Annotated in this window: 47 protein-coding genes and 1 other annotated feature; of the genes, 6 read left to right on the top strand and 41 right to left on the bottom strand. The window is 26.3% G+C overall.

All coding sequences use genetic code 11. The features are described from left to right. Positions 1–830 (top strand): tyrosine recombinase XerC (locus tag EJJ37_RS14200; protein WP_133016235.1); only part of this gene is annotated, 830 nt, incomplete at its 5' end. 118 nt (positions 831–948) lie between these two features. On the opposite strand, the gene EJJ37_RS14195 is transcribed toward EJJ37_RS14200, so the two are convergent. Then, a complete protein-coding gene (locus tag EJJ37_RS14195; protein ID WP_133016234.1) occupies positions 949–1335 on the bottom strand; it encodes a hypothetical protein in 387 nt (128 codons plus the stop codon). 162 nt (positions 1336–1497) lie between these two features. Here EJJ37_RS14195 and lexA point away from each other — a divergent pair, with 162 nt between their 5' ends. Both lexA and EJJ37_RS14185 read left to right on the top strand, forming a co-directional pair. Beyond that, positions 1498–2100, top strand: coding sequence for a transcriptional repressor LexA (lexA, locus tag EJJ37_RS14190; RefSeq protein ID WP_133016233.1), 603 nt, complete (start codon positions 1498–1500; stop codon positions 2098–2100). 64 nt (positions 2101–2164) lie between these two features. After that, complete coding sequence (locus EJJ37_RS14185) at positions 2165–3070, top strand: DUF3267 domain-containing protein (RefSeq protein WP_166484777.1); 906 nt, start codon at positions 2165–2167, stop codon at positions 3068–3070. Between the two features lie 51 nt (positions 3071–3121). Here EJJ37_RS14185 and EJJ37_RS14180 read toward each other — a convergent pair whose 3' ends face one another. From EJJ37_RS14180 to EJJ37_RS14120, 14 genes are all read right to left on the bottom strand, one after another. After that, on the bottom strand, positions 3122–4399 hold the full coding sequence (locus EJJ37_RS14180; protein ID WP_133016231.1) for a methionine gamma-lyase family protein: 1278 nt from the start codon (positions 4397–4399) through the stop codon (positions 3122–3124). 127 nt (positions 4400–4526) lie between these two features. Next, positions 4527–4763, bottom strand: coding sequence for an RNA chaperone Hfq (hfq, locus tag EJJ37_RS14175; protein ID WP_133016230.1), 237 nt, complete (start codon positions 4761–4763; stop codon positions 4527–4529). Positions 4764–4813: 50 nt separating this feature from the next. Further along, a complete protein-coding gene (gene miaA, locus EJJ37_RS14170; protein ID WP_133016229.1) occupies positions 4814–5740 on the bottom strand; it encodes a tRNA (adenosine(37)-N6)-dimethylallyltransferase MiaA in 927 nt (308 codons plus the stop codon). Positions 5741–5753: 13 nt separating this feature from the next. Further along, a complete protein-coding gene (gene mutL / locus EJJ37_RS14165) occupies positions 5754–7769 on the bottom strand; it encodes a DNA mismatch repair endonuclease MutL (RefSeq protein WP_133016228.1) in 2016 nt (671 codons plus the stop codon). Positions 7770–7779: 10 nt separating this feature from the next. Next, on the bottom strand, positions 7780–10512 hold the full coding sequence (gene mutS, locus EJJ37_RS14160) for a DNA mismatch repair protein MutS (protein ID WP_133016227.1): 2733 nt from the start codon (positions 10510–10512) through the stop codon (positions 7780–7782). A gap of 233 nt (positions 10513–10745) precedes the next feature. Next, positions 10746–12089, bottom strand: a complete 1344-nt coding sequence (gene miaB, locus EJJ37_RS14155) for a tRNA (N6-isopentenyl adenosine(37)-C2)-methylthiotransferase MiaB (RefSeq protein ID WP_133016226.1) — start codon at positions 12087–12089, stop codon at positions 10746–10748. Positions 12090–12264: 175 nt separating this feature from the next. After that, positions 12265–13200, bottom strand: coding sequence for a GNAT family N-acetyltransferase (locus tag EJJ37_RS14150; protein WP_133016225.1), 936 nt, complete (start codon positions 13198–13200; stop codon positions 12265–12267). 94 nt (positions 13201–13294) lie between these two features. After that, positions 13295–14353 carry a 30S ribosomal protein S1 gene (gene rpsA, locus EJJ37_RS20310; RefSeq protein WP_166484776.1) on the bottom strand — a complete coding sequence of 353 codons (1059 nt, stop codon included), beginning with the start codon at positions 14351–14353 and terminating at the stop codon, positions 13295–13297. Position 14354: 1 nt separating this feature from the next. Next, on the bottom strand, positions 14355–15200 hold the full coding sequence (locus tag EJJ37_RS20305) for a 4-hydroxy-3-methylbut-2-enyl diphosphate reductase (protein ID WP_166484775.1): 846 nt from the start codon (positions 15198–15200) through the stop codon (positions 14355–14357). Positions 15201–15319: 119 nt separating this feature from the next. Beyond that, positions 15320–15976: a (d)CMP kinase gene (cmk, locus tag EJJ37_RS14140; RefSeq protein WP_133016224.1), complete on the bottom strand. Its 657-nt coding sequence runs from the start codon at positions 15974–15976 to the stop codon at positions 15320–15322. Positions 15977–16146: 170 nt separating this feature from the next. Beyond that, positions 16147–17361, bottom strand: coding sequence for a BaiN/RdsA family NAD(P)/FAD-dependent oxidoreductase (locus tag EJJ37_RS14135; RefSeq protein WP_133016223.1), 1215 nt, complete (start codon positions 17359–17361; stop codon positions 16147–16149). Positions 17362–17439: 78 nt separating this feature from the next. Next, positions 17440–18336, bottom strand: coding sequence for a MurR/RpiR family transcriptional regulator (locus tag EJJ37_RS14130; protein ID WP_133016222.1), 897 nt, complete (start codon positions 18334–18336; stop codon positions 17440–17442). A 113-nt stretch (positions 18337–18449) separates the two neighbouring features. After that, on the bottom strand, positions 18450–18989 hold the full coding sequence (gene mnmM, locus EJJ37_RS14125; protein ID WP_133016221.1) for a tRNA 5-(aminomethyl)-2-thiouridylate-methyltransferase MnmM: 540 nt from the start codon (positions 18987–18989) through the stop codon (positions 18450–18452). A gap of 10 nt (positions 18990–18999) precedes the next feature. Then, the gene (locus EJJ37_RS14120) at positions 19000–19740 is read right to left on the bottom strand and encodes a pseudouridine synthase (RefSeq protein ID WP_133016220.1); all 741 of its coding nucleotides are present in this window, start codon (positions 19738–19740) and stop codon (positions 19000–19002) included. Positions 19741–19992: 252 nt separating this feature from the next. Here EJJ37_RS14120 and ilvA point away from each other — a divergent pair, with 252 nt between their 5' ends. After that, positions 19993–21192, top strand: coding sequence for a threonine ammonia-lyase (gene ilvA, locus EJJ37_RS14115; RefSeq protein WP_133016219.1), 1200 nt, complete (start codon positions 19993–19995; stop codon positions 21190–21192). Between the two features lie 68 nt (positions 21193–21260). On the opposite strand, the gene pyrE is transcribed toward ilvA, so the two are convergent. Further along, positions 21261–21932, bottom strand: coding sequence for an orotate phosphoribosyltransferase (pyrE, locus tag EJJ37_RS14110; RefSeq protein ID WP_133016218.1), 672 nt, complete (start codon positions 21930–21932; stop codon positions 21261–21263). 187 nt (positions 21933–22119) lie between these two features. On the opposite strand from pyrE, the gene EJJ37_RS14105 reads away from it, so the two are divergent. Further along, complete coding sequence (locus EJJ37_RS14105; RefSeq protein ID WP_133016217.1) at positions 22120–23076, top strand: alpha/beta hydrolase; 957 nt, start codon at positions 22120–22122, stop codon at positions 23074–23076. Positions 23077–23205: 129 nt separating this feature from the next. On the opposite strand, the gene EJJ37_RS14100 is transcribed toward EJJ37_RS14105, so the two are convergent. From EJJ37_RS14100 to EJJ37_RS13985, 24 genes are all read right to left on the bottom strand, one after another. Next, positions 23206–24123, bottom strand: coding sequence for a S66 peptidase family protein (locus tag EJJ37_RS14100; protein WP_133016216.1), 918 nt, complete (start codon positions 24121–24123; stop codon positions 23206–23208). Between the two features lie 87 nt (positions 24124–24210). Continuing rightward, on the bottom strand, positions 24211–24783 hold the full coding sequence (locus EJJ37_RS14095; RefSeq protein WP_133016215.1) for a hypothetical protein: 573 nt from the start codon (positions 24781–24783) through the stop codon (positions 24211–24213). Positions 24784–24969: 186 nt separating this feature from the next. Beyond that, positions 24970–25158, bottom strand: coding sequence for a hypothetical protein (locus EJJ37_RS14090; protein WP_133016214.1), 189 nt, complete (start codon positions 25156–25158; stop codon positions 24970–24972). A gap of 115 nt (positions 25159–25273) precedes the next feature. Beyond that, positions 25274–26119, bottom strand: a complete 846-nt coding sequence (locus tag EJJ37_RS14085; RefSeq protein ID WP_133016213.1) for a TerC/Alx family metal homeostasis membrane protein — start codon at positions 26117–26119, stop codon at positions 25274–25276. A 180-nt stretch (positions 26120–26299) separates the two neighbouring features. Next, entirely contained in the window at positions 26300–29497 is a 3198-nt protein-coding gene (gene pulA, locus EJJ37_RS14080) for a type I pullulanase (RefSeq protein WP_133016212.1), read from the bottom strand. Positions 29498–29679: 182 nt separating this feature from the next. Beyond that, positions 29680–30054 (bottom strand): ankyrin repeat domain-containing protein, encoded by a 375-nt coding sequence (locus tag EJJ37_RS14075; RefSeq protein ID WP_166484774.1) that lies wholly within the window; start codon positions 30052–30054, stop codon positions 29680–29682. A gap of 50 nt (positions 30055–30104) precedes the next feature. After that, complete coding sequence (locus tag EJJ37_RS14070) at positions 30105–30518, bottom strand: hypothetical protein (protein ID WP_133016210.1); 414 nt, start codon at positions 30516–30518, stop codon at positions 30105–30107. A gap of 129 nt (positions 30519–30647) precedes the next feature. Next, a complete protein-coding gene (locus EJJ37_RS14065) occupies positions 30648–31202 on the bottom strand; it encodes a tryptophan transporter (protein WP_133016209.1) in 555 nt (184 codons plus the stop codon). Between the two features lie 122 nt (positions 31203–31324). Then, positions 31325–31578 (bottom strand) — a binding site (T-box leader). Positions 31579–31626: 48 nt separating this feature from the next. Continuing rightward, positions 31627–31971: a hypothetical protein gene (locus EJJ37_RS14060; protein WP_133016208.1), complete on the bottom strand. Its 345-nt coding sequence runs from the start codon at positions 31969–31971 to the stop codon at positions 31627–31629. A 98-nt stretch (positions 31972–32069) separates the two neighbouring features. Further along, positions 32070–32597: an isopentenyl-diphosphate Delta-isomerase gene (gene idi, locus EJJ37_RS14055; RefSeq protein WP_133016207.1), complete on the bottom strand. Its 528-nt coding sequence runs from the start codon at positions 32595–32597 to the stop codon at positions 32070–32072. A 119-nt stretch (positions 32598–32716) separates the two neighbouring features. Continuing rightward, positions 32717–33079 (bottom strand): hypothetical protein, encoded by a 363-nt coding sequence (locus EJJ37_RS14050; protein WP_133016206.1) that lies wholly within the window; start codon positions 33077–33079, stop codon positions 32717–32719. Positions 33080–33130: 51 nt separating this feature from the next. Then, positions 33131–33907, bottom strand: a complete 777-nt coding sequence (locus EJJ37_RS14045; protein ID WP_133016205.1) for a tetratricopeptide repeat protein — start codon at positions 33905–33907, stop codon at positions 33131–33133. Positions 33908–33949: 42 nt separating this feature from the next. After that, positions 33950–36826, bottom strand: coding sequence for a DEAD/DEAH box helicase (locus tag EJJ37_RS14040; RefSeq protein WP_133016204.1), 2877 nt, complete (start codon positions 36824–36826; stop codon positions 33950–33952). Between the two features lie 106 nt (positions 36827–36932). After that, on the bottom strand, positions 36933–37814 hold the full coding sequence (locus EJJ37_RS14035) for a DMT family transporter (RefSeq protein WP_133016203.1): 882 nt from the start codon (positions 37812–37814) through the stop codon (positions 36933–36935). A gap of 148 nt (positions 37815–37962) precedes the next feature. Further along, the gene (locus tag EJJ37_RS14030) at positions 37963–38199 is read right to left on the bottom strand and encodes a DUF1292 domain-containing protein (protein WP_133016202.1); all 237 of its coding nucleotides are present in this window, start codon (positions 38197–38199) and stop codon (positions 37963–37965) included. 166 nt (positions 38200–38365) lie between these two features. Next, positions 38366–39079 (bottom strand): amino acid ABC transporter ATP-binding protein, encoded by a 714-nt coding sequence (locus EJJ37_RS14025; protein WP_133016201.1) that lies wholly within the window; start codon positions 39077–39079, stop codon positions 38366–38368. A 10-nt stretch (positions 39080–39089) separates the two neighbouring features. Then, positions 39090–39764, bottom strand: coding sequence for an amino acid ABC transporter permease (locus tag EJJ37_RS14020; RefSeq protein WP_207739623.1), 675 nt, complete (start codon positions 39762–39764; stop codon positions 39090–39092). Between the two features lie 23 nt (positions 39765–39787). Further along, on the bottom strand, positions 39788–40603 hold the full coding sequence (locus EJJ37_RS14015; protein ID WP_133016200.1) for an amino acid ABC transporter substrate-binding protein: 816 nt from the start codon (positions 40601–40603) through the stop codon (positions 39788–39790). Between the two features lie 151 nt (positions 40604–40754). Then, a complete protein-coding gene (locus tag EJJ37_RS14010; protein ID WP_133016199.1) occupies positions 40755–41783 on the bottom strand; it encodes a hypothetical protein in 1029 nt (342 codons plus the stop codon). Beyond that, positions 41770–42237: a 2-thiouracil desulfurase family protein gene (locus tag EJJ37_RS14005; RefSeq protein WP_133016198.1), complete on the bottom strand. Its 468-nt coding sequence runs from the start codon at positions 42235–42237 to the stop codon at positions 41770–41772. The genes EJJ37_RS14010 and EJJ37_RS14005 overlap by 14 nt, the downstream gene beginning before the upstream one ends. 77 nt (positions 42238–42314) lie before the next feature. Continuing rightward, positions 42315–44672 (bottom strand): endonuclease MutS2, encoded by a 2358-nt coding sequence (locus EJJ37_RS14000; protein WP_133016197.1) that lies wholly within the window; start codon positions 44670–44672, stop codon positions 42315–42317. Positions 44673–44692: 20 nt separating this feature from the next. Next, positions 44693–45028 (bottom strand): hypothetical protein, encoded by a 336-nt coding sequence (locus tag EJJ37_RS13995; protein WP_133016196.1) that lies wholly within the window; start codon positions 45026–45028, stop codon positions 44693–44695. A gap of 11 nt (positions 45029–45039) precedes the next feature. Continuing rightward, on the bottom strand, positions 45040–47400 hold the full coding sequence (locus tag EJJ37_RS13990; protein ID WP_133016195.1) for a U32 family peptidase: 2361 nt from the start codon (positions 47398–47400) through the stop codon (positions 45040–45042). Positions 47401–47564: 164 nt separating this feature from the next. Further along, on the bottom strand, positions 47565–48575 hold the full coding sequence (locus EJJ37_RS13985; protein WP_133016194.1) for a cell division protein ZapA: 1011 nt from the start codon (positions 48573–48575) through the stop codon (positions 47565–47567). Positions 48576–48700: 125 nt separating this feature from the next. On the opposite strand from EJJ37_RS13985, the gene EJJ37_RS13980 reads away from it, so the two are divergent. Continuing rightward, positions 48701–49606, top strand: coding sequence for a radical SAM protein (locus tag EJJ37_RS13980; protein WP_133016193.1), 906 nt, complete (start codon positions 48701–48703; stop codon positions 49604–49606). A gap of 21 nt (positions 49607–49627) precedes the next feature. Here the strand turns inward: EJJ37_RS13980 and EJJ37_RS13975 are convergent, their stop codons facing one another. Continuing rightward, positions 49628–50155, bottom strand: a complete 528-nt coding sequence (locus EJJ37_RS13975) for a hypothetical protein (protein WP_133016192.1) — start codon at positions 50153–50155, stop codon at positions 49628–49630. Positions 50156–50322: the final 167 nt, after the last annotated feature.

The raw sequence follows: 50322 nt of genomic DNA, 5'->3' as shown, positions 1-50322 counted from the left end.
TACCAGATGATATAGAATTTGAAGATATACCTATAAATGATCTAGGAGAAGACTTTGTAAGAAGTATTGTTCTAACAGATCTTTATGCCTTTTTATCTTTTGTAGAAAAACAAAGAGGTAATGGGAATTATGCTAGAGCTAGAAAGGTGGCTACATTTAAATCTTTTTTTAATTACTTACAAGGGAAAGCTAAAATAATAAACTCTAATCCAGCAACAGAGTTAGAATCTCCTAAAATAAATAAAAGACATCCAATATATCTTACGTTAGATGAAAGTGTTTCACTACTCTCCTCTTTAGATACTAATAATTGCAATTATTTAAGAGATTATTGTATATTAACTTTATTTCTTAATTGTGGAATGCGTTTATCAGAATTGTGTTCAATAAAAATAGATAAGATAAAGGGAGATACCCTAACTATAATAGGTAAAGGTAATAAAGAACGTACTGTTTATTTAAATGATGCATGTATATCAGCTATAAATAATTATCTTTCTAAAAGAAATGATTCTAAAGCTACAGATGAAAATAAAAAATATCTATTTCTATCTTCTAGAAATACTCCGATAAATAAAAGAACTGTAGAACTGTTGGTAAAAAAACATGTTAAAAATGCTGGTTTAACAAATGCTAAGTATACACCGCACAAACTTAGACATACTGCAGCTACTCTAATGTATAAGCATGGGAATGTTGATATTAGAAGTTTGCAAAGTATATTAGGACACGAAAATATATCTACAACACAAATTTATACCCATGTAGATGAGGAAATTCTAAGAGAAGCAGCTAATTCAAATCCTCTTGCAAATATAAATAATAAATAAAAGAACATATGTTCAATGCTCGTAAAAAGTTCATTTTAGTATTAAATAGATAAAAAAATACATTATAAATTAAAAGAAACTCAAAAATAATAAGAGTTTCTTTTAATTTTAATATTTTCTATTTTTTCATTTTTCTTATACCTGGATAAATTTCTTCAGTTAATTCTTCTAATTCTGTATCGTTATCTACTCCAAGTTCATCGAAGTAAACAATATTATCAAAAGCATCAACATAATCTTCGTTACCATCTAAATTATTTAAAATATCGTTGTAATTTTCTAGTGTAAGCTCTTCTTGAGAATCTTTTTCTTCTTCTTTTAATGCATCTAAAGCATTTTTTAGCTCTTCTTCAATAAATGCATTTTCTTCAACTGTTTTAGCTATATCATCAATATTAATGGCTCTAATGTCAATGCCATCTTCTTCTAAGCATTTTCCACAATTATCACAGATTTTTTTAGAAAATAAATCACAATAATCATCTTCAGTATATTTATAAGTCATAAAATCACCACCTAGTTCTATTAACCTTATTATTCTATCAGTTATTTTATTATATTTCAATAATAAATAATATTTAAAGATTATTTATTATTATAAAGAACATAAGTTTGATATTGTAATTGGTATATGTTATAATGTATTTAAATAAGTGAGGTGTTGAAAATGCGTAAAGTAAGCGAAAAACAAAATGAAATATATGAATTCTTAAAAACTTACACCGATAACAAAGGATACCCTCCTTCAGTAAGAGAAATTTGCGAAGCTGTAGGATTAAAATCTACATCATCAGTTCATGGACATCTTAAACGTTTAGAAAGTAAGGGCTTGATAAAAAGAGATCCTACTAAACCAAGAGCGTTAGAGATAATAGATAATTCAGTGAAAAGAGAGATGGTTAATATTCCTATAATAGGAAAGGTAACTGCTGGTTTGCCGATATTAGCGAATGAAAATGTGGAGGATATATTCCCTATTCCACTTGATTATGTTAGTCATAATAAAGAATTATTTATGCTTAATATAAGTGGAGATAGCATGATTAATGCAGGTATATTCGACGGAGATTTAGCTATAATAGAAGAATGTAAAACAGCAAATAACGGTGAGATAGTTGTTGCATTAATAGAAAATGAAGCTACTATAAAAAGATTTTATAAAGAAAAAAATCATATTAGATTACAACCAGAAAATGATAATATGGATGCTATTATAGTTGACGATTGCAAAATTTTGGGCAAGTTAGTTGGACTATTTAGGACATATTAATATTTAAAGAGTCATACAATATTGTATGACTCTTTTTATTTTAATGCGAAGGTGTGTGATTAATATGAGAATAACTCTAGGTAGGTTTATTAAGAAATCTGGAGATTATGATAGCGAAAATATAATATGTCCTATAGAAAATTACGATAGAGATAAGTATTTAAATAGACGAATTCTTATAAGAATACTATTTATTCTTTTATATGGATATGGCTTTGGATATATGCTAGCTAGCTATTCCAGAACGATTCAGGATATTAAAATAATGATTTTTAATTTTATAATATTTTATATTCTTAGTTTCTACTTAATTCAAATTCCACATGAATTTATTCATACTTTGTTTTATAAGAACCCTTTTAAAAATACAAATAATAGTTTAGTATTCTTTAACAACAAGAGAATTGTTACTAGTGAATTAAAGGAAGAAATACACCCTGCTCTACTATGCTTTAATTTAATTATGCCATTTATATTATTTTCTCTTTTACCATTAATAGCAATTAAGTGCTTAGGAGAATTCGATTTATATTTATACTCTCTTTCTTTTGCTAATGCTATATTATCTTCAGATGACTTACTTAATATAATTTTACAATTTTTTGTTAGATCTAATGAAGATGGATATAAGAAGTTATTTATTATACCTAATAATTATGATTATTTGATTGCAAGTGAGGATTTCACAGAAAGTTTAGAAAGTAACCATATAAAAAGTGATAATATTGAAATTGTTGAAGAAACCTTTGCAGAAAGTACTGTAGAAAATGATTTTGATAAGGAAGAAGATAAGGAAGACTTGAGTAGTGATATTAATAATAGTGAATTAGAAGTTTTAGATAATGCTGAGACAGAAGATCTTAATATTGAAAGTAATGAAAAAATAGAAGGTATAAATATAGATAAAATAGATGTTGATTCTAATATTAATGAGGTAGAATTAGAGGCTAATGATATTGTACCTGAATAAAAATATCATTAAAAAAGGGCTATATAATTGAATATAGCCCTTTTTTAATGATTAAATTATGTTATTTAGTGAAATTAATATGCCTATTTTAGCGTGATCGAATGTTAAGCCACCTTGTAAATAGGCTATATAAGGCTCTCTTATAGGAGCATCTGCAGATAATTCAATAGATGAACCTTGAATAAATGCACCAGCTGCCATTATAACTTCATCGTTATATCCAGGCATTGCCCATGGTTCACATTCAACATAAGAATCAATTGGAGAGCCCTTTTGAATACCCTTACAGAATTTTATTAAGTTTTCTCTATCGTTAAATTTAATAGCTTGAATAATATCACTTCTTTTATCATTATATTTAGGTAAAACTTCAAATCCTGCAATCTCCATTATTCTAGAACAGAATACAGCTCCTTTAAGAGCTTCCATAACTATATGAGGTGCTAAGAATAGTCCTTGATAAAGTTGTCTCATAACGCCGAATGTAGAACCACACTCCCCTCCTATTCCAGGAGTTGTTAATCTATAGGCTGCTTGCTCTACGTATTTTGTTTTACCAGCTACATATCCACCAGTTGGTGCTATTCCACCACCTAGATTCTTTATAAGTGATCCAGCAACTAAATCTGCTCCAACATCTGTAGGTTCAATTTTGTCTATTAATTCTCCATAACAGTTATCTACAAAAACACAAACATCGCTTCTGACTTCTTTTATTTTTGAGATTATTTCGCCTATTTCAGAAACTAAGAAAGATTTTCTCCATCCATACCCTGTACTTCTTTGTATATGTACTAATTTAATTGTAGAGTCTTCTTTAAGAACTTCGATAATCTTTTCAGTATCAAAAGTACCATTTTTTAAATCTACTTGTTTATAGTTAACTCCATACTCTTTTAATGAGCCTATATTTTCTTTTCCGCTTATGCCAATTATGTTATGTAAAGTATCATAAGGAGCACCACTAATACATACCATAGTATCTCCTGTTTTTAAATTCCCCATTAATGCACAACCAATAGCATGAGTACCATTTACAAAGTGTGGTCTAACTAAAGCACTTTCAGTATTAAATATTCTTGCGTATACTTTATCTAAAGTATCTCTACCAATGTCATCATATCCGTATCCTGATGAATTTGTAAAATGCATATCGCTTATTCTTTCTTCTTGGAATGCATTAAGTACCTTTAGTTGATTATACTCTCTTATTTCATCATAAATTTTAAATTGTTCTTCTACATCACTTAAAGCCTTTTTATATAATTCAAATACATGTGGCTTTATGTTGTAAGATTCCATCATTAACTTTTCTGTTTCTCTTAACATTAAAGTTCCTCCATTATACATTATTTCATAATAATTATATATAATAATATGTAAAATATAAAGTTTTTTATATTTAAAAGTTATAAAATTAATATAATTAGAGAAAAGGAACTGCTATAAGCAGTTCCTATAAGTTTTCATTATCTAAAAAAGGTAGAGGTTTTGATGGGGTTATTGTTGTAATTGAATGCTTATATACTAGCATTTGCTTTCCTTCGCAATCTAAAATAACAGTAAAGTTATCGAATCCTTTAACTAATCCTCTTAGTTGAAAACCGTTAACTAAATAAATAGATACTAATGTTTTACTTTTTCTTGCGTTATTTAAGAAAATATCTTGAATATTATTACTTTGTTTATTCATAATAACCACCTCCATGGCTAAACATTTATTTTTATATAATTATAAACTTATTAATTGTTTAAATCATCTATTATTATTTGAAGTATTTCATCATCAGATAATAGATCTTTATTTAAGAATTTAGCTCTTGGATCCTTTCTAAACCAAGTTAATTGACGTTTAGCATAGTTCCTAGAACCTTGTTTAATCATTTCTATAGCCTCTTCTAAGGTTATAGAATTTTCAAGATATAAAAGTACTTCTTTATATCCTATTCCCTGCATTGCTTGCATAGATGAATTATACCCATTTTCCTTTAATTTAATACATTCTTCTAGAAGGCCATTTTCAAACATTATATCTACTCTTCTATTTATCCTCTCATAAAGCTTTTCTCTATTCATATCTAAAACATAGTAATGAACGTCGTATTTGCTTTTATAGAAGTCTTCACCGGCATTAAATGAACTAAATGGCTTATTAGTTACTTTATATACTTCTAATGCTCTTATTACCCTCTTCCTGTTATTAGGATGAATTGAGTTATAGCTTATAGGATCAATTTCTTTTAGCATTTCATGAATGTAACTATCTCCATTAGCTATTGCAAGTTCTTCTAATTCTTTTCTATATTCTTCATCACTTGGTGCATCAGTGAAGTTCATATTGCAAGTTAATGCATTTATATAAAGTCCTGTACCTCCAGTTAAAATAGGAAGCTTATTTTCTGTTAGTAAATCATCAATTATTGGTTCTGCTAAGGTTTTAAAATCTACAACTGAAAATGGTTTATCTGGTGTTGTTACATCTAGCATATGATGTTTTATACCATCCATTTCAGAAGGAGTTATTTTTGCTGAACCGATATCCATGTATTTATATATTTGCATAGAGTCTGTTGACACTATTTCTCCATTTAATTTCTTAGCTAATTCTATAGATAAAGCTGTTTTTCCTACTGCTGTTGGACCAGCTAAAACTAATATTTTATTCTTCATATTATAAACCTTTCTATACTATCCTTCTAAACTTTTTATCTAATTCATATTCTGTAAACTTGATTATTATAGGTCTTCCATGTGGACAGTTAAAGGGATTATCTATATATCTTAAATCAGAAATAAGTTTCTCCATTTCTATTTGTGTTAAATAATCATTTGCCTTAACTGCAGCCTTACATGCCATAGTAGCAATTTTATTTAGCTTAACTTCTACTGTTTTACCACTACCTAAGTTTTTCAAGTTATCGATTATACTTAATAAGAAGTTTTTAGCATCAAGTTTTCCTAAAAAGTAAGGCACTTCTTTTAAAGCAATAGTATTACCGCCAAACTCTTCTATAACAAATCCTGAATTAGTAAATACTTCTGTATTTTCCTTATAACATTCATAGTCATCTAAAGATAAATCTATTATGCAAGGAATTAGTAACTGTTGTACTATAATTTCCTTGCTTTCTATATCTTTTACATATTTTTCATATAATATTTTTTCATGAGCAGCATGTTGATCTATTATATAAAGTGTATCTAAATACTCAGCTAATATATAAGTTTTACTAAATTGTCCAATAACCCGTAAATCCGGAAATTTGGCCTTATTTACTTCTTTTTCTGTTGATATTTCTTTTTTTATTTCTACAGAAGCTGTAGATGAATTAAAATTATTAGACTTTTCTACCGTAGGTAAATTAGCTTGTGAAGAGGTAAAATCATTTGTAGCATAATACTCACTATTATTAATATTTTCATTTATAGTTGTATTATTTAATGATTCAGAATTAGTATTTACATTATCATTATAAGAAGTAATAGCTTTATTTCTATTTAATTCCTTCAATTTATTATATAAATCCTCTTCTTTAGCAACATCATGTATAGTTACATTATTATATATATCCTTTATAGAAGGTTCAACTTTATTAGAAATAATTGGTTCATCTATACTGCTACTTTTAGATGCTGTATCTAAATCTAATTTAATTTCCTCAACAATTTCTTCATTTACAAATTTATCTTCTACTGCAAATGAATTAAATATATCTTCTTTTAAAGCATTATGAACTGCATCAAATACCCTTTTATAAATAACCCTTTCGTCTTTAAACTTTATTTCTGCTTTTGTAGGATGTATGTTAACATCTATGGAATCTGGTGATAAATCTATAAAAAGTACAAAGAATGGGAATTTATTAACTGTTGAGAATGATTTAAATGCATTTTCAACGGCTGCCACAATTGTTTTATTTTTTATATATCTATTATTAACAAATATACTTTCGTTATTTCTAGAGCCTCTAGCAATTATTTCTTTGCCTATATAACCATGAACTTTTAAAGTTTCATCTTCATAGTCAAAGGGTAATACATGATCAGAGATATTTTTGCCATAAATAGTTCTTATAACATTGTTTAACTTACCATCTCCATATGTATGTAATGTCTTTTTGCCGTTATTAAATAGTTTAAAAGATATATCAGGATTAGATAAAGCTATTCTTAAAATAATATCATTTATTAAACTACCTTCTCTTGAAGTGGATTTTAAGAACTTTCTTCTAGCAGGAACATTGAAAAATAAATCTTTAACTTCCATTACAGATCCATTATTCATCCCTATATCAGTTAATGATAATTTTTCACCAGCTTCTAAAACTATTTCTTTACCAAAGTCGCATTCAGAGGGCTTACTTCTAAAGGTTAACTTAGATACAGAAGCAATAGAAGGTAAAGCTTCTCCCCTAAAACCTAAAGTGTTTATAGAGTATATATCTTCAACAGTTTTGATTTTAGATGTAGCATGTGGTAAGAAGGCCTTTTCTATATCTAAGTTATGAACTCCAGAGCCATCATCAATAACTCTTATAAGTGCTATTCCCCCCTCTTCTATTTCAATAGTTATATTCTTAGAACCAGCATCTATAGAGTTTTCTACAAGTTCTTTAACTACAGAGGAAGGTCGCTCTACAACTTCCCCTGCAGCTATCTTATTAGAAGTATGTTCATCTAATAGGTTAATTCTTTTCATAGAGCACCTCCTATTTTAATTTTTTAGCATCCTGAACGATTTTAAATAAAGTATTCATTGCATCTAAAGGTGTCATAGTCATAACCTCTATATTCGCAATTTCTGATAATAAAGATTCCTTTTCAAGCATAGTGAAGTCTATTTGTAATACTCCATTACTTTCTTTAGCTATAGTAGTTTCATTACCTTTTTTTATTTCCTCTTTAGGCTTTTCTTCTATAGGAGTTTCTATAATAATTTCCTCTTTTTCTATAGCTACTTCTTTTTCATTAATATTTTCACATTTTATTGAGGTTTCTTTTTCTTTATAATTATGAAATAGTTTATCTATTTCTATTGATTTTTCATTTTCTAATTTAGCTAATATATGTTTTGCTCTATCAATTACTTCTAAAGGTAATCCAGCAAGTTTAGCAACCTCAATACCATAAGATTGATCTGCGCCACCTTCAACTATCTTTCTTAGGAATATAACTTGCTCATCAGTTTCTTTAACAGCAACTGAATAGTTTTTAACACCCTCAATTATTCCTTCTAGTTTAGTTAGCTCATGATAGTGAGTAGCAAATAGTGTTTTACACTTTAAGTTATTATTTTTAGAGATATACTCTATAACAGACCAGGCAATACTTAATCCATCATAAGTTGATGTTCCTCTCCCTACTTCATCTAATAATACTAAACTATTAGGAGTAGCATTTTTTAATATATTAGATACTTCCCACATTTCTACCATGAATGTTGATTTACCACCAGCTAAATCATCTGATGCACCTATTCTTGTAAATATTTTATCACAAACAGATATATTAGCCCTTTTAGCAGGTACAAATGAACCTATTTGAGCCATAAGAGTAATCAATGCAACCTGTCTCATATAAGTTGATTTACCAGCCATATTAGGTCCAGTTATTAAAAGTAATCTGTTATCATGTTTATTAATACACGTGTTATTAGATACAAACTCTCCGTTACCTATTACCTTTTCTACTACAGGATGTCTACCGTCTTCTATTTCTATTATTCCTTCATTATTTATATTAGGTCTAATATAATCATTATCAACAGCAACTTTAGCTAAAGTAGTAAGAGCATCTAAAGATGATATTATATTAGCGCTATTTTTTAATCTAGGAATTTGAGCTTCTACCTTATCTCTTAATTCTACAAATAACTCATATTCAAGAGCCATTAAGTGTTCGTCAGCACCAAGAATTTTTTCCTCAACTACTTTAAGTTCTTCAGTAATATAACGCTCAGCATTTGCTAAAGTTTGTTTTCTTATATACCTTCCTTCTGGTATTAGGTTATAATTAGCCTTAGAGATTTCTATATAATATCCAAAAACTTTATTGTATCCTATTTTTAATGATTTAATTCCAGTAAACTCTCTTTCTTTACTTTCTAATGAAGCTATCCATTGTTTACCGTTTAATTTTGCCTCTCTTAACTCATCTACTTTATCAGAGTAACCAGGCTTTATTATATTACCTTCTTTAATAGAAGTGGCAGGATCCTCTAATAAAGCCTTTGAAAGTAATGTACTTATATCTTCTAATACATCTAAGTTTTTATACCATTTACTTAATAGATCTGCTTTACATACAGACAGTCTTTCTTTTATTTCAGGTAATTTTTTTAGTGATATATTTAAAGATACCAAATCTTTTGCATTTACATTTTTATTAGAAATTTTACCTACTATTCTTTCAATATCATAAATATCTCTTAAAGCTTCACGTAATTCTTCTGTAAAGTAAATATTATTAAATAATTCATCTACAGAATTTAGTCTATTATTAATTTCATTTATATTAATTAGTGGTTCTTCTATCCATTTTCTTAATGCTCTTCCACCCATTGTAGTAGATGTTTTATCTAAAACCCAAATTAAACTACCTTTTTTTGATTTTTCTTTAAGGTTTTCTGTTAATTCTAAGTTTCTTCTAGAACTACTATCTATAGTCATATAATTAACTATATCGTAAGTTTCAAGAATATTTATATTAGAAAGGCTCATTTTTTGAGTATCTAATATATATTTTAATAATACAGAAGAGGCTATTTTACTTCTTAAGTCTAATCCAGCAACTTCTACTTCACTAAATTGATTTATAAGTTCCTCATCAGTACAGTTAAAGTGAAGTATATCTTTCTTTGTTATTAATGCATTGCTTATATTATGAATTTCATTTATTAACTCTTCGTCAAAGTTTATATCAACAATTACTTCTTTAGGTGAAATCTTAGAAACTTCATCTAAAAGAGTTGTTTTTAATTCTTTAAAGAAAGTAGTTTTGAATTCACCAGTAGAAATATCTGATGATGCAATTCCATAATATCCATCTTGACTGTATATAGCCATTATATATGTATTTTTATATTCCTCTTCTCCATTTGCTTCTGAGAATGTTCCTGGTGTAATAACTTTTATTACGTCTCTCTTAACAATCCCTTTAGCTTGTGCTGGATCTTCTATTTGCTCACATATACCAACTTTATATCCTTTAGCTACTAGTCTAGAAATATAGTTTGAAGCTGCATGGAAAGGAATACCACACATAGGTGCCCTTTCTTCTAGTCCACACTCTCTTCCTGTTAAAACTAATTCTAGCTCTTTAGATGCAGTTTTTGCATCTTCAAAGAACATTTCATAAAAATCACCTAATCTATAAAAAAGGATACAGTCTTGATACTTATCCTTTATTTCCATATATTGTCTCATCATCGGGGTTAATCCCATGTTAATCACCTCGGTTATAGTTTATAGCTAAATTCAATATCTTAGCCGTTTATCAACAATTATACAACATTTCTAAATTAATAGAAAGTAATAAAAACGAAAGTAATTTTTGTAATTTGGCGAACTTTTATTTAAGTCAATATTTTTGATTTTTATAGATAAATTTAATTATAAAAATATTTAAAGACTTAATATAAAAAGGATAACCTCTATATAGAAGTTATCCTAAAAAACTATTTAATTGCTTCACCAACTAATGAGAAGTTTTGTGCTTTAGTAATTTTAACATTTACTATGTCTCCAATATTTACTCCTTCTGCAGAGAAGTTAACTAATCTTCCATTTCTAGTTCTACCTGAAAGTTTAGTTTCATCATTTTTACTAGTACCTTCAACTAATACTTCAACAATTTTACCATCATAAGCCTTATTTTTAGATATAACACTATTATTTACAGCCTCAACTAGTCTATTAAATCTATCGTGTTTATCCTCTTCAGAAACTTGGTTTAACATCATATCAGCAGGTGTATTATTTCTTCTAGAATATATAAATGTAAATGCTGAATCATATTGTACTTCTTTTACTAAGTTTAAAGTATCTAAGAAGTCTTCTTCAGTTTCACCAGGGAATCCAACAATTATATCTGTTGTTATAGAAACATCAGGTATTTCTTGTTTAATTTTATTTACTAAAGACATATAGTACTCTCTTGTATAATGTCTATTCATTTTCTTTAATATTCTATCAGATCCGCTTTGTACAGGTAAGTGAATTTGTTCACATAACTTACCACATTCTTTAATTGCTTTAATAACATCTTCATTTAAATCTTTTGGATGAGATGTCATAAATCTAACTCTTTCTAAGCCATCAATTTCATTTATCATTCTTAAAAGTTCTGCAAATGAAACTTCATTTTCTAAGCCTTTTCCATAAGAGTTAACATTTTGACCTAATAAAGTAACTTCTTTATATCCTTTTGAAACTAAGTCTTTTATTTCGTTTATTATATCTTCAGGCTTTCTTGATCTTTCTCTACCTCTTACAAATGGTACTATACAATAAGTACAGAAGTTATTACATCCGTACATAATAGTTACAAAGGCTTTTACATCACTTTGTCTATCTATTGGTAATCCCTCAACAATTTCTTCTTCTTTATTGAATATTTCTTTTATTTGAACACCTTCTGTTTTTACTCTGTTTAAGTATTCAGGGAATTTATATGCATTGTGAGTTCCAAATATAATATTAACATAAGGGAATTGTTTTAATATTTTATCTGCCATACCTTCTTGTTGCATCATACAACCACATATACCAATAATTAAATCAGGATTTTTTTCTTTTAATTTTTTTAATTGTCCTAAGTTACCAAATACTTTATTTTCAGCATTTTCTCTAACACAACAAGTGTTAAATAAAATTATTCCTGCTTCATTTTTATCTTCTGTTCTTGTATATCCAATTCTTTTAAGCATACCTGAAAGTTTTTCAGAATCCTCTTCATTCATTTGGCAACCCCAAGTTTCTATATAGTATTTTAATAAGTTATTATTTATTTCGTTAACCATAAAAAATTTCCTCCATTGTTACTTATATAATCAATCTTAATGTATTATAACATAAGATTTTGTAAAAAATAAATACTAAACCACTTAGTATTTTTTGTTTAATAATATTTTAATTAAAAAAATAAGGATAAATTTAGCTATAACTTAAAAATTTTTTAAATAATAAATTATGATTTTATCTTTCCCATCTATTAATTACAGACTTGGGAGTAAATCCTATCCAATTATATAATTTTAATGCACTATAATTACTTTCTTCAACTCTTATATATAAATCATAAATATTCATATCCTTAGCTGTTTCAATTAAATGATTTAACAAAATTTTACCAAAGCCATAATTTCTAAATTCTTTTAATATACCAAAATTAACAACAGTATACATATCTCTATTATAAATAATTTGTCCATATCCAATAGCTATATTATTAATTTTAATAAAAAGTGATAAATCTTCAATGTAATAATCTTGTTCTATGTCATTTTCTATATCCTCAACTTCTAAAGGAATTCTAGTGGAAGCAGAAAAAATAGAATTTTGTAATTTACAGCGTAGCTCTTCATCTTTATTTAAAACAACCTTTTCTATAGAAATTTTTAATTCCTTTATATTAGAATTAAACAATAAATTTATTGTTTTCAGTAAATCTCTATTATTTTTTAATGAAGATATTAGATTGTTTGTTTGTTGTGTTTTATTATAATTTTCTAAATTCATACTCATCAAAATTGATGGTTTTACTTTTTTAAAGCCTAATTTTGAAAGCATTTCATTATTAGTTTTATCATCACAAGTTTCATAAGAGAGAATAGTATTATTAAAGCTATTAAGAATGTTAGGTGATAATAAATCTAAATATTCTTCCTTAACATATAATGACCATACTCGTACTGGAATTTCTACAGGAACTTCATGCCATATATAACCTATAACTTTTTTATTATAGATAAATAGTTTAACAAACTTTTTTAAAAAAATCTTTAAAAAAAATTTTTCATTTTCATAGTATTCAAAAAAGTTTTTATCGTAGTTTTCTTTACTGAATCTCTCTAAATTCAAAGTTTTAAAATTCTCAAAATTATTACTAGACAACCTTTCTAACAATACCATACTTAACCCCTAATTTTTAATTTTCTCATAACCCTTAATAGATAAAAAGATTACACTTATATATATGTGTAATCTTTTTTTTTATTGCTAAAAATTATTGTGCATCTTTAATGCTTAAAGCAATTCTTTTATTTTCTTTATCAATACTTAAAATTATGCATTTAACTTCTTCATCTATTTTTAATACTTCAGATGGATGTTTAATATGATCGTGGCTTATTTTAGAAATATGAACTAATCCATCAATTCCAGGTTCTAATTCTACAAAAGCACCAAAATCATTAATTCTAACTACTTTACCTAAAACAGCTGAGTTAACAGAATATTTTTCATCTACTACGCTCCATGGTTCTGGAGTTAAAGCTTTTATACTTAAAGATAATTTCTTTTCTTCTTTATCTAAGCTTAAAATCTTAACATCAACTATTTCACCAATTTTTAATATTTCTTCACAAGAATTAACATGCTTCCATGAAAGTTGAGATAAGTGGATTAAACCATCAATACCATTAATTTCTGCAAAAGCACCAAACTTAGTAAATCTTTTTATTTCAGCCTTTACAACATCACCTTCATGTAATGAATCCCAAGCTAATTGTTCTTTTTGAGCTTTAGCTTCCTCTAATATTATTCTTCTTGAAGCAACTATTTTTGAAAGATTATCTCTTGAAAAATCAATTAATCTAACATTTAAAGTAGTTCCAACTAAATCCTCTTTATTCTCTACATATTTTATATCTATTTGAGATGCTGGAATGAATATTCTAACACCATTATAATATGCTACTAATCCTTTTTCTTTAGCCTCTTTAATGATAACATCAAATTCAGATTTACTATTAAATAAATCTTCTAATTTAGATAATGTTTCCTCTTTTTCATATTCTAATCTAGATAAAACTACATAGTTATCTTCATTTTTTAATTTTATTACTTTAGCTTTTATTGTATCTCCAACTTTTAAAGTTTCTAATACTGAATCAATTCTATCTTCAGATGTTAATTCTTTAAAAGGAATTATTCCATCAGACTTATATCCTACTAAAGATATTTGTAATTGACCATCTTTTATTGAAAGTATTTCTCCTTCAATTTCATCACCAATTTTAAATCTTCTATCCATTTCATTCATTAATAATAATTGTTCTTCCATTTTATAATCCCTCCATAATTTTGACTACTTCCTTTATAATCCAATCTGGAGTTGAAGCTCCAGCTGTTATACCAATACTTTTAATATTCTTATTTTCTAATAAATTTTCAGGTAATTCACTAGCATTTTCAATGTGAATTGTATTATCACAGTTTGATTTAGCTATTTGATATAGTTTAGTTGTATTTGAACTATGTTTACCACCTATAACAATCATTAAATCAACATTTTTTGATAAATCATATACACTTTTTTGCCTTTCTTCTGTAGCTGCACAAATTGTATTAAATGATTTTAATTCTTTAATTGATTCATTAGATAAATTAGTTATTGTTTTATTCCAATTTTCCTCTTTCTCTGTAGTTTGAGAAACTACACAGACTTTATTAGGAAGATTTTCTTTAAAGCTACCATCATTAGTAATTATGGCATCATTATTACACCAACCATTAATACCAACAACCTCAGGATGTTTTTCATCACCAAGAATAACGATTTTATATCCTTCATTAGAGAATTTGTTAACCTTTTGTTGAATATTTGTTACGAATGGACAAGTTGCATTAATAACAATTAGCCCTTTTTCGTTTAGATCATCAAATATTTTTTTTGATACTCCATGAGATCTTATTAGGATAACATCTCCTTTAGTTAAAGTATCTATGTCATTTATGTCTATTGCATATATACTATTTTCTTCTAAGTATTTTACTACATCACCATTATGTATTAATGGACCCAATGTATATATTTTTTTATTAAATTGTTTTTGAGTTTTTATTGCTTCATCTACTGCTCGTTTAACTCCAAAACAAAAACCAGCATTTTCAGCTAATAACACTTTCATAAATTTTCTCCTATATCTTTAGTTTTTAAATGAAACTAACTACTTGTTCATTGTCTTTAAGAGTAACTTTGATTATAAAATCAAAAATTTATATTATCAATTAAATGTTATCTCCTAATCTATTGTAAAGCATTTTCTATAAAATTACAAATTATTTCAGTAACTTCAGTGATATTATAATTAGAACTATCGATTTCTATAGCATCATCAGCTTTTTTTAATGGATCAACAGCACGAGTACTATCAATATGATCTCTTTTTATTATATCTTCTAAAAGTTTATCATAATTAACATCTAAGCCTCTGTTTAAAAGCTCTGTATATCTTCTTCTTGCTCTTTCTTCTGGTGATGCTGTTAGGAAAAATTTAAATTTAGAATTTTTTAATACTACTGTCCCAATATCTCTACCATCCATAATTACATTGTATTTTTCAGACATTTTTCTTTGTAAAGTAACAAGTTTACTTCTTACTTCTGGAATAGAAGCGTAGTTAGAAACTATTTCGCTTATTTCTGGCATTGTAATTTCATTTTGAATGTTAACACCATCTAATATTAAATCATCATTTTCAAAATGCATTTCCATGTTATCTATCATTGTCATTAATGCATCGATATTAGTAGTATCAATACCATTTCTTTTAGCTAATAATGCTACTGCCCTATACATAGCTCCAGTATTTATATACATTAAATCAAACTTTTTACCTACTAATTTAGCGATTGTACTTTTCCCCGCACCAGCTGGTCCATCTATTGCTACAGATATTTTCATAATAATTTTTCCACCTTTCAAATAAAACCTCTATCTTACGTTCTTATTAATTATATAATTAAAATTAAAATATAACAATCGTTAAAGGAAAGTTACTACTTATTCTAATAATAATAATAAAAATGCACTATTTATACTTTCCAATAACAAAATTTCACTTTAGAATATTATTAAATATTACTTCCAGCAATATAGCCAGTTGATAATGCTATTTGAACATTATAACCACCAGTGAATGCATCCACATCTATAACTTCACCAGCAAATGATAAATTTGAAATCATTTTTGATTTCATAGTAGAGGGGTCAATTTCTAATGTATTAACACCACCAGCTGTAACTATTGCCTCTTCAATAGGTCTTAAACCTTTAATATTCATTTTTATATTTTTAATTATATGTACAAGTTTTTTTCTTTCTTCCTTAGTTATAACATTTACTTTTTTATCTTCTTGAATGCCACTTAATTTAATTATTAAAGGAATTATTCTTTGAGGTAATAAATCATTTAAAGAATTTTTAAACTCTTTATTTTGATACTTTAAAAAATCTTTTTGGATTCTTTTGTCAAGCTCATTAGTTTCTAATGCTGGCTTTAAATCAAGTAAAGCAATATAACTTGAATCATTCTTTATAAATCTTGAACCTTTTAAGACTAATGGACCAGATATACCAAAACTTGTGAATAGCATTTCACCTTGTTCTTTATATAAAACCTTATTATTTTTTAAAATACTTAATGAAATATTTTTAAGAGATAATCCCATTAATTCTTTCAGCCATCTTTCATTTAATTCAATAGGAACCAATGAAGGCTTTAAATCAACTATACTATGTCCAAGTTTTTTTGCAAACTCATAACCATCACCCTTAGACCCTGTAAGTGGATAAGAAGCACCACCAGTAGCTATAATAAAATGATCGCCCATTATTTTTTGAGAGTTATTTATTTCAACACCTAATATTTTATCATTTTTAGATAAAATATTAGTGACTTTAGAGTTAAGTTTAACTTGAACTTTATTCTCCTTTAATCCATTAGAAAGGCCTTTTATAATATCAGATGATTTATCAGACAATGGGAATATTCTTCCGCCACGCTCTGTTTTTAATTTGATTCCGTGGTTTTCAAAGAAGTTTATAGTATCTTCATTTGTAAAGGAGTAAAGTGAACTATATAGGAAATGAGGATTTCCATAAATATAATCAAAAAATTCACTTATATCTTTGGCATTTGTAACATTACATCTACCTTTACCTGTTATAAATAATTTTTTCCCAACTTTATCATTTCCATCTAAAAGAATAACTTCATGATTTTTAGATGCAGTAATTGCTGCCATTATTCCAGCAGGGCCAGCGCCTATTACAATGACTTTTGCCATTTAAAATCCTCCTAAATTTTTATTTATAATAACTAAAGGAATTAACATTTGTTAATTCCTTTTTATGAATAAAATATCTTAATCATCTCCGAAATTTCTATTATTATAGGAGTAGACATTGTATTCTTGCCATATTTCTTCAAGGCTATTAAATGTAGAAGAAATATTTTCTTTTTCTCTCATTCCAACTGCTATTATTAAAGCATTTATTACTGATAATGGTGCTACTAAAGAGTCAACAAAAGATGCCATATTGCTTTGAGCAATTAATGCATAATCAGATCTTGTTGCTAATGGAGATAAGAAACTATCTGTTACAGCTACTACTCTTGCACCTCTATCTTGAGCAAATGCTAAAGCATCAATAGTTCTACTAGCATAACGAGGGAAACCAATACCTATTACTAAATCTCCTTCGCCAACATTTATCATTTGTTCAAAGATATCAGAAATACCATAGCCAACAGTTTTTACATTTTGTAAAATTATATTTAAATAGAACCCTAAAAATTCAGCTAATGCCATTGAACTTCTAAGACCTATTATGTATATTCTCTTAGCAGTAAAAATATTATTAACAACATCTTCAAATGTATTATAATCTATTTTTTCCATTGTAGATCGAATATTTTCCATATCTGCTTTTAAAACACCTTTTAAAGCATGACCTTCAGTTATATAATCACTAGATAATTCTAATCTTTGGACTGTTGTTAATTTATTTTTTATTAACTCTTGAAGAGATTTTTGGAGTTTAGGATATCCTGAAAAACCTAATTCTATTGCAAACCTTACTACAGTTGATTCTGATACTCCAACTGAAGTTCCAAGTTTAGCTGCTGTCATAAATGCTGCTTTATCATAATTTTTTAATATGTATTCAGCAATTAATTTTTGACCCTTACTTAATCTAGGAAATCTAATTTGAATTAACTTCATTAAATCCTTTGATTCATCATTAATACTTCGTTCCATTATTGTACGCTCCTAATTTAATTAACTTCAATTATTTTAGCATTATTTATAAATTTAATCAATGTTAGCATATTAAAAGTTGCAAGATTTATAAATAATAATTCAAATAAAAACTATTTTTTCTCCACAATGACTAATAAGGGAGACTTATCAGATCTATTTATACATTCATGTAGCATAACTCCAAACTTATTCTTAGGTAAGTTTCTTAAGTATTGAAGAATGCAACTTTCTTCTTCTTTACCTTCATTATGTCCTCTATAAATAGCTATTGCCATTATTCCATTACTAGATAATAGATTTAAAGAAAGTTGTATGCTTTTAAGACTAGTTTCTGCTAAAGTTGTTATTTCCTTATTACCACCTGGTAAATATCCAAGATTGTAACATATACAGTTAATTTCTTCATTAACAAATTCATCTATTTTGTGGTGTGATTCATTTATTATTATTACATTATTATTCTTATCTATGTATTTTTCACAAGCCTCTTTTTGAATTTCAAAAGCATATACTTTTTTAAAGCAGGAAGATAGAAAGTCACAATCATATCCGTTTCCTAATGTTGCATCCACTGCAACATTTTTATTTTCTACATACTCATTAATAATATTATGTGCTAATATACTGACATCTGAAACATATTTAAACATAAGCAAACCCCTATAAACTTCTAATATAATCTAATTCGCTATCAGTTAAAGGTCTCCACTCACCTTTTTTTAGATAACCTAATTTTATATTTCCTATTGAAACTCTTTTAAGGCTTATAACTTCATGATTTAGAGAAGAACACATTCTTCTTATTTGTCTATTTTTACCTTCGTGTATTGAAATTTCAACAGTTGATAAGATTTCATCACAATTTTTTTTCTTGTTAAATCTCTTTTCTTCAGATATTACTTCAATATCTGCTTCAGCAGTAACATAACCACCAATATCTATTCCTTTTTTAAAACGCTTAAGATCATTTTCAGTAAATTTACCTCTACATACAGCAATATAATTTTTCTTTATAGATACTCTAGGATGAATTATATTATTATAAATACTACCATCATTTGTTAATATTAATAGGCCAGAACTATCATAGTCTAATCTACCTATAGGATATATTCTTTCTTCAACATTAACTATATCTAAAACCGTCTTTCTACCTTTTTCATCTTTAACAGAGGTTATATATCCTTCAGGTTTATTAAGCATTATGTAAACTTTCTTCTCTTCTACTTTTATAATGTTATTATTATATTCAACAATATCTTTTTCAGGATCAATTTTAGTTCCGACTTCGGTTATAACAGTACCATTTACTTTAATTTTTCCTTCTAGAATTATTTCTTCGCATTTTCTTCTTGAAGCAATACCACATCTAGCCATGTACTTTTGTAATCTTTCTTCCATCTTATCCACTCCGTCTCTTAATATTCAAAGTAATTATATAGTTTATATTTAATTAATACAACTAAATATTTATAGGTTTATATTATTAACATAAAATTATTTTGATTAATATTTATGAGTAAAGAATAGTTAATTAGATTAATTTGTTATATACAAGCTTTAAAATTACATTCGATAATTGTATATTTCTGTGATATTATATATATATTAGAAAATTTGATTAATGTTACATATGAAAAGGGAGGCTATATTATGTATTTAGAAAAAATTAAGGAAGCAAGAGAAAACATAAGTAATGTAATTACTAAAACACCATTATTATATAGTAATGTATTTAGTAAAAGTAGCAATAATCATGTATATATGAAGTGTGAGAATCTTCAATTAACAGGGGCATATAAAATTAGAGGTGCTTTAAATAAAATTATTTCCTTGTCTCAAGAAGAAAAAGCTAAAGGTGTTATTTGTTCATCTGCAGGAAATCATGCTCAAGGAGTTGCTTATGCATCATCATTAATGGGAGTAGAATCATGTATAGTAATGCCAGAAACTACCCCATACTTGAAGGTTGAATCAACTAAAAATTATGGTGGGAATATAGTGCTTTATGGGAAATGTTATGATGATGCCTTTATTAAAGCAAAAACTATTGAGGAAGAGGAAGGAAAAGTTTTTATACACCCTTTTAATGATATGGATGTGATTTATGGACAAGGTACAATTGCATTAGAAATATTTGAAGAAATTAATGATTTAGATTATATACTTGTTCCAATAGGTGGAGGTGGTTTAATATCAGGTATAAGCCTTGCTGCTAAAGCATTAAATCCAAATATAAAAATAGTTGGTGTACAAGCTGAGGGTGCACCTTCAATGGCACTAAGTATACAAAAAGATAAAATTTGTACATTAGACAGTGTTAATACTATTGCCGATGGTATTTCAGTAAAAACACCTGGTAATAAAACTTTTGAAATTGTTAGAGAGTATGTAGATGAAATTATAACAGTTTCAGAAAATGATATTGTAGAGTCATTCCTTTTATTAGTTGAGAAACATAAATTAGTAGCTGAAGCATCTGGAGTTGTAACTTTAGCTGCATTAAAAAAATTAAAAGTAAAAAATAAAAAAGTATGCTGTATATTAAGTGGTGGAAATATTGATATGCTTACAATATCAAAATTAATAAATAATGGACTTGTTTCAAAAGGAAGATTATTTTGTTTTTCTGTGGAGCTTAAAAATGTGCCAGGAGAGCTACTAAAAATATCTGAAATTTTAGCAAAAGAAAATGCAAATGTAGTAAAACTTGAACATAATCAATTTAAAGCTATTAATAGAATTCACAATGTATTGTTAGAAGTTACTGTAGAGACAAATGGACATGAACATATTGAGACGATAATTAATTCATTTGCAAGAGAAAAATATTCTATTAAGGTCATGTATTAAATAAAACTATAAAAATAATATAAGTCGGCAATTAAAATTGTCGACTTATATTATTTTATGCTTAAATTTTAAACTCCATATTTTTTGTAATATTCAGCTATAGCAGCTTTTATCTTATCATCAATATAGACAGTTCCATCAATTTCTCTATTATATAAGTATTCAACAACTTCAGCCATTGTAACTATAGGATAAGTTGTAATTCCAAATGCTTCTTTAATTTCAGCTTGAGCTGATTGTTCTCCTTTCCCCTTTTCCATTCTATCAACAGATATTACTAAGCCAGCAATTTCTACATCGCCTTGAGCTTTTAGTATTGGTGCTGTTTCATAAATTGAAGTTCCTGCAGTCATAACATCTTCAACTATAACTACTTTTTTTGTGTTATCTAATTTAGCTCCAAGTAAAATTCCACCTTCTCCATGGTCTTTAACTTCTTTTCTATTTGAACAATATTCAACATTTGCTCCATATAGTTTATTCATAGATATAGCAGTAGTAACAGTTAATGGAATACCTTTATAAGCTGGTCCGAATAATACATCTACGTCAGAGCCAATATGCTCATTAATAGTTTTAGCATAAAATTCACCTAATTTTTCAAGTTGTTCTCCTGTAGTATAGTTTCCTGTATTAATAAAAAATGGTGTTTGACGTCCACTTTTTGTAACAAATTCTCCAAATCTTAAAACATTACTTCTTACCATAAACTCAATAAATTCTTGTTTGTATTTTTGCATAGAAAACAACTCCTTTAATATGTATATTTTTCTTAAATATTGTAACATTATTCGAAAAAAAAAGCTAATAAATATTTCAAATAAAATTATATTTATGGTTAGTATATTTTGAATATGGCAATAATTAAAAAATAAAAGTACAATTCGAAAAAATTATACTTTGATATTTTACTTTTAGGAGATAGCCATGAAAATAAAAAAAAGATCATTAATTACTACAATTATTATTTTAATACTAGCTACTATTTTAGTTACTCACATAAAAAAAATAAAATTTTTGGTTGAAATTATAAGGTTAAGCAATAGTCTTCCTACTATTTCTAGCGATTTTTATAATGAACCAATTGAAAATATAACCTATAAAGATGTGGTATATAAAAAAAGAGGTAATAAAGAACTTACATTAGATATTTATACTAATAAAGAAGCAAAGGAAGCAACTCCAGTAATTATATATGTATTTGGAAATGGATGGATGTATGGTGATAAAGTAATTCCTTCCGCTATAGAATCTATTATTGACTTACTTAAAGATGAAGGCTATGCAGTAATTAGTACATCATATGAGTTAATGGAGGATGAAGTAATTTTAGAAGATCAGATATCAGATGTTAAAGATACAATTAGATGGATATATAAAAATAAAGATAAGTATAATTTTGATGTAAATAATATAGGAATAATAGGACCATCTGCAGGCGCTCAACTTTCAATGATGGCCGCCTTCTCTCAAGATGACGAGTTTATAGGGGATAAATCCTTAAAATCATATTCCTCTAAAGTAAAGTACATCATTGATTTATTTGGACCAGCTAGATTAAGCGAAGTAAATTTATCAGTTGGTCCAGAAGAGGTTGTTAAAAAGTTTAGTGATAATGACATAGAAAAACTATCTAAAGAATTTAGCCCAATTGAATATGTAAGAGAGGATTTACCTGATACACTTATAATTCACAGTTTAAAGGATAATATTGTACCATATGAAACTTCTGTAGAATTATATGAAACTGCATTAAAGTATAACAATAATTTTGAACTATATACCTTGCAAAACTGTACTCACTATCTAGAAAACTTATCAAACACTGAAGCGTTAAATTTATATATGAAAATTGTTGATTATATATTAACTCAAACTAATTAAATATAATTTACATAATATCAAAAAGTTCTGTTGTATATTATATGAGAAGTTGTTAGCTTTTAAATATATATTTTTGATTTATATAAAAGTTAACAACTTCTTATTTTTCACCCCATGTGCTGCGCAATATTATTCAAGGATTTTAATTTTTTTATTATTAGCATCAAGAAGTACTTTGGCTCCTAAAGGCAGAGTTAAAGTTGGAAGACAATGTCCACAAACTAGATTGCTTATAGTTGGTTTTTTTAATGGTAAAATAATTTCGTTAAAAACTTCTTGTAATGATAAGCTTTTTTTATTATTTGGAGCGATACAATTAGTAAATGCCCCTAAAATTATTCCATTTGCATCTTTTAATTTTCCAGATTGTTTTAAGTGAGTAAGCATTCTATCTATTTTATAAGGCACTTCCTCTACCTCTTCTAAAAATAAGATCTTATTTTTAGTATTTATTTCATATTTAGTTCCTAAAGAAGAGCAAATTAATGATAAGTTTCCACCAATAAGCTGTCCACTAGCTATACCACTATTAATAACTTCAAGATTATCTCCTTCAGGGTTAAATAATTCTTCTACTTTCTCATGCCCAAAAATAAATTTTTTGTAATAATCAGCACTATATTTATCTAATCCTTTTATTAGTTCAGTTGATATCATCGGACCATGATATGTTATAAGTTTGCTTTTTTGATTTATAGCAATATGAAGAGCTGTAATATCACTATAACCAATAAAAATTTTAGGATTTTTTTTGATTAGCTTAAAATCTATAAGGTCTAATAATCTAGCACAGCCATAGCCACCTCGAAGTGCAAAAATTCCCTTTATATTTTTATCTGCAAACATACAGTTTATGTCATTTGCTCTTACATCATCAGTTCCAGATAAAAATCCATGTTCTGATAGACAGCTTTCCCCTACTACTACCTTTAATCCTAACTCATTTAACGAAGATATACATTTATCAATTAAATTTTTATCAGAGGGACTTGCAGGTGCTATTATAGCTACGCTATCACCTTGTTGTAATGGTTTAGGTTTAATCACTTTTATCATCCTTTTACAATCAATATACTTTAATATATTACTTATAAATTATAATTAGTAACTATTGATGAGTATTTTGATGTAATTTTAAATTAGCATACTAATAGGTATTAAAAGCAAAGATTCTCCAGGAACTCTAAATCGAGGTTGTTCAGGCAAATATATACCTGCACTAGATATATTCTCCATAAGTGGAGAGCAACATCCTAAAAAGTTTTCATAAAAATTAGGTTGACCAGATTTTCTTAATAAATGAATACATTGATCTGAATCACATTTTCTAATAACTTTTCCAATTATGGTACATGGACAATCTGCACTATCGTAAATATTTGCATAGGTACTAATAAAATTACTATTATTAACTGTTAATACAACATCCATATTTCCGCACTTCACAATCATATCTTGACTATTATTAGTAGTTAAAAGTGATTTTAAGTAATTAACTTGTTTGTACATGGTATCATAATTTATAAATGAGCTATTATTGCTTTTAAAAGTTTTACAATATGAATTTAGATTATCTGTTCCAATACATGATAATAAATTAGATAAACTATCTATATAAGATACCATAGATTCACTAGATATTTGTCCACTTAATTTAACATAATCACCTGAATTTATATTAGATGTTGAATAACTACTGCTATCCAATTCTTTAATTAAATTTGATTGATTTAAACCTTGAATGAGTTGTTGATGTATTTCAAAGGTTGTAAATATTCTAGTTAACTCTTCTTCACGTCTAACAAATCTTCTACCTTCTAATGATTGATTTTCTCTATTTACTGTTGTTACTGTATCAGCTTCAGTGAAGTTTTTTCCTTTATATCCATCACGTTAATCTCTTATGCATCTATCTTCACCATAATGTTGGTTACTACCTTCAGCTCCTGTTTTGGCATTTAAGGTTCTATCTTCTATAAATCTAGAGGTCCTTTTTTCAATAAATCCATCTATAACTAGAGAATTTAAATTCTTGGTTAAGGCCTCATCAAGATAAATAAGTAAGTCAAGAGCATCACTCAAAAGATATTACCTCCTTATAGAGTTTTATAAAATAGTATAAATAAAGATTATTAGTCCTTTAAATTTATAATATTTAAATACAAGAGACTTATATATATTATTCTAAACACCATAATTAATTACTTCTTATTAATGAAAATAAAACACTGCTTAATAAAATAATAGCAATAACTAATAAAGATACTACTGTTGATATATTAATCCCCCAGAATGCAACAAATAATTTTATTCCTGTAAACATTAAAATAAATGCAACTCCATATTTTATATAACTAAACATACTATTTAATTTTGCTAATAAGAAATACATACTTCTTAAACCTAAAATAGCAAATATATTAGATGAATAAACTATATATGGATTAGTGGTAATAGAAAATATTGCAGGAATAGAATCTAATGCAAAGATAATATCAGAGCTTTCAATTAATACTAAAATCAATAATAATGGAGTTGCATATAATAATCCATTAATTTTAACAAAGAATTTTTCTTCATGTAATTCCTTTGTGACGGGAATAAAATGTTTCATAATATTTAAAACTTTACTTTTTGAAAAATCAGCCTCTTCTTCTTTATTTAATAATATTTTTAGACCGCTACAAAATAAGAAAAAACCGAAAATATATAAAACCCAATTAAATGTATTAATTATTGCAACACCTAAAAAAATAAACACAAATCGTAATATTACGGCACCTATTATACCATAAGTAAGTACTCTTTTTTGATATGAAATTGGAATGTTAAATGAGGTAAATATAATTAAAAATAAAAATAAGTTATCTACACTCAAACTTAATTCAATTATGTATCCACCTAAAAATTCAAGACCATAATCTGCTCCAAAAATAAAATAAATAAATACATTAACTACAAAGGCAAGGCTTGCCCACATTATAAAATTTCTTAATGCACTTCTTGCTCTCAAACTATTTCTCCTTCTATTAAATTGATTCACAGAATAATTATATGATTTAATATATAAATTTATTTGTAGTTAAGAAGAATAAAAAAGTAAGGTTAACTTTAATATTTTTGATTAATCTATATTATTTATACAAATATAATTATAAAGAAAATAACACTATAAAAATCTAGTTATAAATTTAGAGATTTTATAGTGTTATAAATAAAGATATTATTTATCAATTTTATTGCATAAAATCATTATTGAAAATGATTTTAATCTAGGAATTTCATTGAAATTAACTTTTTCTAATATGTTTAATCCAGCTACTTTATCATTGGCAATAATGTTCCAATAGCCAGTTCTTGAAATAGGAACATAGGGATTTACATCATAATTATCAATACTTGTAGCATTATAAATAACTACAGCTTCACCTTTATCATATTCGCTTAAATCAATATGACTAATTATAACTCCACTATTTTCATTATTATTAGCAAATATAAATTTTGCTTTATTTTTTATAATATCAGCATTTTCTATATTAAAATATGGTAAGTTTTTTCTGATATCTATTAATCCTTTAGTGTAGTTAAATATATCTATGAATTTATTTTTATCACTCCATTTAATTGAATTGATTTCGTCACTACTATTATAACTATTATGATTACCTTGCTTTGTTCTTAAAAACTCAGAACCATATTGAATAAATGGAATTCCTTGAGCAGTAAATAGTATTGATAAAGCTAATAAATCCTGTCTTACAAAATGATTGTCTAAAGGATAAATACTTATATTTTTTCTATAGTCACCTTGGGATAAAGATGGATTTTGACTTTTTTCTATTTGATCCCAAAGAGTATAATTATCATGTGCATCTGCATAGTTTATACTTTCATTTGGATTAGATGTTAAAGTATAAATAGAACCCTTCAATCCTTCAATTATACTCCAATTACAAGTACTACTATGCTGATTTCCATTTATAAAACCATTTGATGGATTATTATCTCCTCTTATAGCATCTCTAAAAGTATCATTAAAAACAGAAAAATTTTCATTTCTTTGAGATCCTTTAAATGTTCCATTCATTAAAGGTGAATTTCCTCCTTTCCAAGGTTCACCATAAATTAAAAAGTTTTTATCAAATTTAGATGATTTACGAACTATCTCTTTAGTTGTATCTATATCAATTAATTCCATTAAATCAAATCTAATTCCATCAATTTTATAATTTTTTATCCAATGCATACAAGAATCAACTACAAATTTTCTTACCATTGGCCTTTCAGTTGCAAGTTCATTTCCACAACCAGAACCATTTGTAAATCTTCCAAGATAATCAGTTCTAAAGTAATATCCTGGAACAATATTATCCATATTCATAGTCTCCATCATGTGATTATAAACCATATCCATGACTACTCTAATACCTTTTTCATGGAATTTCATAATCATTTCTCTTAATTCAATAATTCTTGTTATTGGATTGTAAGGATTTGTTGAGTAACTGCCTTCTGGAACATTAAAGTTTTTAGGATCGTACCCCCAATTTCTGTTATTTGATCCTGGGAAACGTTCATCTACAGATCCAAAATCAAAAACAGGCATTAAATGAACATGAGTTATACCTAGTTCTACTAAATGATCTAATCCAGTATTTACAGTTTTTCCACTATAAACATCTTTATATACCGTATTTTCTTGCACGGCTCCTAAGTAAGTCCCCCTGAGACTGTTATTTACACCTGAGCTTTCATCAATTGTAAAATCTCTTATATGCATTTCATAAATAATAGAATCGTCTTTTCTTTTTAGTTCAGGAATATTATGATTTGTAAAACCATAAGGTTTTGTGTTTTTATCATTTATGTCTAATACATATCCTTTATCACCATTTACACAAACAGATGTTGCATATGGATCTACCGCATAGGTAATTTTATCACAGAGCTCTCCACTTATATCAATATCTTTGAAATAAAGTTTATACAAATAATACATTCCATTTGCATCATCTTTATTTATAACAGTTGTATATACTCCTGTTTTATAATCATATACCATAGGATATTTAATTGATGATTCTTCTTGGTTAATATACCATTCTTTGTATAGCAATAATTCTACTTTATAACTTGTTGGAGCCCATAATTTAAAAGAAATAGCATTATTTAAATAGACTACTCCTAAATCTTCTTTTGAATAGTAGAATTTATCTAAGAAGTTCCTAAATAGTACTTTATATGGCTTATAGGCGTTAGAGGCGGAAACTAAAAGCAAATCATTAGCACGTATATTTTTAGGGATATTAGTTATTATAACTTCCTTTCCTTTTATTATAGAAGAGGTTCCTTCAACCTTTTCACCATTAAGATATAATTCAAAATCAACTCCTAATAATGGTTCACTTGAGAGATATAATTTTATTTTGTTATAATCATCCATAATAGCAAATTTTATATTAGTTTGAGTAGCAATTATAGCAGATTTAAGAGATGTATATCTTCTTGCATCGCCATAAATTATATATATATCCTTATAATTTCCCCTTAAATCATAAGTGTTAGTTTGTTCTGCCCAATAATTTATCCAATTATTACCCCATTGTTTTTTTCTAATAATTAAGTAGTCTTCTTTTATATATGATGCAAAACCATAATCAGTATTAAAATTGAAATCTCTTTCTTCACCATTGCAATTTTCACCAAATAACCAACAATTCCATATATAATCATGACCTTGATAGTTATTATCTTCTAAATAAAAATGTACCAATGTACCAGTATATTTATTGCTTTCAACCATTATTTTTTTTGTAGCTGTTAAATTTTTCTCAAGAGTTTTTCCACAAACAATAATTTCAGTTCCTTCTTTTACATTATTGTTAACTATTAAATATCCATTTTCTATTTTTACTCCATCAATTTCAGTTTCTAAATGCCATATGATTTTAGGAAGTGATATTCTACCATATAAACCTGTACATACGCCGATTAGTTCAACTGGCCTTTTATAAGTTACTATATTATTTGAAGAGTAAATTTTTAGTGTATCATTAATATTTTCCCAGATAAAACTAAAGCTATTTTTTTCACTTCCTTCAGAATCTATCCATATTTCATTTCCATCACAATCAATTAATATATATTTATATCTATATTTTCCTGGTTTAAGTCCTTTTGGAAAATTTATTTCTCTAATCATCTTAAGTACACCATCACTTGTATCTACTTGCCAATTTAATTTATATTCTTCGGACCTTTCCCATGCATTAAAATCACCTACTACATAAGCATAGATACAACCATCATATTTTGCTGTAAATCTTATTGTGTTAGATATAGGACATAAATCTACTGAATAGCTTCCCTTTTCTTTATCATTTATTTCGAATTTTTCAATATAATCTGTACTTTTCATAAAAACACCCCGCCATATAATTCTAGCCTAAAATTTAGATAATAATACATTAAAAGCAAATATATAAATATATATTTAACCATATTATACAATAATTGTAACATTTTTTATTTATTTTTCATATTAAAATTCATAAAAAAACAAGATAAGACATTTATCAAATGTCTTATCTTGTTTCATATTTAAAATAATTTTTTAAGAAATTTAAGAAATATGCGTTTGTCCTGTATTTCTATATTTTTTATTTCACTTTTTATTGTATCTATTGAATATTCAAAATTATGTTCGTAGAAAAGATTGATTATATCGTAATTATTAGTTAAAGCAGCATAATGAATAGGCATTAGATTACGATCATCTTTTATATAAAGGTTAGCTCCATTCTCTATAAGCAAATTACATAAATCAATATTATGTTCTAAAACAGCATAAAACAAAGCTGTTTTACCATCCTTATCTTTATAGTCTATATTACCATTTTTAAGTAGTGTCTCTACTAGCTTATAATCATTATTTTGAGTTGCTTTAATAATATCACTTGTTTTTAATTTAAACACTTTAAAACATTCCTTTAATAATTTAATATATTACAAAAGTAATTTTAGATTTATTCAACTTGTGTTAATAATCTTCTCATTACATCTTTAAGCTTATTATATCCTAGTTCTTCATTAGCCATAACTAAAACAGCCTTTATATCATTATCAGAAGGCTCCCATTTATATGCTTTAAAATCTATTATAGAGTCTTCAGGTAAGTATTCCTCAAGTTCAAAACCTAATTCCTCTGTAGAAGCCATATATTCATCAAATAAAGAATCTTCGTCTAATTCATTAATATTAATACTTTCTTCAATTTCTTCATTTAATATATCTATACTTACACTTAAATTAAAGGCAACGATATCTTCTCTTTTAGAACCTTTACTCATATCCTTTATTACTTTAAACTCAGTATTTTCTTCAATTATATTTTTTATGTCCTTACTATCTAAAACTCTATTTCCAAATGCTATGTACATTATTATTTTTCCTCCTAGTTTTTTAATTTACCTTTTACAAAAAGGTATTTCACTTTTTGTAAAAGGTACTATGTCAAAAAAGCTTATTTATAATTTAACAAAATAAAGCATAAATATCAACAATAAATATTAATTAAATCTTATGATTCTTTTCAAAGATACATTTATTGCTTGGTAAAGAATAAATCCACCTATTGTATTTATTAAAAGCGCTGGAATTACTGTAGTTACAAAAAGTATTGAGAATTTGGCTGGTAATCCAACAATATATTGTGCTGACATCAAGAAAGCAGTTCCACTTATTAATGTTCCTAAGGGAAAGCTTATTATTACTAATAAGTTTTGTTTGATATTATTATTAATATTTATATATTCTAATATTTTATTTACAGTTAATAAAATAATATACATTAAATTTACAGTTATTAGTTTATCTATAATATTAGGGAGTTGACCACCAGGAAATTTAGTTGTTAAGGCAGTAAATACCCCTGTAATTATTGCAGAGATTAATGATGTTTTATAGTCATTATTATTAATTAACATAATAATAAAAAGCATTGCTAATGCAAAATCAGGTTGCATTGGTAAGCCTAGAGCTGGAGTTATTTGATGTAATATAGCACCTATAGCTAAAAGAAGAGCATTAATAACCATTTTTTTTGTATTCATATTTGTTTTCATTTTTATTCCTCCTGAATTTAAATAATAATTATAAATTTCAAAACTCAAATTTGATTTAGCTATTGTTCATACCATATTAATCACCTCCTTAAATTTATAAATAAAAAAACTCCGTCCTATTAATATAGGACGGAGTAAATAATCCGCGGTACCACCTAATTTATGAAAATTAAATAATAAATTTCATCACTTAAAATCAAGTACTAACATACTTGTCCTACTATAACGTGTAGGTTACGGTATCCGGTACTAAGAAAACTTTTCCCTTTACTTCTCTAAGGCCCATTCATATAACTCTTTCTTGTTAAGATCTCACCATCCTTAACTCTCTTTATTGAAGCTAAGATATACTACTATCCCTTGTCTAAGAATTTTAAATTTGTTGTTAATACTATTATATCCATAAAATGGATATAAGTCAATGCTATTTTTTTATATTATTTATTGATATATTTGATACTTGTGGAAATAAGTTTTCATAAAACTTATCAAAGCCATCATCAGCTAATAACACTTCCTCTTTATCATCAACATAAAATTTATTCATAGTGCTAATTACTAAATCAAATTTTTTAAGATTATTTTCTTCAAGTAATACTGTATAAAGGTAAGCTAAGTGATTTTGCATATATGATTGCATATTATTCATTTCTTCTTCTGAAATTTTTCCGGCTTTACACAATTCCTTGATTGGACCATTTTTAAATGCAAAGTAAGATGATGCCTTAGCTATATTAGCTATATATTCTTGTGGCTTTTTATTATCCATATTTATTTATTTCCTTTCATTTGTAAACTAATTAGATTTTATATAGAATATTTTATATTACTATTAATTTACTTACAATAGTAATATATTATATAAATCTAAAAATTTAAGTTTTCTTCAATTTCTTTTATATGATTTTCTATTATATATCTAAACCAATAAGTATATTTTTCAGGACTATTTTTCAAATCAATTTTTATCTCATTTATTGGCATCCATTTATAATCTTCAACCTCTAAGGGATTTATATAAATCTTATCTGAATATCTGCCAAAGTATACATGATCAAATTCATGTTCTATAAGATTATTGTCAAACTTAATATAGTACATAAAAGAAAATACTTCTTTTAAATCACAAGAAAATCCCATTTCCTCTTCTAAACGTCTTTTAGCAGCAGAATCTGTACTTTCGTTTTTATTAGGATGTGTACAACAAGTATTTGTCCAAAGACTAGGTGAATGATATTTTCCACTATATCTTTTCTGTAGAAGCAGTTCATTTTTCTCATTAAAAATAAATACTGATAATGCTCTATGAAGTATTCCTTTAATATGAGCATCCATTTTTTCAATATGCCCTATTTCATTGTCATTTTTATCAACACAAACTATAATTTCTTCCATTTTCAACCTCTCCTTAATAATTATTTATAATTAAATAGGCTTTTATAAGACCACTATCTTTATATAAAATAAGCGTCGTTAGTAATTTACGACGCCTATTTTAAATATTCATAAATACTTTATTTTCTTTTAAGCAATTTATACAAACCAATGAATCCTATTAAAGCACCTACTCCAGCCATAACTACAACTTTGGAATCCATATTTTTTATTTTATCCATTAATGAACACTCATCACAGCATTCACATGAACATTCAGAATCATCATTTACAGAGTCATCATAATCATCATCTAAATATCTAATATTATCATCATAATCAATATTATTATAATCAGAATCAGATTTATAAAAATTAATGAATTCTTCTTCGCAATTATCTGAATCCTTGTAATATGACCTTTGAGTAATAGCAGGAACTTTTATTCTTTTTGTAGCTGCATCTAAATTTTTGCTTAAGTTTATTCCTATACTTTGGTACATAAGTATCACCTCAACCTTAGTATAATCACTTTTTTAAAACTTAATGCAGATTTATAAATTTTCTATCTCTCTGATTTCTTTTATGTATATTTCGTTAGTGTTATCGGCATCATGTACTATGTGTAAATAGCTTAAAGCATCATCATATTGTTTTAAGGCTTTATAACACATTGCAATACCAAAATAGACATCAATTGTTCCCTCTTGTAAATCTATTGCTTTTTCATAATTTACTAATGCGCTATTATAATCTTCAATACTAAAATAGTATTCAGCTAATCCAATATATGCTCTACCAATATTTTTATCAAGTTCTAATGCTTTATTAAAATATTCTAGAGCTTTATCTTTATTGTTTAGATATTTTAAATTAATCCATCCTAGATTAACTAATATATATGCAGTATCATTTGAATCTAGTACATTAGAGTTTAATATATCTATGCCTAATTTAATAGCCTCTTCATATTTATTTAAATTAATATTTATATCAATTAGGTAAGCTGTAACAAAAAAGCTATTAGGATTTTCTAATTTTAAATTTTCGAATACTGATTTACTTTCTTCAAAATTATTTAAGTAAAATAAAGATTCTCCTAATAAACTTTTAGCATATGTGCTATTACTACAATTATTAGATAACCCTATTTTTAGAGTATTTACAGCTTTATCAAAATCATCTAATGACATATAACAATCAGCAATATAAGCATAGAAATCTGCATTGTTACTTTCTTTTAATGCATTTAATGAAAACTCTAGAGCTAATTCAACATCTTCATTCATTAAATCATTATATTTTTCTAAAAAATCTTTATTTAATTCCATTATAATACCTCTTTTTATTGGATTTTAGATAGGTTATTTAAATTATTTAAATAACCTTAATATTTCATCTTTTGCTAGATCAAAAATATTATTAGTGTTTAGAGAATTATCATCTAAAATTTTATTTATTAATTCCTTCTTTTCATTTTGGAGTTTAATAACTTTTTCTTCTACTGTATCTTTAGATATAAGTTTTATTACTTCAACTATATTTTTTTGACCTATTCTATGAGCTCTATCACTTGCTTGAGCTTCTACAGATGGATTCCACCATGGATCAAAGTGTATAACAACATCTGCACTTTGTAGATTTAAGCCAGTACCACCAGCTTTTAAACTTATTAGGAATATTGGAATATTACTTTTATTAAAGGCATCTACTTCCTCATTTCTCTTCTTATGTGAAAGTGTACCATCTAAATAACAATATTTCAAATTTTCTATTTCTAATCTTCTTTTTATACTCTGTAAAACAGAGGTAAATTGAGAAAAAACTAATATTTTATGACCTTCATCATTAGCTTGATGTAATAATTCAATTAAAGCATCTATTTTCCCACTTTCACCTTCATAATTTTCTAGTACAACACTTGGATCTAATGCTATTTGTCTTAATTTTGTTATATATGATAGTATTTCTATCTTACCTTTTGAAAACTCATCATCACGTATTTTCTTTTCAATTAAATCTATAACCTTATTATTATAAATACTATAGACTTTTTGTTGAGATTTAGGAAGCTCTACTTCAATAATTTTTTCAATTTTTGATGGAAGTTCTTTAAGAACATCTTTTTTTAATCTTCTTAATATAAATGGTTTTATTAAATTTTTAAATTCTATAGATAACTCATTATTATCCATAAATCTTCTATAATATTTAACTATAAAAGTATCTCTATCAAATAAGTATCTAGGCATTATAAAATCAAATATAGACCATAATTCTAATAAAGAATTTTCAATTGGGGTTCCTGTAAGAGCAAACTTACTTTTACTATTAAGTTGTTTTACATACATTGCATTTTGTGATGTATAGTTTTTTATATTTTGTGCTTCATCTAATATCACACAATTAAAATCAATATTTAAGTATTTATCTATATCATTTTTTAATAGTGAATATGTAGTTATTAAAACATCGTATTCTTGGATATTCTCTAAAGTTTTACTTCTATCCTCTTTTACACCTGTAACTAACTTAACATTCAGCTTAGGAGCAAACCTACTAAACTCTTGTTTCCAATTAAAAACTAATGAAGAGGGAGCTATAATTAAAGAAGTTTTATTTTTGATAGATGCTAAAAATGCAATAGTTTGTATAGTTTTACCTAACCCCATTTCATCTCCTAATATTCCACCAAATCCTAGATTATATAAAGTTTTTAAAAAGCAATATCCTGTATATTGATATTGTCTAAGATCTCCTAGAAACTCTCTTGGAAGCTCAAATTTTAATTTATTTATATTATTAAATTGAGATTTAAGTTTTCTTAGATATCCAATTCCTTTCATGAATTTTATATTATTTTCTTTTATAAATTCATTTGCGTATAAGCCTTTACTCTTATGAAATTCAATTGTGTTATTTTCTATATTGTTACAAGAATTAAGATTGTCTAATAGTTTTAGGAAGTTATTTAATTCTAAAGATTCTAAGTCTAAATATTCGCCATTTTCAAGTTTATAGTACTTTAAATTATCTCTAAAAGCTCTTAAAATATTACTTATTTCAAATTGAGGTATATCTTTTATATCAAATTTTAATTCAAAATAATCATATTTTCCTACAGATATATGTCCTATTATTCCTTTAGAATCTATCCTACGAATACCTTTAAAGTTTTCTGAATAATAAACTTCACCAAATTTTTGCAGCTCATGAATCTTATTTTTAAAGAAATTATATATATAATCGTCACCTAATGTTAAATAGTATTTATCATTAACATAATCAAAACCAAGTGATTTTAAGGCTGACATAACTTCTTGTTCTTTATTGAAGTCTCTATATATTATTTTTTCATCAAATTCACTAAATATATTAAATTCAAATTTATCATATTGAACTTTTAATGTCATTAGAACAAAGTCATTTTCTTTATTAAAATAAAAGTTGAATTTTGGTTTAGCTAAAACAACTTTTTCTTTAATATTTGAAGATAATATTAAATTATCACTTATATTATTAAGGGTTGGAATAAGATCTTTTAAGACTCTCTCCTCTTCATTTTTTGGAATAATAACATTATTATCTTTTTTGAAAATTTCAAAATAAGGCTTTATTTTATTAATGAAGTTTTTATCTGGTAAATATATAGTAGTACCTTTAAATAAAACATTGTAATTGTTGTTTAGTATCATAGGTAAATCAGACAGAAGCTGTAAGGTATATTCTTTATCTATATATTCTAAGTTCATTTCTATATATGGATTTCCTAATAGTATTTCACAGTCGACAGGTCTATTAAAGAAACCATCATTAAAGTAACTACGATGATCTTTTATAATATAAAATAATTCCTTAATTAAATATTTAGGCGGATATATGTATTTACCCTCAATCAATTTATCAGTAGATTTTAGATATTTAGATTTACTCCCTTCTATTTCTAGAAGTTCATAAATAAAATCAATCAAAGCAAGGTCCTTACTTGAAAAGTATTGCTTACTTATATCAAAGGTAAAATCATTACTATATTTTAGAGAGATATTATTTTCGTAATAAACTAAAAACTGTCTTATATCTCTTATTATATTTAATTTATTAGATGGTTTGTTTTTTAAACCAATTTTAAATTCTATAGAGAGTTGTCCTTTATAATCTATTTTATTTAAATACACTTCTATTTTTAATTCTTCTTTGTTTTTATTATTAAGAAGGATATCTAAAACATTTGAAGTTTTATTATTATACATATTACCCCTCCTTTACAAGTTTTAATTATAGCATAGATAAATGAGTATTTAGAAGTATCAATAATAGAAAAAAGTTGCACTACATATAGTACAACTTTTTTTCTTATTATTTTCTTTCAATTTTATCTAACTTTTTATTGTATAAAAACATATATAATGATACAGCAAATATAATTATGTATCCAATTACACTTAGATAATCTGGGATAACATTAAATAAAATTATACTTATTATTGCTGAGAATAGAATGTTGCTATAGTCAAATATAGATATTTCCTTTGCTTTCGCATATTTATAAGCAATAGTAATACCAAATTGTCCAATACTAGCAAAGATACCTGCTAAAATTAAATAAACAAATTGTAACATTGACATTTCTTTATATACTATTAGCATAAACGGTAATATAGCTATTGTAGAAAAGAATGAGAAGTAAAATACAATAGTGTAGTATTTTTCTTTTCCACCTAAAGCTCTTAAGCAAGTATAAGCTGCAGCTGCACATATAGCACCCAATACCCCAATCAATGACGGAATTATATCAAAATTAAATTGTGGTTTAATTATAAATAATGCTCCTATAAAAGCAACAATAATAGCTAGTCCTTGTTTTATATTTATTTTTTCTTTTAAGAAAAGAGCACTGAATATTATTACAAAGAATGGACTTAATTTATTTAACATATTAGCATCAGATAATACTAATTTATCTATTGAATAAAAGTTAAAAACTATCCCTAGTGTGCCAAATACTGATCGTAAAATTAAAGTTTTCTGATTTTCTAATTTTCCAAAGAAACTTTCTTTATTAACAATTATTAATATAAATGCAATTATACAAGATGTTATATTTCTAAAAAATGTCTTTTGAAATGATGGTAAATCTCCTGAAAGTTTAACAAACGCAGACATCATAGCAAAGCCAAATGCAGACATTATTATAAATAAAACACCTTTTGTTCTATTACTTAATGTTATTTTTTTCATATATCCTCCTAAAAAAACTTCTTTGTTATAGATTATCATAAATAATGATTATCATCTAGATGTAATTATCAATTATAAAGATAAATATATATATTATATTTAAATAAACAAAAAAAAGACCTAATTAATAGATCTTTTATTACTTATTTTAAAATTTAATGCTAGATACCTGTCTAACCATATTTAATTCATTTTCAGATTCAACTTGAATTAATGTTTCATTCCAATTCTTATCAAAAGCAATTTTGAATATTTCTACAGCGTTTTTATCATTTACTGGAGCCATTGCAACATATTCAGTTTTATTAATTAGTTTTTGCTCTAATATAGCATATTCCACCTTGTTTCCTGCATCATCTGTAAATTTCATAGTTTTTTCAGACATTTTAATCTCTCCTTATAACATTAATAATATTAGTATTATAAAAAGAAGAGGAAATTATTAAAGAAATTTATAAGAATACATTAAAGAACATATGTTTGCTGTTAATGAAATTGTCATTTCTATATTAAATTATTAATTAAGTTTATATATAATTAACACTTTGATTTTATATAGTGATATTTTGTGATATTTCAATTTTATCGTTATATATATGTTTATCAATAATTATCCCTGAATCCATTGATACAATTTTATTAGAAACAAGTTTTGCAAATTCCATATCATGGGTAATTATAAGCATAGACATACCCTTTTTGCTTAAACTTTTAATTAGTGTTGCAACATCTTTTGTTAATGATGGATCTAAAGCTGAAGTTGGTTCATCAAAACACATTAATTTTGGATTTAATGCTAATGCCCTACCAATAGCTACTCTTTGTTTTTGTCCACCGGATAGTTCACAAGGATAGTTCTTAGCTTTATCTGCTAATCCTAAGAATGTTAAAATTTCTATTGCATTTTCTATTGCACGTTCTTTCTTTTCACCTAAAACTCTAATAGGTGCTTCAATAATATTTTCTAATACAGATTTATGAGGAAAAAGGTTAAATCCTTGAAAAACAAGACCTATATTTTTTCTAATAGCATTAATTGATTTTTTATCAACATATTTCCCATTTTTACAAAGGACATCTCCTGCAATTTCTATAGTACCTTCTTCACAAGTTTCTAAACCAGTTATTATTCTAAGTAAAGTTGTTTTTCCACCACCAGATGGACCTACAATTACAACAATTTCACCTTCCATTATATCTAAATCTACACCTTTTAATACTGTATTATTACCAAAAGACTTCTTTAAACCTCTAATCTTTAACATAATTCACCTCTTAATTATAGTATTGATATTTTCTTTCAATCTTGTCTAGTATTTTAGTTAAAATTCCTATAAGAACTAAATAAACTATTCCGATAATTACTAATGGCAATAAGGATGAATCTCTATTACATGCTATTTTACCAACTCTTAATAGTTCGTCTATTCCTATAGCGTATACTAGGGCTGTATCTTTTACTAAAGTTACTATTTCATTTGCCACAGGTGGTAATACAGTTTTAAAAGCTTGTGGAAGGATTATCCTAAAGAATGTATCTTTTTTTGATAATCCTAATACATGAGAAGCTTCGTATTGACCAATGTCCACAGAAGATATTCCAGCTCTAAATATTTCTCCAAAATAAGCAGCATAGTTTAATGTAAATGCAATTATAGCTGCTGGAAACCTATCAATTACAATATTTAGATTAGGAAGTCCAAAAAATATAAATACTATTTGTAAAAGAAGAGGAGTTCCTCGCATTATTAAAACATAACAACTTGTTACTTTATTAATAACTTTTATTTTGGATAATTTACCTAATGCTACAATGATTCCTAAAGGAATAGATAGTATTAATGTTAAAATAAATAGCTCAAGTGTTACCTTTAATCCATCTAAAATTTGTGGTAATAAGGTAAAAAAATAATTTAAAAGTGTATTAAGTGTAGTTATTATATTGTCCAATTTACTTGCTCCTCTCTTTTTATTTATTCAATTTTTATTGTAATATCTTTATTAAACCATTTTTCAGATATTTCTTTTAATGTACCGTCTTCTTGCATTTCTTTATAAGCTTTGTTAAAGGAATCTACCATTTCCGTATCACCTTTTCTAATACCAACACCGTACTCTTCTTCGCCAAAGTTATCCTCTAAGATCTTAAATTTATCTTCTCCCTTTAAGCTTAAATAGTATCTTACAAGAATTTCATCTGCTACTACTGCATCAAGTCTACCAGCCTCTAAATCCATTAAAGCTTGGTTATTATCTTCAAAAGTAATAGCACCTCCATCGTTAAAACTACTATATAAATCTTCTTCTTTTTCCATTGCAGCAACAGCTGAAGATTCACTTTGAGCACCAACTTTTTTATTAGCTAAATCTGATTTTGAATTAATATTACTATCAGCTAGTGTTACTATGACTTGTTTATTTTTTAAATATGGAACTGAAAAATCAACTTTATTTTTTCTTTCATCTGTAATTGTATATCCATTCCATATCAAATCGATATTACCTGATTTCAATTCAGATTCTTTCATTGTCCAATCAATTGGTTGAAAAATTATTTTCTTATTTAACCTTTTAGCCAATTCTTTAGCTAAATCAATATCAAAGCCAGTTATTTCGCCAGATTCATCTTTAAATCCCAATGGAGCAAATGCATCATCTATTCCAACAATAAGTGTATCTTTATCTAATGTACTCTCAGAAGATTTATTAGAACATCCAACACATGTAATTGATAAAGTTAAAATACTTCCCACTAAAATTGTCTTTTTTATTAATTTACATAACTTCATAAGTATATCCCCCTCAGTTAACGCTTTTCTTATTTAATACTTTAGCACATTAAAGTATTGAAAGCAATAGTTTTCCAATTATTTTTTATAAAAATAAAAAGAATGATAAATAATATATTCATCATTCTAATTGTTTTTATAATATTAAAAATTAACCTAAAATATCAGTTAAATATTTTCTAAGTTCCATATCTAAGGAGTTATCTCTTAGGTACATTAATTTACTATTTATTTCTTCATCTTTATTATGTAAAGAGTAAAAACTTAAAGCTGCTTTAAGTCTTAAATCTTCAGCTACAGATGATAAATCAAATTCACCATTTTCATTCTTTAAAATTAATGATAATTCTAATACTTCATCACTAAGTGCTACTGCTTTTAAAAATATTAATTGTTCTCTTGTAAATGTTCCAACATTATTTATTATACTTAATGTAACATCATATGCTGATTCAATATTATTATCATAAATATACTTTTTAAAATAGATTTCTAGGGTTTTTAAAACTTTTGCATTATTTTTTACTTGTGATAAAAATCCTAATGTTGAAATTATATTTTCATCAGTAAAATTCTCCATTATATAAATGATAGAGTCTATAATTTTATCTTCTTCAATTCCTTTAGCGGCCATTTTACATAATAAGTTTACAGCTTTTATACTACTACTAGATTTATCATTAGCTATTTTTAATAGCTCATCAACACTATGTTCATTAAATGAATACAATATAGTTAATACAGCATTTTTTACAGCATTAGGCCATGCTCCTAACCCATTATATCTTCCTTTCAAAGCGGTAGGTTTAGAAATACCACCGTATAAATATTCTGTTAATGGTTGTATGTTTTCTATTCCTATTGCTTTTGCAGCTTCTTTAGCGTATATTTCCATTGAATCAAAGCTTTGAGATTTATCAACTACTTTTAATATTTCACCAGTTATTAAAGATTTTAATTCTTCTGGCGTAAGCTCATTTCTATTATGAAACTCTTCTATATGATCTATTACAAAATTATAGTTAAAGCTATCAGTTTCATTATTTGTAGTGTTTACACTATTCATGTTATTTATAGTACTATTATCTTCTTCTTTTATTTCTTTTATATCTAAAGCTTCTTCTAAATTAATATCTTCCTCAACATCTTTTTTTCGTTTAAAAAAATCAAATATCCCCATTTATGTTACCTCCTAATTCAAGTTCGCTTATTATATCAATAGATGATTCTTTTAATAATTGTGCTGTTAGACCCATACCTTTTATTTTAGTACCGTTAAAATTACCATCATATATATAATTAACACCACATGATGGGCTACCATCCTTTAGTATAGCTTTTTTGATATTTAGCTTTTTTGCAATTTGTAATGTTTCTTTTGCCCCTTTTATAAATTGTGGTGTTACATCATTACCATTTTTATCAATTACCGAACCATTATTATCATTTAATATATTTGAAGATTCTCCTATAATTTCACTTGGTATACGTGGTGTAGGTAGTCCCCCTAACTGCTCAGGACAAACTAAAATTGCTTTTCCAGAAGCAAGTAATTTATCACATATTTCGTTATAATTATTTAATCCATTGTATTTACAATTTACTCCACATAAACATGCGCTTATTAAATACATAAAACCCCTCCTTAGTATGCTTTAATTATAGCATACTAGGAAAGGGTTTCAAATGAATTTAATTTATTAATTTGACTCTATTTTAATTCTACAATTGTTACTCCATCGCCACCTTCACCATATACACCAAGTCTATATGATTTTACGTGTGGATGTCTTTTTAACATGTCATTAATAGCTTTTCTTAAAATTCCTGTTCCTTTTCCATGTACTATAGTAACTTCACCTAAGTTTCCTAAGTATGCTTCATCTAAATATTTATCAGTTCTATAACAAGCCTCTTCAGAGTCCATCCCCCTTAAATCAATCCTACTATCAACAGATTTCATATTTAGTTTAACTTCTCTTTTCTTTTTTTCTTTTTTCTTTGGTTCTTCTGGAACCTTTCTTAAATCTTTTAATTTAACATTAATTTTCATTATTCCTGCTTCTACCTGTACATCCCCTTTATTATCAGGGTTTGATACAACTATTACTCTTTGATTTAAAGATGGTAGGAATGCTTCCATACCAAGAGTAACTTTAGTAATAGCTTCGCCAGTATTTTCTCTAGACTTAATCATAGCTGCTTCTTTTTCTTCAAGACTAGCTTTAAGCTTTCTTCTTTCTTCTTCAAGTCTATTTCTACCACCCTCAGCTATTCCCATTTTTTCAAGCTCTCTCATTGCTTTAACTATTTCATCAGCCTCATCTTTTGCATTAGAAATAATTTGCTTAGCCTCTTGACGAGCTTCATCGTAAACTTTATCTCTAACTGTATCTAGCTTTTTAAGCTTTTCATTATACTTTTTCTTTAAGCTTTCTGCTTCTTCTTTGATTCTTTTAGCTTCTCTTGCATCACGATTAGCTATTATACTCTTTTCTTGAAGATCTCTAATTAGATCTTCAAATTGTAGATTTTCTTCAGACATAAAATCTTTAGCTTTTACTATAACATCTTCACTTAATCCAAGTCTTTTGGATATTTCAAAAGCATTAGATTTACCAGGAACACCTATCAATAATCTATATGTAGGTCTCAATGTTTCTACATCAAATTCAACAGAGGCATTTTCAACACCAGCTGTTTTTAAAGCGTATCCTTTTAATTCACTATAGTGTGTTGTAGCTATAATTCTACACCCTCTTTTATTTAAGGTTTCGATAATTGCCACAGCTAATGCAGCACCTTCAGTTGGGTCAGTTCCTGAGCCTAATTCATCAAATAATACTAATGAATCAAAAGAAGCAGCATCTAAAATTGTTACTATATTAGTCATATGTGATGAAAAGGTTGATAAAGATTGTTCTATACTTTGTTCATCACCTATATCAGCAAAAATATCTTTGAAGAAACCAATTGATGAGCCATCTTTTGCTGGTATTAATAAGCCGCTTAAGGCCATTAGATGTAATAACCCCACAGTTTTTAATGTTACAGTTTTACCTCCTGTGTTAGGACCTGTAATCATAAGTGTAGTAAAATCTTTACCTAAATATATATCAGAAGGAACTACTACTTTAGGATCAATTAAAGGGTGTTTTCCACCTAAGATATCAAAACTTCTATCTTTGCTAACAGTTGGCTTTATTGCATTTAATGAAGAAGCATATTTTCCTTTAGCAAATATAAAATCTAACTCTCTTAGAATATTAGAGTTACTTCTTAAAGCATCAATATTATCATGAACCTTTGCAGAAAGCTCACTTAATATTCGTTCTATTTCAGCTTTTTCTTTAAGCATTAATTCTTTAATTTCATTATTTAAATTAACTAGACTAATTGGCTCAATAAAAAGTGTTGCACCAGTAGAGCTTTGATCATGTACAAGACCAGGTACGGCACCTTTATATTCTGCTTTGACAGGAATTACATATCTATCTCCTCTCATTGTGTAAAGAGAATCTTGTAAATATTTTGAGTTAGCTCTAACAATAGAATTAATTTTTTCTCTAACAGATGAATTTTTTTCTTTTAGACTTCTTCTTATATTATATAAAGTTCCACTTGCTTTATCACTTATTTCATCTTCAGAAATAATAGCAGAATCAATGTCATTTTCAAGATTTTTAAGTGGCACTAAAATATAAGCTAAATCTTCAAGATGTTTATAACCTATTTCTTCTTCTTTTCTTGCAACGTATTCTTTGAATCTTCTAGAACATCTAAGCATTGATCCGATTTTCATTAATTGGCCTGGATTTAATGTACCACCTTTACCAGCTCTTTCGAGTTCTTCTTTTGTTTCGTGTAAACCTTCAAATGGTGGAGTCCCTTTTTTTATTAATATATCTAAAGCTTCATTAGTTTCTTCTAGTTTATTTTCAACTTCATAAATTGAATTGTAAGGAGAAAGAGCATCTATTAGCTCTTTCCCACCACTAGTTACGGCATAGCTTCTAAGTTTATCTTTTACTTTGTTAAATTCTAAAATTCTAAAAGTTCTTTCTTTCATAAATTTCTCCTATATAAACGCTAATTTTTTATATTTTTCTCTAATTTTTGGTTATTAATAACTAAGAATATTGTTACTATAACCCCTACAATTAATATTAATATATTAATTGTATTTTCATAATAATGAGTTTTCCCAATAAAAGAAGAAATTAAAATTAGCATTGCACAAACTATTATGGCAAGTAAAATAATACTTGTTTTCCAATTGCTTTTTATTTTAGAGGTTGTTTGAAGTTTTTCATTATAAGATAAACTTTTAAACCAGTCTGTTTTAATTATAGATGATGATTTTCTCATTTGAATGACACCAAATATAAATACAGCAATTAATAATAATAAATTTATTATTTTCATAGTTTACTCTCCTATTCTATTCCACTTCTAAATTGACCTTTAGTGTAATTACTCTTATCATCAACTTCACTATTTTTATACATATTAACTACTTTTTTTACTTCTTCATAGCTTTCATCTCTAAAATCAAATCTAAATGTCTTAATTCCAATTTCTTTTAAAGTACTAATTTCATCAAATAGATTTAATGGAACTGGATTTAAAATATAACTTCTGCAGAATAAATCAGTCATTACTCTATTTTTTTCATTTACTCTATCTATAAGCGTAAATTTATCTCTGGTACAAATAGCATTACACTCTACATTAGTTTTTCTACCACCAAAAGTACTTCCTATTGGACAATATTCACTAATCATAAGCTCTGGTTTACCATAAATAACATACGCATTATTTCCTTTATTCTTACGAGTTATTTCTTTAATTTCTGATCTATTTAATTCCATGCTTAATGTAGGAATTTCAAATTCATTTTGGTAAAATTCTAAACTTTGAGAATTCATTATATTAAGTTTATAGTCACCAATTATCATAAGTGAATCTTTATATACATTAATTAAGCCTATATTAGAAGTTATTATTCCTTTTATATAAGGTTTTGCTTTATCTATAAATTTACATACCTTATCAAATTCACCTTTAATTATAGAGGAAGTTTTAATATATAAATTTACCTCTTCATTTACTTTTTCAAATGTATCAATTAAGTCAGATACTCTAAGTGCACCTAATTCTCTACTAAATATGTCAAAGGCTATATTTTTAACTCTACAATCTAATAATGCATTAAGCTGATCTTTCGTAATACAACTATATATTTCAGGAATATCTATATTATTATTTATTGGAGTTGATAATTTTTTATTTTCTTTCTTTGGTCGTTTTCTTCTATATTCCTTACAAATGCTTTTAGTGATACCCTCTAAAGCATCTCTTCTTAAATTATTTAAATCAGCAATACGTAAGAATCCATCTTCAAATTCACTAAACTCAATAAAATCTAATTTAAATGGGATATCACCAGATTTTTTTAGTGCTTCTTCTATTCTTTCTTTATCTAAAGGTCTTTTTTCTGCTTTTTGTACAACTTCACCAGTAAAGTTATATTCCTTATTATTATGTATTATGTTTAACTCAATTGGAGAATTAACAACAAATTTAACTCTTGCATTTAAAGAAAGCTTCTTATTATATGGTTTAATGTAGTCTTCTAATTCATCAAAAAGTTGTTTATTTAAGCTCTTAAATAATTCATCACCTTTTTTATAATCTATAGGGAAAAGCTTAACAATATCCCCTCTTTTAGCATTTGAAACTTCTTTTCCATTTAATAAAATTTTACTTACTGAAAATCCTTTATCTCTATATCTAACTCCATCTCCTAAAGATAAACTCTCTTTAAGTTTAATTTCACCGGATTTTTCTACTACTCCTAATGGAACTCCAGCATTTTTAGGCGATTTAAAGCTCATCATATCTCTACCCGTATTACCTTTTAAATATGCGTTGGTAAATCCGCTTCTATTAAAGAGTTGCAATAACTGTCCTTTACCTTCTTGTTCATTGTATTTTTTCTTAAATAATACTTTATCTACTGCTTTTCTATAGTTATCTACTACTCCAGCTACATATTCTGGTCTTTTCATTCTTCCTTCTATTTTTAAAGAATGAGTTCCGCTTTCAACTATGTCTTTAATATCATCTATAGTACACATATCTTTTGGACTTAATAAATGTCCTTTTTGCTCACCTGATTTTTCTCCTTTTAATATATATTCCATTCTACAAGGTTGAGCACATCTTCCTCTGTTACCGCTTCTTCCACCTATTATTGAACTCATTAGACATTTCCCAGAATAACTAACACAAATTGCACCATGAACAAACATTTCAGTTTCTATCATTAAATCTGTAGATATATATTTAATTTCATCAATTGTCATCTCTCTGGACAAAACAACCCTATGAAAGCCTTTTTCTTTAAAATATATAGCAGCTTCTCCATTATGAATTGTCATTTGTGTAGAAGCATGAAGCTCAAAGTCAGGATACTCTTCTTTAATTCTTTTGAAAAGACCTAGGTCTTGAATTATTAAAGCATCAGCCCCTATTTCATATAAATATCCAACATATCTAACAGCTTCTTCAATTTCATTTTCTTTTAGTATTGTATTTATAGTTACATAAATTTTAACACCATAACTATGAGCATAATCAATAGCTTTTTGCATGTTTTCATTATCAAAATTTGATGCATAAGCTCTAGCAGAAAATTTGTTTCCACCAAGATAAACAGCATCGGCACCTTTATTTATAGCTGCGTATAGACTCTCCATACTTCCAGCTGGTGCTAGAACTTCTATTTTATTCATAAAAATCTCTCCTAATTTTAAAAAGTTAATGTAATCCTTTGTTTAAAATCTATAAATATTTACTATTAATTCTAATATAACTATTATAACTACTTATTGTTATAACATAATTATTATTGTTTTTCTATACTAATTAAGATAAGTCCGCTCAATGATGAGCAGACTTATCTTAATAATGGATTTTTATCTCTTTTTTCTACAGCTAGATTAAATTGAGTATCAATAAGTTTTTTTTCTAAATCTAAAACTTTATATTTATAGTTTTGTAGTTGGAAGTTAATATCTTTATTACGTAACCTATAAGTTTCCTTTTTCTTTAAGGCATCTTGTAATTCTATTTCTAATGAATTAATCTTTTTCTCCATAGTATTTTTTTCTTCTAAACTTTGTTTTTCGTTTAATGCTTTAAACTCTTCTAATTCAGCTTCTTTAAATTTTATTGTTTCTCTCAATTTATGTTCAGTTTCTTTTAACTCTGAATTTTCAATAGAATAATTATTAGCTTCATTTTGATATGTTGATACTCTTTCCTTAAGATCATCATTTTCGTCACTTAATATAAGATTAATTTTTTGTGTTTTTTCTAATTTTGTAATTACTTCTTCAAATTCAGAAATTGCTACTCTATTATTTATCTCATCAGTACAATTTTTAACTTTGTTTTTAAGTTCTTGATTTGTATTTTGCATTTCTAATAATTCTTTATTCAATTCTGAGATTTGAACTTCATTCTTATTATTTGTTTCAGTTAATGTTTTTACTTTTTCTGTTAACTCTTCACTTAATAGCTTATAGCTTTCTAATTCCTTAATTTTTGACTCCATGTCAAAGATAACAGATTTTAGGGATTCAACTTCTGATGCCCTTGCCTTTGCAGTTTCGTCTATTTCTACTTTAAGTTCCCTTAATCTTTCTTTTAATGTTAAATGACGTTCTTCAAGAGAATTTTTTTTCTTAGTAATATTTCCAATTTCTAAATCGCATTTAAAAAGTTCATCTGCAATGTTAACAGCAGTAAGAACAGCAGCAGAACTTGTACTTAATTTTTTATTGCTTCCTGAAATTTCTCTTATTTTATTATCTACATAAGCGGCAACTTCAGACAAATATCTTTCGTCTTCTTTTCCTCTCAAATTATATTCAATACCATTTATTATAACCGTTACCGTATTCATATTCTGCACCTCTCGAATTTTCATTATGCTACAATTATACCACAATTGACTTTAAATAACTATATGTTACATTAAATTGATTAATGTAATATATGCTGATATACTAATTTTTACGAGGTGTTTATATGGATTATATGAAATTGTTGGAAAATTGTACTTTATGCATGAGAAATTGCAATGTAAATAGAAATAATGGGGATAAAGGCGTATGTAATAGTACTAATACTATAAGGATTGCAAGGGCTGCTCTTCATTTCTGGGAAGAACCATGTATTTCAGGGAAAAGTGGTTCAGGAACTGTATTTTTTTCAAACTGCAATTTGAAATGTGTTTTTTGTCAAAACTATAAAATATCAAGTGAAGGCTTTGGAACAGAAATTACAATAGACAGATTATCAGAAATATTTTTAGAGTTACAAGATAAAGGAGCAAATAATATTAATTTGGTTACGCCAACTCACTTTGTGCCACAAATTATAGAAGCATTAAAAATAGCAAAGAATAAAGGACTTAATTTACCTATAATATATAATACTAACTCTATAGATTCATTAGATACAATAAAAGCTTTAAATGGATATATAGATATTTATTTACCTGACTTTAAGTATTTTGAAGATAAGTATGCCTTAAAATATTCAAAGATAAAAGGGTATTCAAAAAATGTAATAGAAGTTATAGAAGAAATGGTAAGACAAATAGGTGAACCTAAATTTAATAAAGAGGGAATAATTCTGAAAGGAGTTATTGTAAGGCATTTATTATTACCAGGATTATTATTTGACTCAAAAAAGATTATTGATGCAGTTTATGAAAAATTTGGAGATAGCGTGTATATATCATTAATGAATCAATATACTCCAATGTACAATGCAAAAATGTATCCTGAGATTAATAAAAGTATTAATGAAAAAACATATGATTCTCTTATCCATTATGCTCTTTCAATAGGAGTAAAAAATGGATTTATTCAAGAGTCTGGAACCAACTCAGAAGAGTTTGTACCTGATTTTAATAATGAAGGTGTGTAAAATAAAAAGGATAGTTTAATATTAAACTATCCCCATTTTGCTAATGACACCATCAATTATTTGTTTTCTTTTTTGACTTAAATATTCACTATAAAAAGATTCTTGTTCTTCTAGACTTAACTTCTCTAAAATTTCACTATTAATACTACTTAGCACTAATTTATTAATATCAAGTCTATATGTTTTTTTAATTCTATTAGTTATTTCATTATATTCTTCTAATGATCTACTCTTTTTATATTTTCTTATTAATGAGTCTAAAGATGTATCATACTTTTTAATTTTATAAACTATTGAGTTTAAAGTAGTTAATTTATTCTTAAGAAAATGAATTTCATAAGCTTGTTTACATTTAATTAATTCATTAATAGTATATTCAATATTATTTATATTAAATTTAACGACACCATCGCTAAAAGCTTTTTCTATAATATAGTTTAAAATTTCACTATTATCTTCTAATAATAAATTTGACTTACCACCAACTATTTCTAACCCTTTTTTTAATTGATTAATTTTTTCATTTAATCCTCTATCCTTTATTTCCATGTATCTCCCTCCAATATTATTTATAAAAGTTTTTTCTTTAGATTAATATAGCATAATTAAATTATTTTAGCACTGTTGATTATACAGGATTAAATATAGATTTGTAAAATATATTTATGAAAATCATAGATTTTCTTACTAAAAAAAGTAGTTAAATTTATGTAATA

The sequence above is a fragment of the Clostridium cuniculi genome, from assembly GCF_004353185.1.
GTDB classification, from domain to species: Bacteria; Bacillota; Clostridia; order Clostridiales; family Clostridiaceae; genus Clostridium; species Clostridium cuniculi.
The sequence above is the reverse complement of the archived record's forward strand: the minus strand, read 5'-3'. Positions and strand labels throughout refer to the sequence as shown.

Coding starts and splice junctions, on each gene's coding strand:
- EJJ37_RS14120 (WP_133016220.1), bottom strand. CDS start 19,740: ATGGAAGAAAGATTACAAAAGTACATGGCTAGATGTGGTATTGCTTCA.
- EJJ37_RS14030 (WP_133016202.1), bottom strand. CDS start 38,199: ATGTCTGAAAAAACTATGAAATTTACAGATGATGCAGGAAACAAGGTG.
- miaA (WP_133016229.1), bottom strand. CDS start 5,740: ATGAAGAATAAAATATTAGTTTTAGCTGGTCCAACAGCAGTAGGAAAA.
- EJJ37_RS14040 (WP_133016204.1), bottom strand. CDS start 36,826: ATGTATAATAATAAAACTTCAAATGTTTTAGATATCCTTCTTAATAAT.
- EJJ37_RS14130 (WP_133016222.1), bottom strand. CDS start 18,336: ATGGAACGAAGTATTAATGATGAATCAAAGGATTTAATGAAGTTAATT.
- EJJ37_RS13980 (WP_133016193.1), top strand. CDS start 48,701: ATGGATTATATGAAATTGTTGGAAAATTGTACTTTATGCATGAGAAAT.
- EJJ37_RS20305 (WP_166484775.1), bottom strand. CDS start 15,200: ATGAAAGTGTTATTAGCTGAAAATGCTGGTTTTTGTTTTGGAGTTAAA.
- EJJ37_RS14035 (WP_133016203.1), bottom strand. CDS start 37,814: ATGAAAAAAATAACATTAAGTAATAGAACAAAAGGTGTTTTATTTATA.
- EJJ37_RS14180 (WP_133016231.1), bottom strand. CDS start 4,399: ATGTTAAGAGAAACAGAAAAGTTAATGATGGAATCTTACAACATAAAG.
- EJJ37_RS14045 (WP_133016205.1), bottom strand. CDS start 33,907: ATGGAATTAAATAAAGATTTTTTAGAAAAATATAATGATTTAATGAAT.
- EJJ37_RS14195 (WP_133016234.1), bottom strand. CDS start 1,335: ATGACTTATAAATATACTGAAGATGATTATTGTGATTTATTTTCTAAA.
- mutL (WP_133016228.1), bottom strand. CDS start 7,769: ATGAAAAGAATTAACCTATTAGATGAACATACTTCTAATAAGATAGCT.
- EJJ37_RS14150 (WP_133016225.1), bottom strand. CDS start 13,200: ATGGTATTGTTAGAAAGGTTGTCTAGTAATAATTTTGAGAATTTTAAA.
- EJJ37_RS13975 (WP_133016192.1), bottom strand. CDS start 50,155: ATGGAAATAAAGGATAGAGGATTAAATGAAAAAATTAATCAATTAAAA.
- EJJ37_RS13995 (WP_133016196.1), bottom strand. CDS start 45,028: ATGAAAATAATAAATTTATTATTATTAATTGCTGTATTTATATTTGGT.
- EJJ37_RS14025 (WP_133016201.1), bottom strand. CDS start 39,079: ATGTTAAAGATTAGAGGTTTAAAGAAGTCTTTTGGTAATAATACAGTA.
- idi (WP_133016207.1), bottom strand. CDS start 32,597: ATGGAAGAAATTATAGTTTGTGTTGATAAAAATGACAATGAAATAGGG.
- pyrE (WP_133016218.1), bottom strand. CDS start 21,932: ATGCAAAAATACAAACAAGAATTTATTGAGTTTATGGTAAGAAGTAAT.
- ilvA (WP_133016219.1), top strand. CDS start 19,993: ATGTATTTAGAAAAAATTAAGGAAGCAAGAGAAAACATAAGTAATGTA.
- miaB (WP_133016226.1), bottom strand. CDS start 12,089: ATGGTTAACGAAATAAATAATAACTTATTAAAATACTATATAGAAACT.
- EJJ37_RS14135 (WP_133016223.1), bottom strand. CDS start 17,361: ATGGCAAAAGTCATTGTAATAGGCGCTGGCCCTGCTGGAATAATGGCA.
- EJJ37_RS14005 (WP_133016198.1), bottom strand. CDS start 42,237: ATGTATTTAATAAGCGCATGTTTATGTGGAGTAAATTGTAAATACAAT.
- EJJ37_RS14000 (WP_133016197.1), bottom strand. CDS start 44,672: ATGAAAGAAAGAACTTTTAGAATTTTAGAATTTAACAAAGTAAAAGAT.
- mutS (WP_133016227.1), bottom strand. CDS start 10,512: ATGGGATTAACCCCGATGATGAGACAATATATGGAAATAAAGGATAAG.
- hfq (WP_133016230.1), bottom strand. CDS start 4,763: ATGAATAAACAAAGTAATAATATTCAAGATATTTTCTTAAATAACGCA.
- mnmM (WP_133016221.1), bottom strand. CDS start 18,989: ATGTTTAAATATGTTTCAGATGTCAGTATATTAGCACATAATATTATT.
- cmk (WP_133016224.1), bottom strand. CDS start 15,976: ATGAAAATATCTGTAGCAATAGATGGACCAGCTGGTGCGGGGAAAAGT.
- EJJ37_RS14070 (WP_133016210.1), bottom strand. CDS start 30,518: ATGTACATAGCATTTGGAAATAGAGTTTTAGATAGTAAGGACATAAAA.
- EJJ37_RS14050 (WP_133016206.1), bottom strand. CDS start 33,079: ATGTACCAAAGTATAGGAATAAACTTAAGCAAAAATTTAGATGCAGCT.
- EJJ37_RS14010 (WP_133016199.1), bottom strand. CDS start 41,783: ATGGGGATATTTGATTTTTTTAAACGAAAAAAAGATGTTGAGGAAGAT.
- EJJ37_RS13985 (WP_133016194.1), bottom strand. CDS start 48,575: ATGAATACGGTAACGGTTATAATAAATGGTATTGAATATAATTTGAGA.
- pulA (WP_133016212.1), bottom strand. CDS start 29,497: ATGAAAAGTACAGATTATATTGAAAAATTCGAAATAAATGATAAAGAA.
- EJJ37_RS13990 (WP_133016195.1), bottom strand. CDS start 47,400: ATGAATAAAATAGAAGTTCTAGCACCAGCTGGAAGTATGGAGAGTCTA.
- EJJ37_RS14185 (WP_166484777.1), top strand. CDS start 2,165: ATGAGAATAACTCTAGGTAGGTTTATTAAGAAATCTGGAGATTATGAT.
- rpsA (WP_166484776.1), bottom strand. CDS start 14,353: ATGGAAGAACAATTATTATTAATGAATGAAATGGATAGAAGATTTAAA.
- EJJ37_RS14060 (WP_133016208.1), bottom strand. CDS start 31,971: ATGGATAATAAAAAGCCACAAGAATATATAGCTAATATAGCTAAGGCA.
- EJJ37_RS14015 (WP_133016200.1), bottom strand. CDS start 40,603: ATGAAGTTATGTAAATTAATAAAAAAGACAATTTTAGTGGGAAGTATT.
- EJJ37_RS14065 (WP_133016209.1), bottom strand. CDS start 31,202: ATGAAAACAAATATGAATACAAAAAAAATGGTTATTAATGCTCTTCTT.
- lexA (WP_133016233.1), top strand. CDS start 1,498: ATGCGTAAAGTAAGCGAAAAACAAAATGAAATATATGAATTCTTAAAA.
- EJJ37_RS14105 (WP_133016217.1), top strand. CDS start 22,120: ATGAAAATAAAAAAAAGATCATTAATTACTACAATTATTATTTTAATA.